A 57,671-nucleotide genomic window follows, 5' to 3' on the forward strand; every position below is an offset into this window, starting at 1 on the left:
ACCTTTGCAAAAGTGTTTAGTGTGGATAAAGTACAAGGCGCACGGAACACAGAAACCGAGATAGTACGCGGTGTACAGCGAGGTTGCGAGTACCGCGCAACGCAGTAATTTGCCGCAATAAATACTTTTGCAAAGGTCTCTCCAAGCAAATCGGTGAATAGCTAAACAATAGTTCACAATCGCTTTGAACGGCTCAGTCACTTAAATTCCAATTAAGAAATTATAGCCAAGCCACTATCAATAAATTAATTTACATCAGATTAATTTAACGTAATTTTCTCGCCACTATCAGCATGATAGTAAGTCAAATGCGCGCAGTCGTTGGCACCTGAAGTCAGCGAACCGTCAAACAAAGATCTGCCATCCACGTCTACAATGGCATAGCCATTATGGTACAAAGTCACTTCAGCGTGCCTTGGTGCAAGTTTTGGTGCCTGCTTAGAACCTTGGCGCATGGCGAAGCTGATGCAGTTTTCTTCCTCATCCTCTGCATACACTTCCCAGTCCCTACCGCCCGCAAGCTGTGATAACCAAGCAGGCAAGTCTACCTCAACGCGGCAGATAATAGGCTCATCCCACTCCGGATGATTAAGTTCAGCCTGTAAAAGCTCAATTGTGTTTTGTGAATTCGTATTTGTCATTTTGTTTCCTACTTACTTATTGCACCAAGTATTGCTTGCTGCATTCATTATAATATGACCTTTATATTTGTGGCAGCTAGTTGCAATTTCAAGAGGCTTGCAGTTTTTAGCTTACTAAACCCCTGCCAATTAAATCTACTATCGCCCAAATTTAACTTAAATTAACCTCCATCAATTGCCACAATCATTTAACGATGCGATGATGCGTTTAGTTTACAAATCACATTTATACCATGCTTAAATTTTAAGGATTGCTATGCTAAGCGGATTTTCTGATATTTCTATCGTATTACAACAAAATAGCGCAATTTTCATCACACTTTCCGTCATTTTTGGCTTAATGGTTGGTAGCTTTCTGAATGTCGTGATACATCGACTGCCTAAGATGATGGAGCGTGAATGGCATAACAACTGCCTTGAGCTGCAAGGCAAAGACCTTCCGGAAATCAGCAAATATACACTCGCTCACCCGCGCTCAGCCTGCCCTAACTGCGGGCACAAAATTACTGCACTAGAAAACATCCCGGTGATTAGTTACCTGTTTTTAAAAGGCAAATGTAGCAGCTGTAAATCTTCTATCAGCATACGCTATCCATTGATAGAGGCGCTAACAGGCGTCTTAATTGGCTTGGTCAGCTGGAAATTTGGCTATGCCAGCATCACGCTTTTTGCCTGGATATTCACTTTTGCACTCATCTCCCTCACGTTTATTGACTTCGACACGCAACTGCTTCCGGACGACATCACGCTGCCACTATTATGGCTTGGCTTGCTATTTAATCTAAATTACGGCTTTACTGACTTGAAATCAGCGGTAATTGGCGCGATAGCAGGCTACCTTATCTTATGGTCTATTTACTGGGCATTTAAGCTGGTGACGGGTAAAGAAGGTATGGGCTACGGTGATTTTAAATTACTTGCCGCGATAGGCGCCTGGTTTGGCTGGCAGTTATTACCTGCGGTGATTTTATTGTCATCCATACTAGGCGCGGTAATTGGCATCAGTCTCATTGTATTCACAAAACGCGGCCGTGAAATACCGATGCCATTTGGACCATTTTTAGCCATTGGCGGTATTGCAGCATTATTTTTAGGGCCTCAACTTGCTAGCTATTATTTAACTTAAATTATGTTTGTCATTGCACTTACTGGTGGTATAGGTTCAGGCAAAAGCGAAGCCGCAAGACAATTCTCCACGTTAGGGATACCTGTTATAGATACCGATTTAATCGCCCATGAGCTGACAGCCGTTGGCGAACCTATACTTGAAGATATCAAACGTATTTTTGGTGCTGATTTTTTTAATACTGACGGCTCATTAAGTCGTGCAAAACTTCGTAAACATGTGTTTAACAACCCTGTTGAACGACTAAAGCTTGAATCACTGATTCACCCCGCCATTCATGAACACGCTTTAAAGCAACTTGCGGAAAATGAAAGTGCATTAAAGCCTCCTTACCAGATTTTGGTCATTCCACTTTTATTTGAAAACAATCGATATGATGATGTGATTGATAAAATATTAGTCATCGATTGTGATGAGAGCCTACAAATTAAACGAGCTATGTCAAGGAGTCGAATGACTGAGTCAGAAGTAAAAGAAATGATGGCGGCTCAGGTCACAAGGTCAGTAAGGGTAAATTCTGCAGATGAAGTAATATTAAACAACGGATCGCTTGCAGAATTGCAAGATAATGTAACCGCAGTTCATAAAAAGTTCATTAAAACTTGCATAGTTAAGCAATAAATTTGATAATTCAGCTCAACTTTAACTTAGATGCTTATATTTATGATTATCACAAAGCGATTTTTATAAGAGTTCATTGATTCATGCCTAGCTACGATTATCCTTTTAACGAGCGTATACGCACATTCCTTCGCGTAGAGGATTTATTTGCCAAGGTTTTGTACAACGTTGAATCTAGTCATGAATATCAACACCATAGTGCGCTTCTAACGCTTTTGCAAATACTGGACATCGTTGACCGGTCGGAATTGAGATCAGATCTATTGCAAGAGTTACTTCGCCAAAGAACCGTGATGGAAACACTCCGGGGCAATCCTGCCATTGCAGCAGCTAAATTAGACACTATTCTTAATGAAATTGATGTGGCTTCGGATGCCTTACGCGCTGAAAATACTAAGCTTGGCCAAACCTTGCGCATGAATGAATGGTTGATGAGCATTAAACAGCGTGCGGGTATTCCGGGCGGCGTTTGCGAATTTGATGTGCCTTCCTATCATTACTGGCTGGGACTTGGCGAAAATAGCCGCAAAACAGACTTAAAAAGCTGGCTTCACCCGCTAATGCCCATGCATGATGCCATTGTCATTATTTTGCGAATATTGCGCGGTAGTGGCAGCAGCACCAAATTAGTCGCACCTGGTGGCTTGTATCAACAAATGCTTAGCGGTTCAAAACCAGCCCAAATGCTAAAAATTGACATCCCCAGCAGCGTCACTTGCTTTCCTGAGGTTAGTGCAAATAAATATGCCATTAACATTAGATTCAACATACTGGACTTCACACAAAAACCCCAAAAGTATGACGAAGACGTTAACTTTACACTAACGCTTTGCAACTTATAGCACCAGCTTTAAGACTAATTTCAAGCAGCCATCTGTTTGGCAAAAACCAAACTTAAACAGTGTTGCATTATCATTAACTTAGAAATACAGCTATCGCACATGGAAACCAATAAAAAACGTCTAGTCGCTTGTCCTAACTGTAAAAAGCTATCAGAATTTTCATCTGGCAATGCCTTCAGGCCTTTTTGTAGCGAGCGTTGCAAGATGATTGATTTAGGGCTATGGGCGAGTGAGCAATATGCGATTCCAGTGGAAATTAAACCTGAAGACCTGACCGACGAAAGCTTCGACTACTAATTCTTGAATCATTAACGAGATAATAAAATGAATATCCCCACCTTTGCGCACCAGAACTTTAGTCGTTACACGCTACTATTACTTTGTTTTGGCTTTACCTATACTTTAGACGCCAGCGCAGCCAAAGAGCTTGTTTCCATAAAAGATGCATGGGTACGCCCAACCAGCCCAGGGCAAGAAGTCGGTGCTGCATATATGACTTTAACCAGCATAAAAGACATGAACCTAGTGAGCGTTGAAAGTGACGTTGCTGATAGCGTGGAAATACACAACATGACGATGGAAAATGGCGTAATGAAAATGCGCATGCTGGAAACGCTACCGCTTAAGGCTGGCGTTCCTTACAGGCTTGCACCTGGCGGCTTTCACTTGATGCTATTTGACTTGAAAAAACCGCTTTTAGCTGGCGAAGAAATCAGTTTTGTGATGGCATTTAAGAATAAAAATAAAACGCTATCAACACAAAAAGTTAAAGCTAAAGTGCAAGCTCCTCCAGAGTCTGGCACAAGCAAAAATTCGCATTAACGCCAAACACTTCTTAACATAGCAATGCCATGCGCACCATGCAGCTTGGCGTTTTGTAAGTCCGACTCCTGCATACCCCCAAGCGCATAAACAGGCAAGGAATAGCCTGCAATTAACGCACTAAACTTATCCCAGCCTAGCAGATTAGCCTCTGGATGGCTAAGCGTTGCCTGCACTGGCGACAGCATGACGTAATCCAAAGCCAGCGATTCAGCCTTTGCCAATTCTTGACTGCTATGACATGAAGCACCACATAACATTCCAACAGGTTTTTTCTGTAACTCCATCAAATCCTTAGCACTTAAATGCACCCCTGCAATGCCTAACTCCAACGCCGAGTCAATAGTCATTTCCAAATTTGAATTCAAAAACACTTTAGCGCCATAGGGTTTTGCCAATGCCACCAGTTGCTTGATAAACTTTAACAAATCAGCGGCAAAAAGCTGTTTTTCACGCACTTGTATCATTTTCAAACCGTTATCAAGCGCATTTTTTAATCTATCAAAAAACAAAACTTCACCCAGCTCATGTAAATTTGTAATGGCATAAACTGAAGCTAAGCTCAGCGCAGTCAGTATTGGTGTATTCGCTGGCAACATCGGTGAAACGGTAAGATTTTCTGGGTGCTGCCAACTTATTGCCTGGTTTTCCAAGCCAAGCGGCTCTCCTTCCCATTCAGTAACGGTGAAAAAATAGAGTTTTACAGTTTTGGCTGGGACCTCTAACTGGCCTTGAGCATTATATTTAGCCGCATAATCAAAGGAACGAGTTAGCCATGGATAGACTGATTTAACAGTAATACCTAGCTCTTCAAGCAGTTCACGCTTTAGTGCATGCTCTGGCATTTCGTCAGTTTCTATCTTACCACCAGGAAACTCCCAATAACCTGCCCAAGGTTTCCCCAACGGTCGCTCTGCCAACAATACCAAACCGTTCGCTCGTTGAATTATGCCTACTGCGGCTTCAATCACTTTAGCATCCGTCATTGAAGGTATAGAGTCAGGGCTCATTGTCAAACATGTTTGGCTTGCTAACCTCTGTAGCAGCAAGCATCTTTCTACCTGCATAATCCCGTGCAAACTGATAGGCAGCCCTACCGCTGCGCGAGCCGCGTGTGTGTGACCACTGCAATGCAGCAGTCCGCGCAGCTTCGCTGAACTCTTGAATGCCATAATGACGCAACCATTGCACCGCCACGGTTAGATACTCATCTTGATCAAAAGAATAAAATGATAGCCACATGCCAAAGCGATCTGACAATGACGTTTTTTCTTCAACCGTATCACCTGGACGAACTTCCCCTCCCAAATGTTGGGTTTCCAGGCTCTCTGCCATGAATTCTGGCAGCAAATGGCGTCTGTTTGATGTTGCATACACAAGTATATTATCGGCAGTCACTGTCATTGAACCATCCAACACCACTTTCAGCGCTTTATAGCCGCCGTCACCTGCTTCAAACGACAAGTCGTCACAAAACACAATAAACCGCTCTGGACGTGAGCGGAGTAAAGCAATAATTTGTGGCAAATCTATTAAATCTTGCTTATCGACTTCAACAATACGCAAACCATTTTGAGCAAACTGGCTCAACAAAGCCTTTACGATAGATGATTTACCCGTGCCGCGCGCACCTGTCAGCAGTACATTGTTGGCCGTATAGCCTTGTACAAATTGTGCGGTATTACGCACAATTTCAGCTTTTTGCTGATCAATATTATATAAATCATCAAGTGTAATGATATGCGGAAATGGAATCACCTCAAGATACCCATGACCTTTGTTGTGTTGCCAGCGCCACGCGATTGCAGTCCAATCCGGCAAGCTTGGCACGGCTGGCATAATTGCTTCCAGCTTTGTTAACAAGTTTTCAGCCCGACTAACCACTTGCGCATAGTCCTTCATTTAGGATCTGTAGTCTGCATTGATTTTGACGTAATCATAAGAGAAATCGCAAGTCCATACTGTACATTCTGCATTGCCCCGAGCCAAATCGACCCGCACCAAAATTTCAGGCTCCTTCATTACTGCCGAGCCCTGTTCTTCCAAATATGCTACAGCCCTGCCGCCATTCTCAGCTACCAGCACATCACCTAAATAAAGTTTGAGTGCGTTCACATCTAAACTATCGACACCTGCATAACCAATCGCCGCCAAAATGCGGCCTAAATTAGGGTCAGACGCAAAAAATGCGGTTTTAATCAATGGCGAATGTGCAATCGCATAAGCCACTTTACGACACTCAACCTCGTCACGACCGCCTTCTACGCTTACCGTCATGAATTTTGTTGCGCCCTCACCATCACGCACAATCGCTTGTGCCAGTTCAATCGCCACGTCGGTCAAAGCATCGCGTAACGTAATGAAATCAGCACAATTTTCAATGATTTCTGTGTTACCCGCCTGATTGGTTGCTATCAAAATCAAGCTATCGTTGGTCGATGTATCGCCATCTACGGTAATACAATTGAACGATTTATTCACCGCATAGTGGATAATACTTTCAAGCGCGCCCTGGCTCACAGCCGCATCGGTCGCAATATAGCCCAGCATGGTGGCCATGTTCGGGTGAATCATGCCAGAACCTTTGCTGATGCCGGTGATAGTAATCTGCTTGCCACCCAATGTAATCCTGCGTGAAGTTCCTTTGGCGACAATATCCGTTGTCATAATCGCTTCAGCTGCATTCAACCAATTATCTTCTTTCAGATTTTCAATCGCCGCTGGCAAACCTGCTATCACTTTATCTACTGGCAGCGGCTCTAAAATAACCCCTGTAGAAAATGGCAATACTTGGTTAGCTTGCAAATTCAGCAACTTAGACTTATTTAATTGCAAAGCCAGAGCCTCACAACTTTGCCTGGCGCGATTTAAACCATCTTCACCCGTACCCGCATTTGCACAGCCCGTATTGATTAACAACGCACGAATGCCCTGTTTTTTATTAAAGTCTTGCGCCAAAAAGTCTTTACACAAAATCACTGGTGCCGCGCAAAATTGATTCAGCGTAAACACACCAGCCACTCGACTGCCCTCAGCTAAAGTCATCACCAATACATCCTTGCGGTTAGGCTTACGCACATGTGCTTCTGCAAAACCTAATTGAACGCCTCTGACAGGCAATAAAGACGAAGCTTGAGGGGCAGTTAATTTAACAGGCATAGCTAATTTCCTTCTATCACTTTTTTTATTATTTTAAAATCAAGCACGACGCCAGGTCGTGCCCTGCGGAGAGTCTTCCAGAATAATGCCAGCTTCAGCAAGCTCTTTACGAATGCGGTCAGATTCAACAAAGTTTTTGGCTTTTTTGGCTTCGCTTCTAGTTACAATCAATTCATCTATGTTTTCTTTTGTAATACGAGCTGCCATACCTGACATAGCTGAATCCTGGCCAACCAATGCTCCAACTGCACAATGTGTTGTTTTGACTAAATTTTCAACGATTGAAGTCAACTGACCCGTACTGCCTTTCGCTTGGATGCCAGTGAGTTCTATAATCACCTCTCCTTGCAAAAATGCATCTGATTTACGCTGCAACAAACCAAGTACTCCAGCCAGATTCTTCAGCAAACCCGCCGCCTCTGATGACTTAGTTTTATTCGCTTCATTCGCCAAATCAAACAACACTGCCATCGCTTCCGGCGTGTTGAAGTCATCGTCCATCGCCACCTTAAAACGTGCCGCCTGCGGGTGTTGCCAGTCAATGACAGTATCAACCACATCATGTCCGCGCAAAGCCGTATATAGGCGAGTAAGCGCTAACTTAGCGTCATCCAAATGCTGGTCGCTATAATTAAGCGGGCTGCGATAGTGCGCGCGCAAGATAAAGAACCGTACCACTTCAGCATCATACTTTTCTAACACGGTGCGAATGGTAAAGAAATTGCCCAAAGATTTAGACATCTTCTCATCATCTACACGCACAAAACCGTTGTGCATCCAGTAATTCACCATTTGGCAGGGTTTGCCATCGTGGCTATGTGCCGCTTCAGATTGCGCAATCTCATTTTCATGATGCGGAAACTGCAAGTCCTGCCCGCCACCATGTATATCGAAGCGCTCACCTAAGTGATGCGAACTCATGGCTGAACATTCAATATGCCAACCTGGTCGTCCTTTACCTCCATTTGGCCCACCAAAGGGTGAATCCCAGCTCGGCTCGTTCGGTTTAACGGACTTCCACAACACAAAGTCCATGGGGTCTCTTTTATGCGTATCAACTTCGACACGTTCGCCTGCGCGCAAGTCTTCAAGTGACTTTCCTGACAACTTACCGTAGCCTTCAAAATTATTCACCGAGTAAAATACATCACCATTAGAAGCTACGTAGGCAAAGCCTTTTTCAATTAAGGCAGCAATCATTTGAATCATGCCATCTACATATTCGGTGGCTCTTGGCTCTAAATTTGGCCGAATAACACCTAGTTTTTCAGAATCTTCATCCATGGCATCAATAAAGCGTTGAGTCAGCTGGCCTATCGTTTCACCGTTTTCATTGGCACGTTTAATGATTTTGTCATCAATATCAGTGATGTTACGCACATAAGTGACATCATAGCCAGAAGTTCGCAGCCAGCGACTCACCATGTCGAAAACCACCATCACTCGCGCATGACCTAAATGACAATAGTCATAGACCGTCATGCCACATACATACATGCTTACTTTGCCTGCAACAATTGGCGTAAAAATTTGCTTTTCACGGGCGAGGGTGTTGTAAATTTTTAGCATAATCCGAAGGTTAATAAAAATTAAATGAAAGTTATTGTTAATTATCACTTAAGTAAGTGAATTATTTGGGAAATTATCGCGAAATATATAGCATATATCGTAAATGAGCTATTGGATGTTAGCTAGGCTATTGATAGAATTACGCTTTGTCAGTTAACTAGAAAAAGTATATCACAATGAATAAATTTATTTCTTTGCTAAACGCGTTAATCACAAGGTCATTTATGGTGTTATTTCTAACATCATTGGTGTCTGTTGCGCATGCAGATGAACTCAAAGACATTTCACAAATGGCAGACCAAGGTCAGGCTGTTGCTGCAATTGACCGTTTAAACACTTACATTACAGCCAACCCTAAAAATGCGCAGGCATTATTCATGAAAGGTGTTTTACTAGCCGAACAAGGCCGCCGAGATGAAGCCATTAAAACATTTACCGATGTGACTGAGAAGTTTCCTAACTTACCTGAGCCTTACAACAACCTAGCTGTTCTGTATGCTGATCAAGGCCAGTTTGATAAAGCAAGAAAAGCCCTTGAAACAGCGATAAAAACTCATCCGAGCTATGCCACTGCACATGAAAACCTGGGTGATATTTATGCACGAATGGCTTCTGAAGCTTACGATAAGGCGTTGCAACTGGATACAAGCAACACTCGCGCTGAAGGCAAGCTTTCAATGATTAAGGACTTATTTGGCACTGGCAACAAAACAACGTTAGCCTCTAAAGCACCTGCCAAAGCGGATGTTAAAGTTGCCAACCCAATTCGCCCAGCTGATACTAAACCAGCAGAAATCAAAAAAGTTGATACTGTGGCTACAAAACCAACAACGCCTGCGACGCAGCCAATTGCTGATGCCGGCAAAAATACAGATGATGCTTTAACTTCTGCCATCAATAGCTGGGCACAAGCCTGGTCATCAAAAAATATTGACCAGTATTTTGCCAGCTATGGCGCAAGCTTCAAGCCAGCAAAAGGTGAAAGTCGCAAAGCATGGGAGGAACAACGCCGTGAACGTATTTCTAAGCCGTCTAAAATCAATGTTGAGGTGTCTAATATCAACATCAGTTCACTAGATGACAACAATGCTAAGGTACGCTTTAAGCAGACTTATCAGGCTGATGGTAAACCGATTTTCACTACTAAAACATTGGTAATGAAAAATGAAGGCGGTAAATGGTTCATCGTGCAAGAGATTGCGGGTAGCTAGGCTGATAAGCCAACTTGTATTCATTGATTATGTCTATTTTAGGTTTTCTAGGATGATTTACTGAAATATGGTTTTAAATAAAAGTTTAACCTACGTTATTTTAGCGGCGATTACACTGGTGCCGTGGAATGCGACGGCAGTTAATAGCTATAGTTTAAGCAATCTATTGCATAAACCTAAACTTAACGAGTTGGCAGATCTAGCCGAAAATTTATTGGTAAAAAGTTTGCTTGAAATTACCCAAGGTAAAAATCAACAAGCCTTAAACACCGTAGATGAACTCATTCATAAAATACCTAACTTTAAATTGGCCTATCTCGTACGTGGCGATTTACTAACGGCACAAGCGCAGCACTTACAGGCTTTTGGTAACGCTGGCATAAACAAACCTGATGCCGTTAAAGATTTGCAAGCAGAAGCGCGTGCTCGAATCGAACGTTATTTATCAAATGAAAATTTAGATAAACTCCCAAAACTGTTATTGGCGCCCAGTGAGCAGCAAAGCCATATCATTGTGGTTGATACTGACAAGTCACGTCTATACTTGTATAAAAATAACGGAGGCAGTTTAAGTTATGCGGCAGACTACTACGTTACTGTTGGCAAAAATGGTGTTAATAAGCAAGTTGAAGGTGACAAGCGCACTCCGATAGGCGTTTATTTTACCAAACCAAAATTAACTCAGCCACTAGCAGATATGTATGGAGAGGGCGCTTACCCACTTAACTACCCCAATGAATGGGATAGCAGATACAAGAGAAGCGGATATGGGATTTGGCTACACGGCACCCCTAGCAACACCTATAGCAGACCACCAAATGCCAGTGATGGTTGCGTAGTATTGACCAACCAAGACATAAAAACACTCGCCCCTATTTTGCAGGCAGGCAACACACCAGTGATAATTGCCAACAACTTAAAATGGATAGATGCTGATAGTTCTGAATCTGAAAAACAGTCACTGCAAATTGCGATAAATGATTGGTTGAAAGACTGGAAATCACAGAATACACCCCAATATCTATCACATTACTCGCAGTCATTCTCTGCCAGCGGAATTAACTTCCAACAGTGGTCAAACCATAAGTTCAGTGTGCAGGCAAGTAAACCAAAGGTGGAAATCGCTTTGTCAAATGTCAGCATGTTTGCTTATCCAGATGAAAATAGAAAAGTTGTTGTTGTTAATTTTACCCAAGACTTTAAGAGCCCAAGCCTAAGTAACAAAATGCAGAAAAGACAATACTGGATTCAGGAAGGCACCTCCTGGAAAATCATATATGAGGGTGCCGCTTAACTATATCCCAGGCTTGAGATTTAGGCCAATCATCGCAGCAAAACAAACTCAATTCAAATTAATGCTTTAATCCTTAGGAAGAATATGCGTAAACTTTATACTTTTTTAATGCTGGCACTTTTCACTGCATTTAGTTTGGTAAGCGCACCTGCGATTGCTGCAAACCCACAAGTGGTTTTTGAAACCAATCACGGCAATTTTATTGTTGAACTTTACCCAGAAAAAGCACCTAAAACTGTGGCGAATTTCTTGCAATATGTTAAATCCGGCTTTTACAAAGACACCATTTTTCACCGCGTGATTGATCGCTTCATGATACAAGGCGGTGGGTTTAACGCGGATATGTCAGAAAAACAAACACGACCACCTGTAGTTAATGAAGCTGCAAATGGCTTACTTAATGAGCCTGGCACGCTTGCAATGGCAAGAACAAGTGAGCCGGACTCAGCTACTGCTCAATTTTTTATCAACCTTGAAAACAACGTGCCGCTTAACTTCCGTGGGCCTGATCCTGACTCTATAGGCTATTGTGTATTCGGTCGGGTGCTTAAAGGTATGGATGTAGTGCGTGAAATAGCTATTACACCCACGATTAACGTCGGGCCGTATTACAACGTACCAAAATCAACGATTTTAATTCATCAGGTTAAACTAATCACCCAGCCTTTATAGGCTGTTTTTACAACTCAATTATTAAGGATATTTTGTGGTTAAACTACTTACAAATTTTGGCGAAATTACTTTAGAACTAGATGCCGAAAAAGCGCCGATTACTGTCGCTAACTTTTTACAATACGTGGACAATGGTTTTTATGATGGCACTATTTTTCATCGTGTAATTGATGGTTTTATGATTCAGGGTGGTGGTTTTGACGCTACGATGAATCAAAAAGAGTCTGCAGATGAAATTAAGAATGAAGCCGACAATGGCCTAGGTAATGAACAATACACTATCGCTATGGCTCGCACATCTGCACCACACTCAGCTAGTAGCCAGTTTTTCATCAACGTTGGCAATAATGAATTTCTAAATCACTCCGCACCTACAAGTAGTGGTTGGGGTTACTGTGTATTCGGCAAAGTGACCGCTGGTGCTGATGTGGTTGATAAAATCAAAAAGGTCAAAACCACTAGCCGTAAAGGTCATCAAGATGTTCCAGTGGACAATGTAGTGATTGAAAAAGCTACCCGCGCTTAATCATTGATAGAGTTAAGCTGACTGATTAACCTCAAGTAAATTATTCTGTTTAACATGGAAAACTTCGGAAATAATTCAAGTTCGAGCGTTATTAAACCAGACTTGTTTATTTCCGATTTACATTTGTGTTCAAGTCGCCCGCACATCACCTCAGCTTTTTTAAGTTTCCTGCAAAATACCGTATCACAATCGAATGCCCTCTATATTTTAGGTGATTTGTTTGAATACTGGGCGGGCGATGATGATATTAAAGATGCTCACCATCAACCTATTATTAACGCGTTTCGAACGCTGGCTGAATCAGGTGTGAAAATCTTTTTTATGCACGGCAATCGCGATTTTCTTATTTCTAAAATCTTCTGCGATGCAGCAAAAATCACTTTACTCAACGACCCAAGCTTAATTGATTTGCATGGCCAACGCGCACTTTTAAGCCATGGCGATGATTTATGTACGGATGATTTGGATTACCAAGCATTCCGCCGGCAAGTGAGAGATCCGCAGTGGAAGAAGGAATTTCTAAGCCAAACCTTACAGTCTAGAAAAGAGCAAATTGAAGCGATTCGACTGCGTAGCGAAAAAGAAAAATCACAAAAATCTATGCTAATCATGGATGTTAACCAACTGGCGGTTAACAAGCTAATTAAAAAAAACCATTATCCAAAGTTGTTAATTCATGGTCACACGCACAGGCCGTATCAACATCATATCCAATTAGATGGGCACAGTATCACAAGGTGGGTTTTGGGAGATTGGTACGAGCAGGGAAGCTACTTAAGATGTGACCAGTTCGGCTGTAAAGCGATGCGTTTATAGGACATTGAATCTTACAATCTAATCCATACACTGAGCACTAAGCGAATAATTAGTTCAGTATTGCGTTAAGGCTGATACCCTGGAATTTTCGTTTCATCAACATCATCAATCTGCTCGGACTCCAGAAATTGCTGGGCATACTTCAAGTAAACTTTGTCACGCACAAAAATATCAAACAGGTCTGGATCTATGTGCTGATCTTCTTTCATTTTACCTAAGATATATAGCGACTCCGAAAGTGTTTTAGCTTTTTTGTATGGCCGGTCTTTTGAAGTTAATGCCTCGAAAATATCTGCAATACCCATCACGCGAGCAGGCACTGACATCTGTTCGCGCGTCAACCCTTTAGGGTAGCCACGACCATCCATACGCTCATGATGTCCACACGCATACTCTGGTACACGTTTTAACCCATTTGGGTACGGTAGTGAATCAAGCATATTGATAGTGACGACGATGTGATTGTTAATCACTTCTCTTTCTTCAGCAGTTAACGTACCTCGCACAATGTTTAGGTTGTAAACTTCATTTGCGCTTAATATGGGACTAGCTATGCCGTTTGAATCGTAAAGCAAAGCTGCAGCTATATCTATAACGCGTTGCTGATCCTCTGATGTCATATACTCACTACCGAAATTAGTTTTTCGTAAAAAGTCGCGGTCTGCGTCACACTTTATTTTAAAGGCTGCTAACGCTGCTTCTGATTTAGAAAAGTCAATTTTTTGTCCGTTACGCAACGCCTCAACTTGTTTTTTCAAAAACTCACATTCAGCCTGACTTTTAAGCAGTTCAAAACGCTGATCGACCAAGTCAATACGATCGAATATACCTGACAATTTAGTTGGTTTATCCATCACAGATTCTGGCGTAGTCACTTTGCCGCAATCATGTAACCAACCCGCAATCTTCAACTCATAAAACTCTTTTTCATTTAACATGAAGTCCTTAAGCGGACCAACCTTGGTGTCTATTGCTGCCTGTGCCAACATCATAGTTAGTTCAGGCACTCGCCGACAATGACCGCCAGTATATGGCGACTTCTGGTCAATCGCCTCCGCAATCAATTCAATGAAAGCTTCAAACAAAGCCTTTAGGCCTTCAATTAAGTTTTGGCTAGTCATGGCAACCGCAGCTTGCGAAGCCAGTGACTCAACTAAACTTTGATTAGCCTGTGAAAAAGGAATAATTTCCTGCGTATCAATATCAATCGCATTGATCAGTTGCAATACGCCGATCACTTCTTCCTCATGATTTTTCATAGGGATAGTTAAAAATGACTGAGAATGGTAACCAGTTTTCTCATCATATTTACGTGTACCAGTAAAATCAAAATCCCGTGTCTGGTAGACATTTTCAATATTGACGGTTTTATCGTTCAAAGTCGCATAAGCAACTACGGTAGTTAGGTTTGGACTTCCATCCTCTAAATACATAGGAATAGGTAAGAACGGAATTTCTTTACCTGTTGTCCCACCTAAAGCGATATTAAGTGTTTTATTACTCATCATCTCAAACTTTAGGTGCTTATCGTCAGTAATGGTATATAGCGTACCCCCATCAGCATTAGTGATTTCCTGCGCACCCAGCAAAATCATTTCTAACAGACGCTTATTATCTCGCTCGGCAGAAAGTGCTACGCCAATGGCATTGAGACGTTCGAGCCGTTTTAATAAATAAGGATGTTGTTGATCAATCATTATGGGTAGGTGTGTTAATTACAAGTTAAGTCTAAAATATACTGACGGTTATATTCAATATTACTAAGATAAGCATTGAGTGAGTTTAATAAATCTAGATTTTATCTAGATAAAATTCCATTTTTACACCAGCAAGCTCAATAACGTCGTGGTCACTGAGCGCAAACGCTTGTGCGCCGGTAGATTTACTGTTTACTGTTGGAAATACTTTCCCTTCGACATGTGTGACGAAGTAGCCATTGGGCCGTTTAGTAATTACAGCGACTTGCACACCAGTTTTGCCTAGCGTAGTAAGCGATTTATTTAAGACTAACTCACGTCCGACACTAGAGCCATTTAATACCTGTATTCTGCCAGTAGGGAGAACTGGGGCATCCGCCTCCTTACTCGCTGGAATAACTGGTGTATTTTTCTGCGTTTCCAGCGCTGACTGAGTTGATGGGCTTGATGAAGCTGTAGCTAAACTCTCATTGACGGCGGTTTTCTCCAACGCTTTAAATTCTGATGGTCGCATCATAATCGTTTTCTCAAATGCACCGTCGTTACTGCTTTGCTCAATTAACTTCGCCTCATTGATAAATTTTAATTGATACTTGCCAAACTCAATTAAATCGCCAGGTTGCAATAAATGACTTTTAACCAATTTGGCGTTGACCTCAGTACCATTCGTACTGTCCTGGTCTTCAATATAAAAATTGTCGCCCACCTTCAATATAGTGGCGTGCTCACCACTTACGGCTAAATTATCAATATGGATGTCATTGGTTGGCCTGCGCCCAATGCTAGTGCGCTCCTTGCTGAGCTGGTATTCATTTAAAATCGTATTATCTAAAGAAAAAATCAGCTTAGCCATCATCTACCCTGCTATTTTAACCAACCAAGAAAATTATCAACCCCTACCCTGTCCAGCCATGTTTCTTTGTACTCAAAAGACGCATTAACTTTGATGAGTATGACAGAAATATTATCACTTCCGCCATTGTCATTAGCCAGTTGCACAAGCGTATGCGCAGCATTTTCTATATTTGACGACAAATCATTAAGTACTGATTCAATGACCTCATCTTCAACTAAATCACTCAAACCATCTGAGCATATTAAATATATATCATTGATTTCAACATTGTGTTCATTAAGTTCAAGCTCAACTTCCGGATCCACTCCCAAAGCACGGGTCACTAAATTTTTATTGGTTGAATATTTAGCTTGTTCTGGTGTAATCAGCCCTAATCTAATCTGCTCTTGCAATACTGAATGGTCTTCAGTTATTTGGCTCAACACCTGATTGCGTAATCGATACATACGAGAGTCGCCAATATGTCCGACTAATAATTTGTTATTAGTAAACAGTCCAACTACGAGTGTTGCACCCATACCGGCACACTGAGGCTGAGTTTGAGAAACACTGTAAATAACTTCGTTAGCACTTTTTACGGCATTGATTATTAATTGCGCTTCGGCTTGCCGCCCTAGTGCTAAATCCACTTTACCTGGATGTTGTTTTGCAAGCGCTTCTTTAAGCTCAGCGGTGATACTTAAGACAGCAATTTCACTCGCGACTTCACCCGCTTTGTAACCACCCATACCATCAGCGAGCACGACGAAACCCATCGTATCGTCACTAGCAATCGCATCTTCATTATGCTCACGATGTAAGCCCACATCAGTTACACGCACAATTTCCAACACGCCACTTAAATTCATATTAACTTATGATTCATATTAACTTAGGTTCATATTAACTTAGGTTCATATCAATTGCCTGCTCTACGTAAATCTTTAACGCGTATACCTAATTCTGGCAGTGCATAACATCTCATACTAATGTTTGCTGTATTTTCGATACTAGTAGTTTATAGTGTTTTTTAATTTTTATTATTCAGAACTTCAGCCGCACGTACATCGGCAGCAAGCTTATCTAGCACGCCGTTAATATACTTATGCCCATCTATGCCGCCATATATCTTAGCCAGCTCAACACCCTCATTAATCACTACGCGATACGGGATACTCATATCAAACATCAATTCACAACCAGAGATTCGCAGGATTGCATGTTCAATTGGGCTTAATTCTGTGATTTTTCGGTCAATAAAGCTCGACATTTTTTCATCAAGCTCAATCACATGGTTGCTTACAGTTTCAAGCAACTGTTTAAAGTAAGCTTCATCAGCCTTGTTATAATCAGGGTCGTCCGCCATGTCGCGGAATATTGGACCAAGTTCTGACTGATTTAACATGCCCCTATAAACCGCTTTAAGCACTAGCTCACGTGATTTTCTACGGTTTTTACCCGTATTTTTTTTTGCTGCCGACTTTTTTACCACCTCTTTTTTACTTGTTTCAGCATCATTGTCTACAACTAAACTTTTAACTGCCGGTTGAGTGACTACCATCATAGCGCTCGAATCAAATTAGCCATCTCAACTGCCACTTGGGCTGCTTCCGCACCCTTTACATGCATGCGAGCAATCGCCTGATCGTCATCCTCTGTCGTTAGCACTGCATTAGCAACAGGAATACCAGTATTAAACTGCACTTCAGAAATGCCACGTGCAGACTCATTTGAAACCACTTCAAAATGGTAGGTTTCACCACGAATAATGGCGCCTAATGCAATCAATGCATCAAACTTTTCACTAATAGCCATATGCTGTAATACCAAAGGTGTTTCTAAGGCTCCTGGCACCGTTGCAATGGTAATATCATCAGTAGCAACCCCTAAATTTAATAGCTCCGTGGTGCATGCGCTAAGCAAGCCGTCACCAATATCACTATTAAATCTGGATAACACCACACCGATTTGCAGGCCTTTGCCATCTAAATTTTTCTCAATTTCTCTCACGTTTTATCCTTAATCGCTACTGCTTATTCATAAATGCGGTATTTTACCGCATATTAGCTGCATACTTTAATGAAATAAACCCCATGCCTTTTGCATTGTGCTCCAAACACCATAACTAATTGGTATCAACACCAAAGTCCAGGCGATTACTACTAATATCGGGTGACTGGAAGATTGCGAAACGCTACTATTACCATTGATTTTACTTGCATTTGTCGCAATTGATTTTTCATGCGCTAATTTACGTTCCGCCTCAAGCTCTGCATCCGTCATATAGTATTTTTCAGCCACTGGTTTGACTAATGCATTTGCAATAAAACCCACCACTAACAAACCAGCCAACACCATAAAAATAGGCGCGTAAATTTGGTCAAATGGTACACCAGCTTCCAGGCGCGTATCGTGCATATAATTCACGACCACTGGCCCTAGAATACCAGCGGTAGACCATGCGGTAAGTAAGCGCCCATGAATTGCACCGACAAACTGCGTACCGAACATATCCGCCAAATAGGCTGGGATAGTGGCGAACCCGCCGCCATACATAGAGGCTATGACGCAGAAAGATGCCACAAACAAAGCCAGTGATTTAAAGCCTGCCACATAGGTTGCAGTGCAATACATGATTGCCCCTAAGATAAAGAAAATATAGTAGGTGCGTTGTCTGCCCAATTTATCGGATGAGGTTGCCCATACAAAGCGACCGAAAATATTAAACAATGAAATCAATCCAACAAAACCGGCACCTACTGCAGCAGCGGTGGCCGTCATTACTTCATCTTTTTTAATATCGGCAAACCCAACATCTGGCTGGCCAATTAACGCACCACCAAAGGTTTCTTGCAACATGGGTGAAGCCGAGCCAATAATGCCGATACCTGCAGATACATTCATGCATAGCACCAGCCACAACAACCAAAACTGCGGTGTCTTATGCGCACTTTTAAGATGCACATGTTTAGAAGAAATCATGGCGTTGTTCTGCGCGGCTGGCGGTGTCCAGTTAGCCGGTTTCCAGCCTGAAGGTGGCACACGATAGCTTAAAGAGCCCCACAACATAAACACAAAATAGATTGCAGCGAGTGCAACAAAAGTCTGCCAAACACCTACGCTTGTTGGTGTTGCAAAATAAGACATCATTTTGGCCGCTATTGGAGAACCTATCATAGCTCCGCCACCAAAACCCATGATTGCCATACCTGTTGCCATGCCGCGACGATCTGGAAACCATTTAATGAGTGTAGAAACAGGTGAAATGTAGCCTAAACCCAGCCCAATTCCGCCAATTACGCCGCTACCCAGCCACAGCATCCATAATTGGTGGCTATAAACGCCATAAGCTGAAATTAACAAACCGCCGCACCAGCACAACATTGAAACAAAGCCAGCTTTACGCGGCCCTTCGCGCTCTAACCAGCCACCCCAAAGTGCAGCTGAACAACCTAGCAACACAAAAAATAGTGTATACATCCAGCCTAAATCAAACTGTGTCCAATTACAGTCTGTCGCAAATAAAGCCTTTGCTGTTCCTGCTAATTTTTCTGACAAATTGGTCGCACCTGCGGCGCAAGCAGCAAGCGGCTTACCGTCTTCTCCCATTAAAGCATTGCCCAATGGTTTCCAAAATACGCTAAAGCCATACGCCATACCAATCGATAAATGCACAGCCAGTGCAGCAGGTGGCACTAACCAACGGTTAAAATCATTATTTGCGATGGTGTTTTCTTTAGATAAAAAGCTTGCCATAGTGCCCTCTTAAGATTTAACGTTATTTTTTGTATTACTATAATTTTATATAGTGTAACAAAACGTAAAAAATGGCAATTTACTTATGCCTGAGTTTTATATTGGTGTTTAATATTTGTCACGAATATGTCATATTGAAGTCATAAACTAAGTCCTGTAGAAATGAAGTTGTTTATATAAGGAAAGAACATGCCGGCCAATATACTAGTTGTTGAAGATGAACCCGCAATTCAAGAATTACTTGCGCTTAACATTACACAAGCTGGGCACAATGCTATGCGCGCTTTAAGTGCAGAAATTGCACAAAAGTTAATGCGAGAAACCACCCCTGATTTAATTTTGCTGGACTGGATGTTGCCAGGAATAAGCGGGCTTGAGTTCGCCCGCATATTAAAATCAGATGGTCTTACAAAATCAATTCCTATCATCATGCTGACCGCACGTGGCGACGAATACGACAAAGTGCGTGGTTTGGAAGTAGGCGCAGATGACTACGTAACCAAACCTTTTAGTCCGCGTGAACTCAATGCACGCATTAAAGCCGTATTACGCCGCCGTGCACCGCAAATGACAGACGATCCAATTGAAGTCGCTGGTTTACGCTTAGATCCAACTACACACCGAGTCACTGGTAACCAAAAGACCATCGATTTAGGTCCAACCGAATTTAGATTGCTTCATTTCTTTATGACTAATGCGGAACGTGTACATACCCGCAGTCAACTATTAGACAAAGTTTGGGGTGATCGCGTATTCGTTGAGGACCGCACAGTTGACGTACATATTCGCCGCTTACGCAATGCACTTGCTATTTCTGGTCATGAAGATTTAATTCAAACGGTGCGTGGTGCGGGCTATAGGCTCTCAGAAAAAAATGACTAGTCATTTTCTTTAAAAAATCACTTTATCTAAAATTCAGACGCACCAAAGGCTTGAGCACATAATATATGTGCTCAAGCACGTTTTTCTTGATGAAATCCTCGCTATAATTAATCACGACAATTTATTGAAACATTCTATCTGTGCTGGATATTCGTTGGAAAGCTGGTTTATTCGTCTGCGCGCTTAGCGTTATTGGCTTATTTTTATGGCTAATCACTAGCGCGACCACGGCATTAATTGTATTTTCGCTAGGCCTGCTCATTTATCTCATCAGCCATATTTACTGGCTACACAAATTAAATTCCTGGTTTCAAGCACCTGAAATTAAAGGCATTCCTGAAGGCTCGGGTATGTGGGAAGATGTATTTACTACGCTATTGCAATATGAACGTAATAACAAACTAAACCAAACCCAATTAAATTCAGCACTAGAACAATTTAGCCTAGTCACAAGGGCCATGCCTGATGGATTGGTGATACTTAGTGCCAGCAACGAAATCGAATGGTGTACGCCAAATGCAGAAAGCCAGCTTGGACTTAATTTAATCACTGATAAGAATCTACCAGTAGTTAATTTAATCCGCGACAGTAACTTTATTTCCTATTTATATAACGAAATTTATAGCGAGCCCTTTAAACTAAGGTCTTGGCGTAATCCTGACATAGTGCTTGAAATACAGCTACTTCCATTTGCAAACAAGCAAAAACTGTTGATTAGTCGAGACATGACACAACACGAAAAAGTCGATGTGATGCGTCGTGATTTTATTGCCAACGTTTCCCATGAGCTGCGCACTCCCTTAACCGTTGTAGGTGGGTTTTTAGAAACACTAAACGACATGGAAGGCGCCGTACCTGATAATCTGAAATCATATTTCGCCATGATGGAAGAACAAACGATTCGCATGCGTCGAATTATCGAGGATTTACTGACGCTATCAACCATAGAAAGTAACACCGAGAATCCGGAGGATAGTGAAATTGATATGCCTAGCTTGCTAAAATCCGTTCAAAATGATGCAATTGGATTAAGCCAGACGCTCCACAAAACAAAACACAATATTCATCTTGATGTCGACAGAAGACTCAACATAAGCGGCGCGTCAGATGAGCTTCGGAGCGTATTTACCAATTTAGTCAGCAATGCCATACGCTACACACCCGCTGGTGACAAGAGTACTGGCAAAAAAGGTGAAGTGTTTATCAGTTGGGCATTACGAAATGGCGAAGCTGTGTTTTCTGTACGTGACACTGGCATCGGCATCGAACAGAAACATATCGACAGACTTACCGAGCGCTTTTATCGGGTAGACAGAAGCCGAAGCCGCGAAACAGGCGGTACTGGCCTAGGGCTATCTATCGTTAAACACATTTTAATTCGACATCAGGCTAAATTAGAGATTACTAGCGAATTAGGCGTGGGCAGCACATTCAGCGCTGTATTTCCTAAAGCACGAATTGTAATAAAGAAAGCAAGTGCTTAAATGAGTCGCATAAGTAAGAACATCACACGTTTAATCATCAGCCTAATGTTTTTAAGCATGCTATCAGCCTGTGCAACGACTTCCAATAATACGGCAACACTACCTGGTAAAGCCATTCCTGAGCAGCAGGATCGCAGCACCATCAACCAGCTAGGTAAGGGTGATTTTGACCGTATGGCCGATGTTGAAGTGCGAGAAAATTCTGAAAGTTTGCGCTTACTAATGCTTAAGCTTTATAAACGAAACCCGCGCGAATTACAGAAAAGCACATCTGATTCTGCAGAAAAAATGGTGAACTGGGTATTCGATGGTGAAGCGCAGCATCACTATCAATTTGAAGGAGTCAACAATCGACATGGTGCAGATGCCATATTTTTAGCCTTTAAAGCTGACTATACTGGCGATCGTGTATTAGCTTTTATCGTCGGCCTGCAAACCATGTTGCTTAAAGCCCATGGCGGTAAAACAGATTTTTATTTGAACGACAACATAGACCCGCAACATATGTATAACTTGGCGAGAAACATAGAAATAGCTGCATGGAAGCTCTCTAATGCGCGAGATGAGACGGGAACACTCTATTTATTATCTAATGAAATCAATGATAAAGATAAAAACTTATCCTTTGAACGAGAGTTTGGAAAAATGATAGGCCGCACCGATTTATTCGCGATTGGCTTAGCTGAAAAATCACAACGCCTTATTTCACGCGTAGTGCAAAGCCTTGCAACTGCCGTTTTCCTGCCGTTCTAGAACTGCGCCACTACCCAAGCTCCGGCCATATAAAAAAGGATCCTAAGCTCCTTTTATAAAACTAACAATAAATATATCATTTAGCGGCGGCATCCTTAGCTGCCTGCACTGCGTCTGCAGCATTATTTTTAGCCTCGTCAATAGCCTCACTTGTTGCTGTTGCTGCATCCTTAGCCGCAGCCTCTGTAGCAGCGGCTGCGGCTTTTGCTGCATCAATGGTAGTCTCTTTCATTTCCGTTACCGCTTCTTTTGCCTTTTCAGCAGATTCTTTCGCTGCATCTTCTGCCTTTTTACTGCAAGCTGCAAACGAAACAGTAACCACTAAACTGAGTAACAAAGCCTTAAGTAATTTATTCATTTTATATCCTTTAATAAAGTTAAAAACATCACGCATCAAAACCACCATCTACGTCATGCGCTATGCTCAAATATTCAACTTATCTTATCACAGCTAAAAATAGGCAATGAAAACAATTGTTAACGCCATTTAACTGGCACACCCTTACAGCTACATTCGCTTTTTATTGTTGAGCGATCCTAGAATAATGAGAAGAATCGCACCAATTTCTAGCATTACGTTGACTCTAAACCCTAAAATATGATGATTTATAAATAAGTCTAAATGATGAAAAGAGGCCGCTCGCATCAAAATAAAGGTGCAAAGCAACACAATACCTACCCAGGTTAATTTATGTTGTCGCCAAGAATTAGCCAGAAATATCCGCAATACGACTAAAGTAAACATCATGCCCAAACCTAATATGGCGATAAATGCTGCCTGAAGTGACCTTCTATGCTCATACCAGCCATGTGCCAGCGCCGAATCCTTGATGGTTTGTGTTAACCAGCTTTGTAAATCTAACTGTTTATTAATACAAAGTAAAAATAGAAATACTGCCAAATACAGCCAAAAATGGTAATTTTCTCCATGATTTTTTAATGAAATCGCTTTAAACCCGCACTGCACAACTGCTATCAAATAGAAAAGCACCGTTATCCAACCAAAAAGGGTCGGGTCGCCAATACCAGCATGCCAGCGACCATCTACCGTAGAGGCTAAAATTAAATTACTCTGAAATAGAAAGTTAGCTGACAAAGTGAGTTGCGTAGCGCTACGCCAAATATTTAGACGATTATCACGACTAGTTATAAATGTCTGCTTGCTCATTCGACGCATTTTAGCGTAAATAAGGCTCTTCACAGTAATGTCGGCATGAAATTAAATGAGTACCTTCAATACAACTACAGCAATATAGCCAAATCAATACAACAAAAGGAAATGCTCTGCTGATTGTTAATCTTCACAACTTTCAATAAAGGTCAACAATCAGCAGAGCATTACTTTTTTAAACATGAGGCATTAAGCTAATAGTCGTTATTCTATGATAGCGACTATTAGTTATTACATCCTAGTTACCCTGTGACGCTTGTGCAGGCTCAGCTACATAAATCTCAACACGACGATTTTTTGCCTTGTTTGCTGCAGTGTCATTAGCCGCTATAGGCTCACGTGAGCCGCGTCCATCAATAGTAAAACGATTCAAGGCTACACCTCTAGTCGTTAGATAATCACGGACACTTGCAGCACGATTCAACGACAGTGGGTTGTTAATTGCATCAGTACCCGTGCTATCGGTGTGACCAATAATCGTTACGTTGCTGCTTGGGTTGCTCACCAAGCCGTTAGCAAAGGTATTTAATATTGCTCTAAAGTTTGGATTGATATCTGCGCGACCCACAGCAAATGAAATGTCACTTGGAATATCCAATTTCAGGCGATTATCAGCCGTCTGTGTCACCGCAACGCCTGTACCTGCTGTTGCTTCTTCCATCTGCTTTTTCTGCTCTTCCTGGCGTTTAGACCAAACATTACCAGCCACTGCACCCGCCGCACCACCAACGGCCGCACCAATTGCCGCGCCCTTGCCCTTACCAGCAATTGCACCTACAACAGCACCCGCACCAGCACCGATTGCCGCACCTTTTGCAGTACCTTTTTGCGTTTCTGTCATGTTGGCACAACCACCCAATGAAAATGCAACCAGAATAGAACTTACAATAATTTTATTACGCATATTGACTCCCTAACTTTATGAAATTACTGACTATAAAAATATCGCTGAAAATTTAATTGAAAATTCACTAATTGAATCCATTATGAACCAGCAACACAAATATATATGTGGGTTAACGCACATTAGCTGATTTAGTTTACCAACTTTAATTAATTAAAGATGTAAATTAAAAGTAAGAAATAGTAGATATGTAAGCTTGATGGTATGAACAAGTATCGCCCATAGTTGACAGCCTCTGAATGACGGAGATTTTCGCTAATTTAGGCAATTAATTACATTAAAAATCTAACAATACTGTTAAAACAGCTGCCGACGATGAAATTGCCAGAATCAGTTGCCACCTCTGTCTAATCATGCAAAAGTACTAGATTTTAATTGCCAACAACTCCTTGGTAATCAACGTCAAAAAACGAATTTCATATTGCTATATGGGTAGTTTCGTTTGTCATAGATTTGCGATTCAATAACTTACAGCAACACCTTCTCAATCCCGCCGTTATTCACTCGTTTCACATATTCCTGCATCCAATTCTCACCAAGAATATGCTTTGCCATCTCCACCACAATGTAATCTGCCTCTATACCAGTATCTTCACCATAGCGCGCTAAACCTTGCAAGCAACTTGGGCATGAGGTGAGAATTTTCACTTTTTCTTCAGGCGCACCCACTGTTAGGCCCATTTTACCCATGCCTTTTTCAAGCTCTTCTTGCTTGCGCATTTTTACCTGTGTTGCAATGTCCGGGCGGGCGACAGCGAATGTGCCGCTTTCACCACAGCAACGATCATTCAATTGCACATCCGTTCCCATCAGCTTATTGGTCACTTCTAGCGGCTTATAGGTCTTCATCGGTGTGTGGCATGGGTCGTGGTACATATAGCGCGTGCCAGTAATGCCTTTTAACTTCATGTCTTTTTCCATTAGATATTCATGAATATCTAACAAACGGCAACCTGGGAATATCTTTTCAAACTCGTATTTTTGCAGCTGGTCCATACACGTGCCGCAAGACACAATCACCGTTTTAATATCAAGATAATTAAGCGTATTAGCAACACGATGGAATAACACGCGATTATCCGTGGTGATTTGCTGGCCTTTATCATGATTGCCACTTGACGTTTGCGGGTAGCCGCAACATAAATAGCCAGGCGGCAATACGGTAATGGCGCCTGATTCATACAGCATGGCTTGTGTGGCTAAACCTACGTTTGAGAATAACCGCTCTGAACCACAGCCCGGAAAGTAAAACACCGCCTCTGAGTCTTCCGTCACCTTTTTCGGGTTACGGATTACTGGAATCATACTGTCATCTTCTATGCCCAATAGCGCACGTGAAGTTTTGGTCGGCATTTTTTTCGGCATAGGTCGATTTATAAAATGAATCACCTGTGCTTTAATTTCAGGCTTACCAACTGTGGCTGGCGGCCTGATTTTGTCTTTTAACAGATGAAACTTTTTAGCCAGGCCATGCGCAAAACTTTGTGCTCTGTAGCCAATCGTCACCATAAAGGTGCGCATCAACTTGATGGTGGCAGGATCTTTTGCATTCAAGAATGCCATGCCTAGTGCGGTACCTGGGTTAAATTGCTTTTTACCTTGTTCACGCAAAAAGTTACGCATGGCAACAGATACATCGCCAAAATCAATATCTACAGGGCATGGGTTTAAACATTTATGGCACACCGTGCAATGATCTGCCACGTCATTAAATTCATCAAAGTGTTTGAGTGAAATACCACGCCGTGTTTGCTCTTCATACAGAAATGCTTCGATTAAGAGTGAAGTACCTAAAATCTTGTTGCGCGGACTGTATAGCAAATTGGCTCTAGGCACGTGTGTGGTACAAACAGGTTTACATTTGCCGCAACGCAAACAATCACTGATTGAATCTGCAATTTCACCGATGGCTGATTGCTCCATGATGATAGATTCTTGTTCCAGCAAGCCAAAACTTGGCGTATAGGCGTTTTCAAGCCCTGAACCAGCCAGTAATTTACCTTTGTTAAAGTGGCCATTCGGGTCTACTTTATTTTTGTACTTGGTAAATGCTTCAATAGTCGAGGTTTCCAAAAATTCCATTTTGGTGATACCAATACCATGCTCTCCAGAAATAACGCCATCTAGTCCTTTTGCCAACGCCATGACCCGCGCAACGGCTTCGTGCGCCTCATTCATCATTTCATAATCGTCTGAATTTACAGGAATGTTAGTATGTACGTTGCCATCACCAGCATGCATGTGCAAGGCAATAAACACACGGCCTTTGAGCACAGCCTTGTGAATCTCATCGCACTTATCCAGTATTTTTTGATACTCGCGCCCAGCAAAAATGTCGGCCATAGGGCGCTTGAGTTCACGCTTCCATGAGATACGCAAATCGTAAGACTGCACCGCACGGAATACATTTTCGTATTCATTCAAGCCACTAGCAGCTTCACCTAATACAGACGTTAAAGCAGAAACAGGCGCATCTAAGCTATCTAAAATCAACCTCCAGTTTGCACGTAACTTAGCGATAAGCTGTAACGCCATTACCTGCTTGGTTTTTACCATTTCAGCATCAGCATTGCCATCTTCATCGGCTTGCAAGGGCAAATCGCCTTGCATAAACACATCCAAAGCATCTAGTAATTGGAGCTTGTTTTTAATTGAAAGCTCAATATTAATGCGTTCAATACCGTCCGAATAATCGCCCAGGCGCGGCAATGGAATCACCACATCTTCGTTGATTTTAAAGGCATTGGTATGCTTGGCAATAGCGGCAGTGCGTGCCCGATCTAGCCAGAACTTTTTACGTGCTTCAGCTGAAACCGCAATAAAACCTTCACCATTTCGGGCATTGCATAAACGCACTATATGTGATGCCGCCTCGCCAACTGCGTTTTCATCATCAGAGGCAATATCAGCAATCAACACCATTTTGGGACGTTGTTGGCGGGCGGCCTTAGTCGCATAGCCCACAGCTTTAATATAGCGCTCATCCATATGTTCCAAGCCTGCCATTAATACGAGCGGGTCTTTTCTGGCGGTAGCATCTAAATAATCTTTAATTTCCACAATGGCTGGTACAGCATGGGAAACATTGCCAAAGAACTCTAATGCAACGGTGCGAACATGCTTAGGCATGCGATGTAAAATAAAGGTCGCGCTGGTAATCAAGCCATCACAGCCTTCTTTTTGTATGCCTGGTAAGCCAGATAAAAACTTATCCGTCACGTCTTTACCTAAACCGATTTTACGGAAACTTGGTCCTGCAATTTCTAAAATCTCAGGTTTTGCCAGCAGTGTCTTCATGTCTTCTGCATAGCGGCTTACTTTAAAACGCGCGATTGCGATGTCATGAATTTTACCTAGATTGTGGTCTAACCGCTCCACCTCAAGCCACTCGGCATCTGGCGTTACCATACGCCATGAGGCCAGATTATCTAAGGCTGTACCCCAAAGTACCGCTTTTTTGCCCCCGGCATTCATGGCGACATTACCACCGATACAACTCGCATCTGCACTGGTAGGGTCACAGGCAAATTCCAACCCTGCATCACTTGCAGCTTCCATCGCACGGCGTGTTACTACGCCAGCACCGCATTCAATAGTCGCCACTTGCCTTGAAACACCCGGTAGCGTGCGCATTTGCACACCACTATGCTGATCTAGCTTTTCAGTATTGATCACGGCTGACATCGGTGTGAGCGGAATAGCGCCGCCCGTATAACCGGTACCGCCACCGCGCGGTATGACAGTAAGTCCTAACTCAATACACGCACGCACCAAGGCGGCAATTTCTTTTTCCGTATCCGGATTTAACACCACAAACGGATATTCAACACGCCAGTCAGTTGCATCGGTTACGTGTGAAACACGCGCCAAGCCGTCAAACTGTACGTTATCTTTACGGGTGATTTTTGTAAATTTAGCCAGCGCTTTTTTGCGTAAATCATAGGTTTGGCAGAAATCTTCAGCAAATTTTTCTACCGCTTGCCTAGCTGCATTCACCATCTTCTGGACTTTATCACTGGCCGTATTGCCAGTGTTTCGCTCATCAATCGCGGCAATACGATGCTGTAAAGCGTCAATTAAAGCTTTGCGACGTTTAGGATTTTCCAGCAAATCATCTTGCAAGTAAGGGTTACGTGTCACCACCCATAAATCCCCCAACACTTCAAACAACATACGAGCGCTACGACCTGTCTTACGTTCGCCACGTAAATCATTCAAGATATGCCAGATATCTTCACCCAAGAACCGAATAACGATTTCGCGGTCTGAAAAAGAAGTGTAGTTATAAGGGATTTCGCGCAAACGCGCAGCAGGTTGTGGTTCTGCGTTCAAAATATTGCTAGATAAAGGTGCGTTCATTTTCTTTTTTTGTGAATAGCATGGCTATTAAAAGTGTGATTATAACATGCTGAAACCCTGCAAATAAGCGTAACTGTTTCATGGTTATTGGCGATTAGTCTATTCATTACTTTCAACTAAGCCTCAATACAATAATCATCAGGTTCGTTCCAAGAAAAAATACGATAAACTATTGATATGAATGCATTGTTTAAAAAATCATTATTACCCATTGTTATTACAGTTTTATTGGCTTTACTGACATATCAACAATACAACAAATCTAACGCACCAAATGTTACTTTTACCACTATCGAAGGTAAAAAAATCCCCATGTCGGCCTTAAAAGGCAAAGTGGTGCTAGTCAATTTTTGGGCGACCGATTGCAGCATCTGCATTAAAGAGATGCCTGAGTTAGTAAATTTTTACAATCTATACAAACATAAAGGTTTTGAGGTGATTGCCGTTGCAATGCCTGACGACCCACCAGCGCAAGTACTGAATTACGCAACCATAAAAATGCTGCCCTTCCCTGTGATGCATGATGGCCTGGCAGAAATAACGAAAATGTTTGGTGATGTTGATTTAACACCTACAACTTTTATTTTTGATAAGCACGGAAAGCTTTTGCAACGTACAATTGGTGAAATTAATTTTATTAAACTGGGTCAATTACTAAACACTGAATTGTCCAATGGAGAGGTAACGAAATAATGCTGTGGATTAAGGCACTACATATCATTTTTGTCACAAGCTGGTTTGCAGGACTATTTTATTTACCGAGATTGCTAGTCAATCATGCCATGGTGACCGATGTTGCAACCTCGGAAAGACTAAAGCTAATGGAGCAAAAATTGTATCGCTTTATGTTGCCATTAGCCATATTGGCATTAGCATTCGGCCTTTGGCTGTGGCTAGGTTATGGCATTTCAGGGCGCTGGATGCATCCCAAATTAACGCTTGTTGCAGTGCTGATAGGTTATCATTTTTATTGTGGCAAACTCGTCAACGACTTTAAACAAGATAAAAATAAACACAGTCATGTTTGGTACCGCTGGTTCAATGAGCTACCAGTAGTCGTGCTAACCATCATTGTTATATTGGTTGTAGTTAAACCTTTCTAATCACACTTAAAACTCAGATAAAGATTTAATTGATGGATATTTTCAATTCACAGTGGCTGCTAAATATGCTGGCCAAATCCAGCAAAACCCCGCAAGGGCGAATACTCAGCCTGTTCGACATCTTGCATGACTGGCTAACCGCACCCGATATTCAAGTGAAAATCTCATCCAATAGCACTGCGCTAAACTCACAACTCAGCGCATATTTTACTGAGCAGGCTATAGCAATAGGAGCGAGCAACCCGACAATTCTTGCAGAGCACATTGTGCTAATTGCACGAAATGCAGCGCAACAAGAGTTAAATCACCCTGGCAGCGGTAGCTTAGCCCATGCTAAAAAAGCTGCAAGTGCGCTTATTTTGGCGCAAACACAAAAAGAATGGCCATTATTAAAGACTGTCAGCTCAAAATCTGCTGTCTATGGAATTGCTGCCAGTGTATTTTTATTCTTTGGTATCGCCTCAATATGGTTACCAGAGTTGTTACATAGCAATCATCAGAAAATCACTCAGGCAAAAGCATTTAATGACAACAATATAAGGGTTGAAACAGTTATTGCCAAACAAGCTGACACTAAATTAACCGCAATAGATGCCGCCACCATGTACGCAAAATATGAGCAAATGCGTAATGGCACTTGCCAATTTCCGGAAGTATTGCAAATACCAGACAAAGACAAAGCAATTTATTTAGAAAATGTAGTTGGAGGAAAATTACCAACCGACCTTGCGGATTTAGCGATTGCCAATTCATATTTAGAAAAAATACGTTGTAATTTCACGCCGATGTTAATGGCAAACTCCAAGAGCTAAATAAAAATTAAATGCTACGTATAATCAATGGCTACACAAAATAATGATTGCAAACAGCCTATACAGGTTTGTATAATCAACGCATGTCGACTTTACGTGAAAAGATACTAAATACAGCAACTGATCTGTTTCAAACCAGAGGTATTAACTCAACTGGTGTTGATACGATTGTAGCTGTAGCAGGCACGACAAAGATGACACTCTATAAACACTTCGTAAGCAAAGAAAATTTAATACTTGAGGTGCTCGAAAAAGGCCATCAAGACTTTCAAAGCTGGTTAAGTGAAAAACTCAACAGCAACACAAAAAAACCAAGCGAAAAACTACAAAAGTTATTTGAGTTTATTGAAGAATGGGTCACATCGCCAGACTTTCATGGCATGGGCTTTATTAAGGCATCGGCAGAATTTCCTAATGAGGAATGTCCGGTTCATCAGCTATCTTCAGAACAATCACGTCAATTCAGGCAATATATTAGTAGCCTGGCATCAGAAGCCAATATCCAGGATGCCGATGGCCTTGCGTTGCAGCTTTCATTATTGTTTGAAGGTGCCGTGCAGGCTGAACAAATGAAACGTGGCTCTGGCGCGATGAAATATGCCAAAAAAGCCGCCAAAATTCTAATTGATGGTGCAATTAAAGCTTAGCTTGCTTAAAACGGCCGTACTACAAGATAATGTCGTTTTAATCTAAACGCCAGAAAACGATATTCAAATGCACACTCTTATCTGCGGTTCGCTCGCATTCGACACCATCATGGTGTTTCAAGATCAATTCAAAAATCACATCTTGCCCGATAAAATTCACGCGCTAAGCGTGGCATTTTATGTACCTGAAATGCGTCGTGAGTTTGGCGGCACTGCCGGCAACATTGCTTATAATTTACAATTGCTGGAAGGCAATCCGCTGATTATGGCTACTGTGGGTGAAGATTTTTCTACTTATACTCAATGGCTCAATCAAAACAAAATCAATACCGCACATATTAAAACCATTCCTAATAGTTTTACCGCGCAAGCTTTCATTACCACTGATACTGATGATAATCAGATTACCGCCTTTCACCCGGGCGCAATGATAGAGTCACATCAGAACAGTGTAAGTGAGGCTAAAAATGTGACCATTGCCATTATTGCTCCAGATGGACGTGATGGCATGTTTCAACATGCGCGCGAGTGTTTTGAAGCTAGCATCCCATTTTTGTTTGACCCAGGCCAAGGCTTGCCAATGTTTAATGGCGAGGAGCTTTTGCAGTTTATTGAAATGGCCGATTACTTGGCGGTAAACGACTATGAATCACAAATTATTCAAGACAAAACAGGTTTAAACTTAGACCAGCTTGCGCTTAAAGTAAAAGCCTTAATCGTCACGCTTGGCGGCTCCGGCTCACAAATTTATGCAGACGGTCAACGTTATGATATCCCCTGCGTTAAGGCCATGAGCATCGTAGACCCAACAGGCTGTGGAGATGCATACCGCGCAGGCCTGCTTTACGGTATTGCAAAAGGCTGGGACTGGCCAACATGCGGCAGATTAGCCTCTACGATGGGGGCGATTAAAATTGAAAGTCGTGGTGGGCAAAATCACAAACCGTCACGTGCAGATATAGAGGCAATTTATACGCAGGCATTAGTTAACGAAACTGCACTTAGCGCAACTTCAGAAGAAGAAAATAGTCCAATTTGATATAGCGTTTTTCAATTCGATGACAATCAATGGTTTTATAAAATATTTTTTGAGGGAGTTACAAATGAAATCAACACGAATCTTTGCAATCGGCTTATTAAGTTTATTTCTCGCAGCGTGCGCCAGCTCCAACTCAGGCAGTGTTTACAGTCGTGATGATGCACGCAAAGTACAAACAGTTAGAACAGGTGTGGTTGAAAGCGTCCGCCAAGTGAAGCTGGAAGGTACAAAATCACCTGTAGGCACTATCGCTGGTGGTGCTGTTGGTGGTATTGCCGGCAGCTCTGTAGGTGGCGGTCGCGGTAGTGCAATTGCTGCTGTGATTGGTGCGGTAGCTGGCGGCCTTGCAGGCTCAGCGCTAGAAGAAGGTGTTACGCGTAAAGATGCCGTTGAGATTACCGTTAAAATTGACGGTGGCGCTTTAATCGCAATCGTACAAGAAGCCGATGAGGAATTTAAAGCAGGTGATAGAGTACGCTTGATTGAAAGTGGCGGAACCAGCCGCGTATCGCATTAAGTAAATACCTGCCAATTAAATCCAGCATCAGTTTTATGACAGGGATTTCAGCAACTTACATCCCTGTCATTTAGTTTCACTTCCATCAATGCTCCAGCTAAGTTCAAGCTGTCAATAAACAGTCATATTTCCGTCATCGTTCTTTAATTATCACGCATTAAAGTATTCTCAATTTAAAAGGAGATATTTGATGCTTAGTAAAGAACTTCTGTTATTTGAAAATACTTTAAAAAACAATCGGAATCACGCCGAGTCACCAAGCACTACAACTCAAAGACGTCTGAGTATCAGCCTAGCTTTTACCCAGCAGGAAATTGAAGAGGCTCAACGCTTACGTTATAAAGTATTTGCAGAGGAAATGGGTGCGCAGCTATTGGGTACAGGCGGTCTTGATATTGATGGCTTTGACCAGTATTGTGATCACTTGATTGTACGTGATACTGATACAAATCAGGTGATTGGCACCTACCGAATTTTAAGCCCTTCAAGCGCCAATGAGGCAGGTGGCTATTACTCTGCGGCTGAGTTTGATTTAAGCAGGCTTGCTCACCTGTTTGACCGCACCGTAGAAGTTGGTCGTGCTTGCGTACACCAAAATTATCGCAATGGTGGCACTATCACCATGCTGTGGGCTGGTTTAGCAAAATATATGCAATTTCATAACTACGAGTACATGATAGGTTGCGGTAGCGTAAGCATGGCTGACGGCGGTCATTCAGCTGCAAGCTTATATCAACGACTACAAGATGATTATTTATCGCCACTTGAATACCGCGTATTTCCTCGCAACCCACTACTCAATGATTCACTACGCTCTGATATGCAAGTGGCTTGCCCGCCATTAATTAAAGGTTATTTGCGCCTTGGTGCCTATATTTGTGGTGAACCAGCATGGGATCCCTATTTCAACACGGCCGATATGCTGGTAATGTTACCTCTTTCTAGAATCAACCCTAGATATGCTGCACACTTTTTAAAGTAAGAAGTTATTTTAAATGAGGGGCATCGTATCGACCTATACTTTGCCACCACTGACCAATAGCAACATTACAACCAATCGAATCACGCGCTACTTTAGAATTAGCCGCATTTCTGCGCATACATTAGTTGGCGTGATGACGGTGAGTTTGGTCTTTCCATTAGCCAATAAATCTTTAAAGTTATGGCTAATTAAATGGTGGTGCAAAAGATTGCTTGCAGCATTTAACTTACGCGTTACCTCACATGGGCATATTCCAAGCCAAAACGGGGCCATGTCTAACTCTATGATTATTGCTAACCACATCTCATGGACCGATATTCATGCGCTAAACAGCATTGTGCCATTAAGGTTTATTGCAAAGTCAGAAATCAGTAGCTGGCCTGTTTTTGGCTACCTAGCCAGAAAGTCTAACGCGCTTTTTATAGATCGTGGTAAACGCCAGGACGCTGCCCGCATTATTGACATCACCTCCCGCAGCCTGATGCAAGGTGATAACTTATGCATATTTCCTGAAGGCACAACCACGGATGGCACAACAATGATGCCGTTTAAGAGCAGTATCGTTCAGGCCGCAATTCAGGCCAACGCGACCATTCACCCCGTTGCGATTCGATACCCTGGCCATAATGGCAGCGCCAATACTAGTATGGCCTATGCGGGAGAAACAACGATGAAAGAATCTATGCAACAAATATTATTGCAAAAAAACCCTGTCGTTGAACTCCATTTTTTAGCGCCAATTGATACTGCTGGTTTATCTGAAAACGCCAAAGACCGCCGTAAGCTCACCCTACAAATTGAACATTTGATTAAACAAAAACTAAGTTTTTAACTATGGGGCTTGTAACAACTAAGTCTTGCGCTTTATTTTGATGGGTTTATCCAGTGGGTGCGACTGCACTTGTATGATGTCTTTTGTCTCAAGATTTAATGCAGTCAGCTGGCCGCCCCACAGGCAGCCTGTATCAAGCGAGTAAACATTATTTCTGTGCTGTAGCCCCAATGCTGACCAATGACCAAAAACCACTTGCGTGTCTAGCGTTGCACGGTTTGGCACATCAAACCAAGGGATGAATCCTTCAGGAATGTCTGGCAACTCACCTTTAAAATCAAAATCCATGGCACCTTGCTCTGTGCATACTCTCAAACGGGTCATCGCATTGGTAATGACACGCAACCTTTCTATCCCCTTCAGCCTTTCGCTCCATGTATTAGGTAAATTCCCATACATATTAGCCAAAAAAAACAGGTAATTATCGCCCTGCAATGCTGCTTCAACCTCTGCGGCATAGCTTAAAACTTGTTCAGTAGTCCATTGCGGCAATAAACCTGCATGTACCATTAAATACTGTTCACCTGGGTATGGTTCATCTTGATACGCCAGAGGCTGGTGACGCAACCAATCAAGTAAGCCATGTCCATCATCTGCCGCCAGCAATGCATCCAGCGTATCGCCTTTGTGCGCTCTTACAAACCCGCCAGCAACCACTAATGCATGTAAATCATGATTCCCCAATACAACTTTCAAACTATCTTGATGTGCATAGCACCAACGCAATACCTCCAGTGAACCACTGCCGCGATTGATTAAATCGCCCACCAGCCAGAGTTGATCTAATTTTGGATTAAACTGAATGCGGGTTAGCAACGCTTGAAAAGCATGAAAGCAACCTTGAATGTCTCCAATTGCATATGTCGTCATAATTTAATCGCCGCAATAAAAAAGCCACTTAAAAAAAATCAAGTGGCTTTTTAATCATATCAATCTATCTATTAAAACTAGTGATATAGCTATATATTAATTAAAAACCTGCACCAGCCTCATTTGCCATATATTTCACGGCACCTGCAACTTCAGCGTCACTCAAAGCTGAGTTTCCACCTTTGGCCGGCATCATACGAATCCCTTTATTCGCATGATTCACCAAAGTATCATAACCTTGTGCAATACGCGGCTTCCAAGCATTTTCATCACCGAGCTTAGGCGCTTCCATTAATCCAGAGGTATGACACATTGCACAACCTGCCTTGTATACTTCTTCGCCGCTTTTACCAGTTGCCTGTGCTAAGCTAGCCTTTGCTTCCTCAGCAACAGCTACCGGAGCCGACGCAGCTGCACTTGGTTCGACAGGTTTAGCTTCCGGCGCTTTAGGTGCCGGCGCTGCAAACTTGGCACCAGAAGCATTCGCCATATCCACTACGGCACTAGCAACTTCTCCATCAGTAAGAGCTGGATTGCCTCCACGTGCAGGCATAGTGCGAATTCCGTTAATTGCATGACTTACCAAGGTGTCGTAACCTTGTGCAATACGTGGCGCCCATTGCGCATTATCTCCGATTTTTGGTGCATTCATCAAACCAGCAGAGTGGCACATACCACAGACGGCCGTCACGACTTCCGCACCGCTCTTATCCACATGCGGCCCAGCTTCTGCACTTGCAACCTGAACCTCAGCTACCGGCTTAATATTAGCTTCAACTTGAGCATCTACAGCTGAAGGCTTTGCAACTTCTGAGGTGCTTGTCACACCAGAAGTTTTAGCAATTAAAGCAATAAGTAAAGTGAAAGCCAAAATTGTTCCAGGTATTACAAGAATAAGCTGCCAAAAAGTGGAGCCTTTGTATGCATTATCTTTATTGCTCATAACAGTCAATTCCTAATGATAGATTATTGTTAGCATTATTATACATTCTCTTTAAGTTCAGGCAAAAAGACTTGCTCAACCAGGTAATTTTCTCACCTAGGTAAAATGCCATGATGCGCTATGGTTTGCTATAATGCGTGGCTGAATGCGCCCGTAGCTCAGCTGGATAGAGTGTCGGTTTCCGAAGCCGAAGGTCGTGGGTTCGACTCCCGCCGGGCGCACCAATCAATGAAAAGCCATATTCCATAAGGTTGGAAGCCTTTTTACTTCCCTTGTGCTTTCAGGCATCGGTTATAGACAACCGAAAGAAAAGTATATTATTACGGGAAACTAGGCAGTACGCTCCCAAATAAAATCGACGAGTCAAACCCGATAAATAGCTCACAAACAACCTATTGATATGATAGTAGACGTAACTATTGTCAAGAATGCTATACACAAAACAACTTTCGGTGATTAATGCCCTAATGTTAAGATTAAGGTTGGCTTCATCATTGGTTAATGATTTCTGGATTTTGGGTAGCCTTCTTCGCAAGTATATTCACGCGATACTGAACTTCTTAATCAAGCGCCCAAACGCCGGCTACAACCTAACTTGGCAATCAATATGTCTACGGCACATACGTGGAATCTAACAACGCTAAAATTTGACTGGCTTTAAATGAAAAAAATCATCAAAACTGAATCCGAGTGGCAGAATCAGCTTACGCCAATTCAATATGAAGTAACACGTCACGCTGCAACCGAGCGGCCAGGGACTGGAAAATACGTCAATCATCACGAAGCAGGAATCTATACTTGTGTTTGTTGCAACACACCTCTTTTTGAATCAGACACTAAATTTGATGCAGGATGCGGTTGGCCGAGTTACTTCAAGGCGCTTAACCCAGCTCTTGTGCGCGAGCTAATCGATACATCTCACGGAATGACGCGCACAGAAGTCATCTGCAACGTATGCGATGCACATCTCGGTCATGTATTTAATGATGGCCCGCCACCCACTGGCCTACGCTATTGCATTAACTCCGCATCCTTGAGTTTCGAAGCTAAATAAGCATGCTTGCTACAAGCAACCCTTAATGAAATGAGTTACGACGATTTATTAATTTGGCTCCTTTAATGCGATTTGGTGAATAGGCTGCGTAATGACTTGAACTTTTGTAATCGAGATTGTCCTAAACTCTGTATAAAAATTGTAGTTAATGACTGCTGAAACATCCTTTCCTCAAAGTGCGCTAAACTTCTTAACAACCTAAAACTGCATAATAAAAATGACCCGCACCCTATTCCCAAGAACACCAATTCTGAATGGAAACAATGTCGCCGCCACACGCAAAGATATCCGAGCATATTTTCTTTCTACGTTCAATCGCTATGAGCAGTTGTTCGAAACTCTGGTCAATGAAAAATCCTACCAGTTAAAGCCAATCGCATTGCGTCATCCATTGATTTTTTACTTTGGCCATACCGCCACTTTTTTCATCAATAAATTGCTATTGGCTGGACTATTGAATGAACGCATCAATCCAAAATTTGAGGCAATGTTCGCGGTAGGTGTGGATGAGATGAGTTGGGATGATTTGAACGATGCCCATTATGATTGGCCAAGCTCTACAGAGGTTAAGCACTATCGCTACCAAGTACGTGAGGTGATAGATGCGCTTATACAAACCGCACCGTTAACTTTGCCGATCGACTGGAGCCATCCGTGGTGGGCTATTATCATGTGCATTGAGCATGAGCGCATCCATCTGGAAACATCTTCTGTGTTGATACGCCAACAAGCACTTGAGTTAGTGCAGCCGCATGCTGTCTGGAAAGCTTGTGCTCACTCAGGCGACGCCCCGCAGAACGAGTTAGTTAAAATTCCTGAGGGTAAGGTGTATTTAGACAAGAAAGAAAATGCTGCGGAATATGGCTGGGATAACGAATACGGTTTGCATGAGGCGCACATTGCCGAATTTCAAGCCAGTCGTTATTTAGTAAGTAATAGCGAGTTCTTAGATTTTGTAGAAGATGGCGGCTATGCACAAGATACGCTGTGGGGTGATGAGGGCTTGCAGTGGAAAAACTACGCCGAGGCCACACATCCAACTTTCTGGGTTCGCAAAGGCGATGCATGGTGGTTGCGTCTTATGACCGAAGAAATTACGATGCCATGGGACTGGCCTACTGAGGTGAATTATCACGAAGCCAAGGCATTCTGTCGCTGGAAGGCACAGCGTACGGGCCTAGCGGTACGCTTGCCCAGCGAAGATGAATGGTATCGGCTGTATGACTTTTCCGGAGTTGCTGATGTAGCTAATGGCAAAATTGCCGCGTCCAATATCCATCTCGACCATGCCGCATCGCCCTGTCCCGTCACCAACTTCCGACACGGCGAACTTTATGATGTTACCGGCAATGTCTGGCAATGGACGGAAACACCAATCTATCCGTTCAGTGGCTTTGCTGTGCATCCATGGTACGACGATTTCACTACCCCGACCTTTGATGGCAGACACAATCTTATCAAAGGTGGATCCTGGATTTCCTCTGGCAATGAGACATTGCATAGCGCGCGCTACGCGTTTCGCCGCCATTTCTTTCAGCATGCTGGATTCCGCTATGTGGTCGCCGATAATCTAGCCAGCGTGCCAGCATCACATTACGAAACGGACAAACTTATCTCTGAATATGCTGAGTTCCACTATGGAGATAGCTATTTCGGTGTGGCAAACTTTCCGAAAACCCTCGCTGATATCGCCATCACTGCCATAAAGGGTAAACCGGCGCGCAAAGCACTTGATCTCGGCTGCGCATCAGGGCGAGCGACTTTTGAATTGGCAAGACATTTCGACCATGTCACTGGTATCGATTTTTCAGTACGTCTGATTGATTCCGGCATACAAATGGCTGACAAAGGTGAGTTGCTCTACACATTAATCGACGAAGGTCAGTTGCTCAGTTACAAGGCTCGCACGCTGGCTAATATGGGGCTGGATAAAGTGAGGGAGAAAGTAGAGTTTTTGCAAGGCGATGCCTGCAATCTAAAACCCATATTAACCAACTATGACTTGATACTTGCTGCTAACTTGATTGATCGGTTGTACAGCCCCAAAAAATTCCTTTCTAGCGTGCATGAACGACTCAATATTGGGGGCATCTTGCTCATCGCTTCACCCTATACTTGGCTGGAAGAGCATACCAGGCGCGAAGAGTGGATCGGTGGATTCAAGCAGAGCGCCGAGAACTTCACCACGCTCGATGGGTTAAAAGAACAACTCGGTCAGCACTTTCGCTTAATTGCAGCGCCTGTGGATGTGCCTTTTGTAATTCGTGAGACCAGACGAAAATTCCAGCATTCGCTATCGGAAGTAACGCTTTGGGAGCGAATCAGTTGAGTTTCGACTTCGACCAAGTTATTGCACGCAGCGGCACGGCCTCAGTGAAGCATGACGGACGTACAGAATACTTTGGTACGTCAGATGTCTTGCCACTATGGGTAGCTGATATGGATTTTGCAGCACCTGAAGCGGTGACGAAAGCTCTTATACAGCGTGCCGAGCATCCGGTTTATGGCTACTCTTTTTATCCAGAAAGCCTATATGACTCACTCATTGCCTGGATGAAAAAACGTCATGATTGGACAGTGCAGCAAGACTGGATTGTGATGGCGCCTGGTGTCGTAACTTCATTATTTGCTACCGTGATGGCATTCACGGAACAAGGCGATGGCGTCATCGTTCAGCCGCCAGTTTATTCTCCATTCTTTTCGGCGGTCACTACCAACCAGCGTCGCTTGATTGAAAATCCACTATTATTGGAAGATGGCGTTTACCGCATCGACTACGAACACCTAGAACATTGCGCTGCTGAGGGTGCGAAACTGCTGCTGTTATGCTCACCACACAACCCAGTGGGGCGCGCGTGGAATAAAATCGAGTTGGAGCAGCTTTTAGATATCTCCCGCCGTTACGATTTAACCATTTTATCTGATGAAATTCACGCAGATCTGGTTTATCCGGGAGAACAGCACACTACCTTGGCAATGCTGGCCAACAATAACGATAAAATCATCACTGCCTTAGCGCCGAGCAAGACTTTCAATATCCCCGGACTCGGCTTGTCCGCATTGATCGCTTCAAATCCCGTACAGAGAGTTGCATTAAAACAAGTATTTAATACTCTGCACTTAAGCAATACCAATCCATTCAGCATTGCTGCGTTTGAAGCTGCTTATCGCGGCGGAGAGGCATGGTTGGACGAACTGCTGATCTATCTGCGTAATAATCGCGACTTTGTTAGCGACTATCTAATAAAATACCTACCCACCATTCGCCTTATCCAACCACAGGGCACGTATCTGCTGTGGTTAGATTGCAGAAGCTTAAGAATGAGTGATTTGCAACTTTGCCAGTTTTTTGTGCAGCAAGCCAAAGTCGGAATGAATCCCGGCAACTCTTTCGGCACAGGCGGTAGCGGCTTCATGCGGCTCAACATTGCATCGCCACGCCATGTTATTGCAGAGGCATTAACTCGGATTGCAAACCTGCCTAAGACTTACTGAATCGGTCACACAACCCTCCAGTATGTTAAAGATTCTGCGCTAAATTAAGTGAACTTTAATCTACAGCAAAGTAATCTTAGTTTTTTGGCACTAAATTGTGTAAAGAGTGGTGTTTCACCAGCAAAGTAATTGACAGTTGAAGAAAATGCCCGCAAAGTAATGGGGCTTTTACAAAGGAATTTTGAATGAATAAATCTGAATTGATTGACGCTATTGCAGCAAGTGCTGGGCTTACAAAAGCTGATGCTGGCCGCGCTATTGATGCTACTACTGCTGCAATTACTGCTGCACTAAAAAATGGTGATGCAGTGACCCTTGTTGGCTTTGGTACATTTAAAGTAACAGAACGCGCTGCGCGTACAGGTCGCAACCCACGTACAGGTGCTGAGCTTAAAATCGCTGCACGTAAAGCGCCTGGCTTTACAGCTGGTAAAACATTGAAAGATTCAGTTAATTAATTTCTGCGATTGACTCAATGACAAAGGGAGCTATGTGCTCCCTTTTGTTTATCAAGCAACAATTAAGATTCACAACCACTCCAAGACCTATTCCTTGACCAAAGCTGCTTTTCAATTGATTACTTATCAACTTGATATTTTGTTAGCTGAGCCTGCAAGGCTATCTATTGGCAAATTAGGTGTGTTTGACTTCCCAGCAGGCAGGTATGTTTACACTGGCAGCGCACGATGCAACATAGAAGCACGTATTGCTCGCCATTTACGCCATGAGAAAAAATTGAAATGGCATATTGATTACTTGCTTGCGTCGCCGCAAGTGTCAATAATCAAGGTGATGCAATATGCGATACCAGAATGTGAAATGAATCAGCGCACTGCAGGCAGAATATTGATTCCAGGTTTTGGTTCTAGTGATTGTCATGCAGGCTGTGGTAGCCATTTGAAGTACTTAACTTGAAGTATTTTGCCTATAGTTAGGGGCGCATCACAATCTGATGCTTTTCCATACGGTAGCGCATGGTCATACGTGTGATGCCGAGTATACGCGCGGCTTCTGATACATTGTTATTAGCTTCGGCTAAGGCTTGTAATAAAATAGTTCTCTCAGCGACATCCAGTGGTGTCAGGTCGTCTATATTCACACTTTTACCTGTCATGGGCAAGGCTAAATCAGTTTCTGTAATTTGGCTTTCATGGCAAAGCAGCATGGCCCGACTTACTTGATGGCGCAACTCTCGCACATTTCCAGGCCAGCTGTAGCTATTAATCATTCTGACAGCTTCTTGTGAAAATGTTGGGTTAGCAACTAGTCCATAACGTCTGGAAGTCTGCAGAGCAAAATGTTGTGCGAGTAGCATTGCATCGCCAGCTCTTTCGCGTAGCGGGGGTAAAGTAATGCTCATGACATTTAATCGGTAATACAAGTCTTGCCTAAAACGGCCAACAAGCGTCATTTCATGCAAATCACGATTGGTGGCAGCAATAAATCGGGCTGGCACTGCACGCTCTTTAGTTGAGCCGATGCGGCGTACAACTCTACGTTCAAGCACATTAAGCAACTTGGCCTGCAGGGCCAAAGGCAGTTCGCCAATCTCGTCTAAAAATAAAGTGCCGTCTTCCGCGGCCTCAATCAAACCTGGACGTGTATTTAAAGCGCCTGTATAAGCACCCTTCTCGTGACCAAACAATTCACTTTCAATCAAATCATCGGGTAATGATGCACAGTCAATATGTACAAATGGTTTGTCACTATTAGCGCACGACAAATGTAACAAGCGGGCTGCTACATCTTTCCCTGTTCCCGTTTCACCACTAATCAGCACAGTGGGCGGCACGGTATCGCTTGCCACTAATTGTGCAATACGCTTAATTTGCGCCTTAACACTTTGCATCGCACCGCTATCACCTAACAATTCCACGCCTTCTGTGGCATGCGCATTGCGCTGACGAGAATAATCTAAACTATTACTTTGAATAACCGTTGTTTCAGCTTTTTGAACTGATAACAACAACTCTTCAAGATCAATCGGTTTTTTAAGGTAATCTACTGCGCCTTGTTTTATGGCGTTCACAGTATCGCTAATTTCGCCATGCGCAGTCATCACAATCACTGCAATACTTTTAGCCACAAACTCAAGCAACAAATCCATGCCGTTGCCATCAGGCAAACGCATATCTAGCAACACTATATCAGGTGTAAATTGCTTAATAATTGAGCGGGCATCTTTCAGGTTTTCAACATGCTCACATTCATATCCAGCCTTCTGTAACTGGCGCATCACAGCCCGGGCAAACAACACTTCATCTTCAACAATCAATAGTTTTGATTGTTGATTGATGTTGCTGGAAGCGTTATTCTGGGTGTTATCCATTGTGTTATTCTGGGTGGTTTGCGCTAATGGCAAAGTACGTTCCTATTTATGAAAATAATCTTAAATATATGGTAAGAGCGAATTTATTAGCGATACTTGCCAATTTATTGGCTTAAGTAGTTGCTTATCAGTTTATTCTGATTCGCGATTAATGAAGCATGCTTCGAAGCCTTCGCGAATAAATTCGCCCCTACCATAAAACAAATGCCGATTATTTCGGCATTTATTTTATTGCTTAATCTACATCTACTGATGCTGCGGAAACTTTAGGCTTATTAAAGTCATAACGCACACCAATCCAACCTGCACGCGGTGCGCCTGGGGCTAAGAACAGCTCTTTTTGTGACTCCGCATCGGTTGCAAACGTGCCACCAGCACCAACAAACGCATTCTCACCTAGCAAACCACTACTGTAATACTTGTGGTCAAATACGTTGTTTAGCTTGCCGAATAACTGCCAGCCTGTGTTGCCAAATTTATAGCGTGTATCTAAGTTAAACACTGCATAACCTGCCACTTTACCTGAGCCGGCATAGTCATTACCATCAAAGCTATTTGCCGCATCAACTGCTTTGTGTTTGTTATTCTCATTACCACGTGCATATTGGTCTGAGAACGCTACCATCGATGCGCCAATCGCCCAGTTAGGCAGCGCTTGCCACTCGCCACGTAATTTGAGCTGATGCTCTGGAATACCAGTGAGTTTGTCACCTTTAGAAACACTAATCACTTTATTACCATTAGCATCAACAAACCTTGATGAGTTCGCCTCTGAAGCAATATCAAAGCCAGTTTCGTAAGTGGCATTCACATAGCTATAACCAGCTGACCATTTAAAATCACCAGTTATACCATTTACGCCAAAATCTAAACCTTGACGACGTGTTTTGCCTACATTATTAAAGTAGCCAGCACCTGTGGAGCTAGATGCAATAAATTGCAAGTCGTCGTAATTGGTCGCACGGTAAGCACCCATAGACCAACCAATATCTTTACCTAACTTGCCACGGAAGCCGCCTTCAAAAGTTTTAGCCACTACTTGTTTGAGTGGTGGGTCACCCGCCATGGCATTAGGTAGTAAGCATGGAAATAATGGGTCAGCACAAGCAGTTTCTATCGGTGACGGTGCGCGGTTGCCTTCGTTATAACCTAGATAAGTGTTTAACTCTGGTGTAAAGCTATAAGTCAAACCTACCGCAGGGTTGAAGCGCTTGAAGGTATGTTTACCGCCTGCGTCACCGCCAGCCAAAGCGGTGACTATCTCACCACCACCGCCAACCAATGGATCACCAACCACATCTACACCCGCTGCGGTGGCACAATCTGTGGTACTACCATCGGACAACATACATGTACCTGTTTTAGTGCCTAATAAATTATCAGTAGCATTGATGCGCGTATAGTTGTAGCGACCAGATGCAGTTAATGCAAGTTTGGGCGTCACACTAAACGTATCGGTGGCAAACAAGCTCCAAGTTTTGCTGCGACCGTTGATGTCATTTGCGGTTTCAATGTCGTTGTCCAAATCGATAAGCCCGCGCTGGCTGTCAAACAATTCAGCTTCTTGCTCAGTTTGCTTAAATTTAGTACGGGCTATATCTACACTCGCCCCCCCAGTTAATTGATGGCGCTCTGTTGCCCAAGTTAATTGCAAGGTACCACCATAGCCTTTGTTAGTCGTTTCACTACGGTTGACGACACCTTGATCGTAGAGGTTATCGCAACCAGATACACCACCAAAACCATTGTCATCACAGATCTCAAATAGTGTTTCGTACTCATCATTCCCATCGCCATTCAAAGTTTTTGTTTTATTGCTACGGTAATAGGCGTTAGTAGCCACCAAAAGTTCATCAGACAACCAGTGACTGACTTTACCGTTAATGAAGCCCAGTTTATTTTGCGTGTTATCTGGCTTGGTGTATATAGAGTTATAGCCGAAAGTTTTCAACATACTTTGCGCTTGAAAACCATTGCCTGTTAAATCTGTATCCGCGCCTGAAAAACTGACGTCCACATCGGTTTTATCATCACTCCAACCTAACTTACCAAAGCCTTGCAGCACTTTAGATGGCGAAGCATCACGCCAGCCGTTTTCTTCAAACCTGTTACCCGCAAAAAAGTAGCTAAAGCCATTATCCAATTTTCCACCGTATTCACCCTCAACCGCCCAACGGCCAAATGAACCGCCATATACTTGAACACCTCCTCCAGGATAGTGCTCGCCGCTCTTAGTTTGCACGGAAAGCGCGCCGCCCAAAGTATTTAAACCAAATAAAGGATTTGAACCCGGCATGAGGGTGATGCTGGAAATTGCATTTTGTGGAATTAAATCCCAATTGACCGTATCGCCAAATGGCTCGTTAATACGAACACCATCTTGATATACTGAAAGACCTTGTGGCGTCCCTAGCAAAGGTGAAGCAGTAAAGCCACGAAAATTCACGTCTGGCTGATAAGGATTATTTTGCGCTTCATTGATGTTCACGCCTGACATATTTTGATTCATAAAATCTGCAAGACCTAAACTTTGCTGATTTTGAATATCTTTGCCTTTAACGACCTGCACATTTGAAGGCACTTGGTTAATTGGCACGCCAAGGCTAGAAAGCGGCGTTGTACCGACCACCTCAATTTTTCCAAGCTCAATGGCTTCAGCTCTGTTTTCTGCCATAGCCATTTGTGGCATAGCATAAGCCGCTAATATTGCAGCTACAATTATTTTTGGTTTTATGTTGTTTGGTTGTAAGGTCTTTTGCATACGTTTTCCCTAGGATAGATTGAGCATTACATTTAATTGGTTACAATTATTTCCGCCTTACAATTTGCAAAAAACGTACCAATTTTATAGAAAAAATAAATATGCAATAAAATCAATAACTAAAAATTATTTATACAATTAACCTAAAATTCTACAGGATATAATTGGTTGTATACAACCACCACTGGCTGTATACAACCACCACCTTTATAAAGTTCGCTCAATATGTCTGCGATTTCCTTTCAGCAATGATAAAAATAGGCTGGGAATATTAATGGGGCTAGGAATCCGTAGTAGTGAGATTTAACATAAATGCTAATAATAAGAAGATGTTACTAGCATTTATATTTATGGCGGATTCATTGAGTCAGCCTGCCTGACTTAATGCAGAGTAGGCGAGAGCCCTGAGAAATGGCTTAAACCTGAAATCTATTGTACAACTTCATTAATTTCAATATCGACTTTATCACCAGGTTTAACAGTGGCAGACTTGCCCTGCAAGTCTCCGGCCTGCAACTTTGCATCTCCACTTTTTGAGATGCGAGCCACTAATACGACCTCGCTTGCTTGTGAAAGCTTATTGCCAGGCATCAGTGCGGTACTGTCATCCAACTGGTATGAATAAGGTAAATCTTTTGCAGTAGTTTTGATTATGGCTATTGGCATTGGTGAGCCTTGTGCGGCACGTGCAAACACAAATACGGTGGCTGCAGGATCAAGCTTGCTGAACAATGCCGGTGCAATGGTCACGGTGCCGCTGATTCCAGTCGCTGGAGCTTCTTTTTGCGCTGAAGGAACTGGGTTGGCAGATGGTAAGGGTGGTTTGATACCAGGTAATGCATAAGCTTCACTTAGTGAGGCCTTCACAACAGGCAGAATATCTGAATCTGCAGGCAAGTCTTGCTGTAGGCGCTCCCATAAAACAATAGCTCCTTTGTAATCCTTACGATTGAATGCTGCGGATGCTGCCAGCAATAGTGCTTTAGTGTGATGCGGATCCAGTTTAAGGGCCTGGTTTGCAAGCTCTTCAGGTTTACCCGCAAGGTTATAGCCATTCACAACGGCTAATGCATCAGCATAATCAGCTAATAATTGAGGGTCATTAGGAATGGCCTTAACTGCCTTTTCATAAAACGGAACCGCATCGGCATGTCGCTTAAGCTCAACGTATGTCCTTGCTAACAATGCCCAGCCAGTACCATCTCCCGGATCTTTTTCTAATTTGCTCTTCAACGTTTCTAGTAACGGCTCTACATCACCTGCCATTGCATTACGTTCTAGCGCCAACTGATTTGGAGTAGGACCTACTATAGAAGCAGGGCTGCCTATTTTAAAATAGATAAATACCGCCAAAACAGGCAATAAAACCAATAAGATTAAAGCCAGCCTGGGATCTGGTAAGTTTTTAGTAACAGTAGCCTGCTCAACTTCTGCCAGACCAACTTCATCAAGCATACGACGCTTAAGTTCGCTTTTAGCGATATCGTACTGGGTTGCATCAAGCACTCCGTTAATTTTGTCTTGCTCAATTTCATCAAATTGTTGACGAAAAATCGCACGCTTTTCGGCATTAGCATTAGACTTCACAAACGCGTTAGGCCGGGTTAAAGCCGGCAAAATTTGAGCTAGCACAGCACCAGTTAATACAATTACAACAGCCCAAAATTCCAACATTATGATTCCTTATCCAGTAATTCGTCGACTTTGCGCGCTTCCTCTGCACTTAGTGGTTCATCAGTAGTCATTGCCTGGCGTCTACGCAACTGAATAAACAAGCCAATACCACCTGCGAGCAACAGAGCAAATGGCCCAAACCATAGTAAAACAGTAGATGACTTTAGCGCTGGTCGATAACGAACAAAATCTCCGTAACGGGCAACCAGATAATCAACAATAGCTTCATCAGTCATCCCTTTGGTGGCCATTTCACGAACTTCACGCTTCAAATCAAGTGCAAGGTCTGAGTGCGAATCAGCCAGGGTTTGATTTTGGCAAACCAGACACCTTAACTCTTCAGAAAGCCGTTGCACCTGCATTTCAACAGCCAGATCAGCCTGCAAAGGTTGCGCTTCTTCAGCCCACACGCAAGTAACCTGCATCATGAAACAAGCAACAATTAAACGAAACATTGAATTGACCTTCATTGTGATTGCAATTTTTTAACTAGAGGAATAATAGTATCTCGTAACGCCTCGACGGTGACTGGTCCAATTTGCTTGTAAACAATCACACCTGCTTTATCTATGACGTAAGTCTCTGGCACACCATACACACCATAGTCAATGCCCACGCGTCCGTCCGCATCCATCACCGTAACTGCATATGGGTTGCCGCCTTTTTCTAACCATTGTTGCGCTTCTAACTGAGTATCTTTGTAATCCAAGCCAATCAAAGGTACAAGTCCTGTTTTAGCTAATGAGACTAAAATCGGATGCTCCTCAACGCAAGAAGGACACCATGAGGCCCACGCGTTCAACATCCACACTTGACCCAGCATTTCTTTAGGGGAAAACACTGTTTCAGGATTATCTAATCGTGGCAGACTAAACTGAGGCGCTGGTTTACCCACCAATGGTGAAGGTACTTCTTTTGGATTGAGAAATAATCCTTTGAAAAGAAAGCCTACTACCACCAAAAAAACTGCTAGTGGAATTAGAGCCCGCATTCCCCGGTTCATGACTCCACCTTGCTTAAGTTAATTTCAGCTAAATTTTTAGCCCTCTTTTTTATGCGGTAACGCTTATCTGATAACGCCAGCAAACCACCGAAGCCCATCATTATGCAACCGAACCATATCCATTCCACCATGGGTTTGTGATAGATACGTACACTCCAGGCACCATCGGATAATGGCTCGCCCAATGAAGCATATAAATCATGGATAAAAGCTGGGCTGATGCCTGCTTCGGTCATTGGCATATTTGTGACAGTGTAGAGCCTTTTTTCAGACGAAAGCACTGTTCTCTCAACGCCATTTTTGGTCACACGCAGTTGGCCTTTACTTGCTGAGTAGTTAGGCCCTGTAATTTCCTTCACCCCTTCAAAAGTAAAGTCAAAGCCTGCTAAATGAGCAACATCGCCAGGTACCATTCGCACGGCAATTTCAGATTCAAATCCTTTTACAATTGTGACCCCAATGGTAAACACAGCAATACCAAGATGCGCAATCACCATACCCCACCAAGAACGCGGAACAGCTTTGATGCGAGTCAATAATGCTTGGTCAGAGTCACGCAGGCGCTGAGAAACCATATATACGGTGGTTACGATAATCCAGAAAGCTAAAAACAACCCTAAACCTATCATGGGCGTTAAATTACCTAGTATCAAAGGTAAAATAATTGCAGTAGCAATACTAATGCCGAAAGCCCAACGCAAACGTTTAGCCAATTCGGGTAATGAAGCGTTTTTCCATCGCGCTATTGGTCCTATGCCCATAAGAAACAAGGCGGGCGCCATCAACGGGGCGAATACCGCATCAAAATATGGGGGGCCTACTGATATTTTTCCAAAACCTAATGCATCCAAGAATAGCGGGTATAGCGTCCCTATCAAAACAGACAGCGCTGCAACGGCTAACAACACATTATTAGCTAATAGAAAACTCTCTCTGGAGACTACGTTAAATTTTCCGCCACGCCCTATTGCGGGAGCACGCCAAGCGAATAACGCCAGCGAACCGCCAATGACTATCACTAAAAATGCCAAAATAAACACACCGCGCCTAGGGTCGGTTGCAAAAGCATGCACAGAAGTGATGATACCTGAACGCACCAAGAATGTACCTAGCAAACTTAAAGAAAACGCGCAAATAGCAAGTAATACCGTCCATGCTTTAAAACTTCCTCGCTTTTCTGTAACAGCCAATGAGTGAATAAGTGCAGTGCCAACCAGCCAAGGCATAAATGAAGCGTTTTCCACCGCGTCCCAAAACCACCAGCCACCCCAGCCAAGCTCGTAGTAGGCCCAGTTACTACCTAACATAATACCAAGGGTAAGAAACACCCAAGCCAAAGTTGTCCAAGGGCGCGACCAACGCGCCCAAGCCGCGTCTAACTGACCGCCGAGTAGGGCAGCAATAGCAAAAGCAAAAGCGACAGAAAATCCCACATACCCCATATAAAGCATAGGTGGATGAAATATCATGCCAGGATCCTGCAGCAGCGGGTTAAGATCACGCCCATCCAAAACAGCAGGTATTAAGCGTTCGAAGGGATTGGAGGCCATTAGCATGAACAGTAAAAACCCCACGCTGACCAAGCCCATTACGCCTAATATACGTGCCCGCATATCGTCTGGAATATGTTTGGAAAATAGACTGACAGCTACCGTCCAAATACTTAATATCAACGCCCATAACAACAGTGAACCTTCATGCCCGCCCCATACCGCCGCTATACGGAATTGCAACGGTAATTGAGAGTTTGAATTATTGGCTACGTATGCCACAGAGTAATCCATCGCAGCAAAAGCATAAGCCAGGCAAATAAATGAAAAGGCGATTAGATAAAAATGCACGTGTGCTAGCGGCCTTGCAAAGCCCATCCATACGGCATTGCCTCGGGCTGCGCCTATAATCGGGAAGCTACCCAGCATTATTGCCACTAACAAAGCCAGAATCAGGGCAAAATGACCAATCTCAGGAATCACGTTTATATCCTTTTAATATTTTATTCGGTGTTGTGTTTTTAAAGCGTTTAAATCAGCTGAATCTAATGCAGCTGACCTATTATTTAGGCATCACTAAACTTGTCGAACCCTGCTCTTGAGCTCTCTTTAACGCTTCAGCAGCTTCTGGTGGCATGTAGTTTTCATCATGCTTAGCGAGCACTTCACTGGCCATAAAAATGCCATCAGGTCCCACTTTACCTTGTGCTACTACGCCTTTTCCCTCTTTAAACAAATCGGGTAAAACGCCTTTGTATACGACAGGCACAGTTTTAGCAGTGTCCGTAATGGAAAAATGTACCGTCAGGCCATCGTCTTGTCGCTTAAGGCTGTTTTCCAGCACCATGCCTCCAATACGGAAACCCGTGTTATGCGGCACCTCACCCTTATCTACCTGTGTAGGCGTGTAGAAGAACACCATATTACTTTGAAACGCATTCAAAATAAGCATGGCGGCCAAGCCAACTAAAGCTAGACCGATGCCAATTAATATAAAACGTTTATGACGTGCTTTAATTACCATACTAATCCTGTGCCAATAATTGAGTTAAACGCAATGCTTCTGCCCTACGCTTTCGTAACGCTATGACTTCCCAAACCATACAAAGTGCCGTGAGTCCGAAAGAAAACCACACATAAAATGCATAGCCGCCCATATTAAAAAACGCTGACCAACTTTCCCACTGCATTATGATTTCACTCCTGCGATACCTTGTACTGATAGCTCTTTTACCCAATCTGATGTGCGCTCACGCTCCAACATAATGCAACGCACACGCATCAATGCGACTGCTACCGTGTACATCCAAAAGGCTAACGCCATTATCAGCATGCCTAGCAGCATTGTTGCAGCCATTTTTGGGGCAGCACCCATATTGATGCTAGACCCTTGATGCAAGGTGTTCCACCATTTAACTGAGAAGTAAATTATAGGCACATTCACGACACCCACTAAAGCCAGCAAAGCTCCTGCACGGTCGGCGCGGCGCGGGTCATCTATGGACGACTGCAAAGCTATAAAACCTAAATATAGAAACAATAAAATCAGCTCAGAGGTCAAACGGGCGTCCCATACCCACCAAGTACCCCACATCGGCTTGCCCCACAGTGAGCCAGTAACAAGCGCAATCAATGTGAATATTGCGCCTGTGGGTGCTAATGCCTGTGCCATCATTGCGGACAAGCGCGCATTGAGCGCAAGACCAATCGCCGCCCAGCCTGCCATGACGATATATATCACCATGGACATCCACGCGGCAGGCACATGGACAAAGATAATCCGATAGGCTTCACCTTGTTGAAAATCAGTTGGTGCAATTGCGAAGCCAATATAAAGCCCCGCTACAGCTAAAATAGCTGCCAACCATGCAAACCAAGGGATCATTTTTCCCGCTAAAGGGTAAAAGGTTTGTGGTGATGAATATTTAAACCAATTAATGTTCATATAATTTTGCTCAACTTGTTTTTTTAACTAGTTTTTACAACTAGTCACTTGTTCAACCAGTGAATTATTCGACGTGAATATTTCCTAATAGATATTTACTCAACAGAGATACGCAAGGCGGCGGCTGTAGCCATAGGGGCTAACACTAAAGCAAGTAGTGAACATGCCGCCAGTAGTGAAAGATGTGCTTGCGAACTCATTCCATGCTGACTTGCAGCGACTGCACCCGCGCCAAAAATCAGTACGGGAATATACAAGGGCAGCACCAACAATGCAACCAATAAACCACTGCCTCGAACGCCTAGCGTAAGTGCCGCGCCAATGGCGCCAATCAGGCTTAATGCAGGCGTACCAAGTAATAATGCAAACACCAGCACTAACAATGCATCATTGGGCAATGCATATTGTAGACCAATAATTGGCGCCAACAACACTACAGGTAAACCACAAATTAGCCAATGCGCAAAAATTTTAGCCAATACCAACAAAGCCAACGGCTGGGGCGCGAGCAACATCTGTTCTAAACTACCATCAGCAAAATCTGCTGCAAATAAGCGTGTGAGCGAGAGCATGCCTGCCAATAAGGCAGCCACCCATAATACTCCAGGTGCAATGCTGCTTAACACAGCTGGTTCCGGGCCAATGCCCAATGGAAACAAGCTGGATACAATTAAAAAGAAGAATAGCGTTGTCGCAACATCTGAGCGTCTTCGAAACGCCAGCAAGAGGTCTCTCCTCAATACAATTACCCAAGGATTATTCAAGAACTTAGCCTCAAGATTTGACTGGATTGAGCGTTAATGGTCACGTCCTGATGCGTTGTGATGATGGTCATTCCACCGTTTGACATATGTTGACTCAGCCGTGAAGCTAACACATCGACTGATGCAGCATCCAATGCTGCGAAGGGTTCATCCAGAACCCAAAGCTTGCTATCAGTTAACCAAAGCCTGGCTAATGCAACTCGCCTTTTTTGACCTTGTGACAACACTCGCACTGGCAGATTTGCGCAACGAGCAATACCTATTGCAGCAAGTGCAGCCAAAGCGCTTTCTTCACTGACTTCACTACCAGCTAAACGTGCGCCCATATACAAATTCTCTTGCGCAGTAAGGTCGTCTTTAAGGCCATTTAAATGACCAATATAAGTTAAATTGGAGAGAAAGTTTTCAGCATCCTCTTTAATTTTTTTGCCACCCCAGAAAACAGCGCCATCCTCCGGCATTAGCAGGCCACATAACATACGTAGCAGACTGCTTTTACCACTGCCGTTCTCACCTAGCACGTACAGTAAACCACCCGCATTTAGTTCGAATCCAACATTTTTAAATAGCAAGCGATCACCACGCAGGCAAGCCAGACTTTGAGCCGTTAACATGGGTTAAATACCAAAACTATGGCTAATAAAACTAAATTTATGGGGGATGTGAACATGGCCTGAGATTGTATCATTCTCGCAATTGACTTCCTAGTCAAAGCCCGTAAATGAAATTGAATTTACAGCTTAGCTTCCTTTTTACTCGATCACAATTTTTCATGATTCACTTCAAAGAATGCCTGCACATCTGCCAGCTCCCTAGTCCGTTTAAACGGCGGCAAACTTTGCCATATTCTTTTTCCGTAAGACTTAGTAATCAAGCGCGGGTCACAAATCATCAACACGCCGCGATCGTTTTCATCGCGTATCAGCCTTCCAGCACCCTGTTTTAAGGTAATGACAGAATAGGGTAATTGATATTCCATAAAGGCGTTTTTGCCTTCTGCGTTCAATTTGTCTACCCGCGCCGAGAGAACGGGATCGTCTGGCGGGGCAAACGGCAATTTATCAATAATAACCACACTTAATGCTTCACCGCGCACATCCACGCCCTCCCAAAAGCTTTGTGAGCCGACTAATACGGCATTACCTAATTTACGGAAGCGGTCCAGCAACTCTGTGCGTGAACTTTCACCTTGCAGCAACAATGGGCTTTCTATACCATTTTCGATAAAGGCCTCTTTCAATAAGGCATGAATTTCACGCATAGCACGCAAGCTGGTAGAAAGCACGAAAGCTCTGCCACCACTGGCTTGCAGCACAGGCAGCGCGGCAGCCACCACACAAGCTGTATAGCTTGGGCTGTTCGGGTCTGGCATATCAGTTGGCACATACAATAGGGCTTGTTCCTGATAATTAAACGGGCTCTCCCAAAAACCTGTGGTCGCAGCTTGCAAGCCCATTTGCGATAAATAATGACTGAAATCGCTTTTCACTGCCAGCGTAGCTGAGGTAAATATCCATGCGCGTGGTTGTGCATTAAGCTGTTTGCCAAAACCTTCTGCCACACTTAACGGCGTAGCGTGTAGCTGCACAGAGTGCGTAAACACCTCTACCCAACGAACAAGATTGTTGTTTTCTGCTGATTGCCAGCGGCTAAATAAATCATATAAAGCTTCACTGCGCTGCCAACACTTTTCCAATAGAGGGTCGCGTGCCGCCTGCGTTTCAAGTACGTTCGTTAATAATTGCAACTGGCTTTGCATGTGTTTATAGGCTTCATCAAAGCCTTTTAAGGCCATGGCTTTTTGCACAGGCAAGCGCGAGCCCTCATAAGCAAAAATTAGCCTAAAGTCTTTTGCAGCTTTTTCTAAAAGTGGAATCGCCTTGCCCAGTTCAACGCAATCTTTAGCCAGCGTTAAGTGTGCGGCCGTGCAATCTCGAGCGAGTTCGTGCAATTGGCTGGTAGAAACATCCTCGCCGAAAAACAACCCGGCTACTTCTGGCAATTGATGTGCTTCATCAAAAATGACTGTATTAGCGCTCGGCAAAAGTTCGGCCACGCCTTCATCGCGCAACATGACATCCGCAAAAAACAGGTGATGATTCACTACCACCACATCGGCTGCAAGTGCTTTTTTACGCGCTTCCATCACAAAACACTCTTTGTAATAAGCACAATCACCGCCTAAACAATTATCGCGTGTTGAGGTGACGCTCGCCCAAATCATGGCATTTTCCGGCACAGAGTTAAGCTCACTTTTATCGCCAGTCTTGCTATTTTCAGCAAAGGTTTTTATCACATGTACATATTTTGCATCTTCACGTGATGCAAAGCGCCCTTCCTGCTCAGCCCTTTCAAGGTGGTAATGACACACGTAATTAGCGCGACCTTTTAACATGGCAACTGTGACAGGCACTTTTAATGCATCACGCACATTAGGCAAGTCTCGGCTAAACAATTGATCCTGTAGGTTTTTTGTACCCGTAGATATAATCACCTTGCCACCTGTTAGTAGCGCCGGCACTAAGTAAGCGAATGTTTTACCTGTACCAGTGCCAGCTTCAGCAACCAACTGGGCATTGTTTTCAATCGCGTCAGCAATCGCCAGCGCCATTTCTAACTGCTGGGTCCGTTCGCTATACCCTTCAATTTGGCTAGCTAAAATACCGTTTTTTTCAAAAACCTGGCGGATTGATTGTTCACTCATAAGGGCTGTGATTATCCCACGACTTAGCCTTTATTGATGCTCGAACATGATGAATTATGACTAAAGACGATATGTATCGAAAAGATTAAATAAGCACTTAATTTGCATTTTTTTCATAAATTCATATAATTGCCACACATGAAAAGACTTTTTACCCATTTTATGCTTTGTATTTTGCTGGCTTTAGCCGCCACATCGTGCGCAACTGCCAAGCCCGCGGCAAGCACAGAAGAGATGCCATCAGACATACAATCGCTTTCAACAGCCGATGTAAATACTGAAAACTGGTCTGATCGTGCACGTGAGGTGCTAATGAATGCCCTTAGCCTAAGCGGCATTCAATACAAATATGGCGGAAGTTCGCCTGATGCTGGTTTTGATTGCAGCGGTTTTGTACGTTATGTATTTAAGCAGGCGGCAAGCTTAACATTACCTCGCTCTGCCTTTGAAATAAGTCAATTAGGTACAACTGTCGCTAAAAAAGATCTACAGCCCGGAGATCTTGTATTTTTTAATACGCTTAAATCTGCTTTTTCGCACGTTGGCATTTATGTAGGCGATAACCGCTTTATCCATTCCCCACGCAGTGGTGGTGTGGTGCGTATAGAAAGTATGGAAAACGGTTATTGGGCTAAACGATACAATGGCGCACAGCGCATTGACGCTACCAATTAGCGCCCTAAATATTCAAATATCTACTGGATTAGCCCTATCGCTATGCCCAAGATCCCTAGCTGGATCAATTTGATCTCTCACTAGTTGTTTTATTTCTTTTGCCTCAGGAAAACGTCCCGCTTGCTTGCGGGAATAGATTAGCTTTTGATTCAGTGTAATATCAAATATACCGTTACTACCCGGCTTTAATGCCACACCAGCTAAATCTTGCTCAAAAGTAGTCAACAACTCTTGTGCCAGCCATGCTGCCCGCAATAGCCAACGACATTGTGTGCAATATGTAATTTCAATGTTGTGCTTAGTCAATTTAGTCGTCCTTACTGGTATACTTTATCTTGTGTTGTAATTTTTGTTGTAGTTATATTTTTATTATTATTTAGCTAGATTGATTGTTATTTGGCTAGATTTTGAACTATTAAAACTAGGTTGGTCATAAGCTTACCGAGTTACTTTTGTTGGGAATAATACATGCAAGCTAGAAATAAATATCAAGGCTTCACTAAAGTTGGGCTCGTTTGCTCTGGCTTGGTGCTTGGCCTTATGCTGAGTTTAACATATTCAGCTGTCGCTGAAAAAATGACCAAACCGCAATTGCCGTTAGAAGACTTGCGCGCATTTGCCGAAGTATTTGGCAAAATCAAAAGCGACTATGTTGAACCAGTTGAAGATAAAAAATTGTTATCTGAAGCAATCAGCGGCATGTTGACTGGCTTAGACCCGCATTCCACCTACATGGATGCAGACGCATTTAAAGACATGCAAGCAGCAACCCAAGGTGAATTTGGCGGCTTGGGCATTGAAGTGGCTATGGAAGATGGGTTAGTCAAGGTTGTATCACCAATTGAAGATTCACCCGCCTATGCGGCTGGTTTAAAAAGCGGCGACCTCATTA

Annotated in this window: 58 protein-coding genes and 1 tRNA gene (1 of these 59 running past the window's edge); 29 read left to right on the top strand and 30 right to left on the bottom strand. The window is 43.1% G+C overall.

Annotated elements, in window-relative coordinates:
* Positions 1 to 260 precede the first annotated feature (260 nt).
* Positions 261 to 641, bottom strand: a complete 381-nt coding sequence (locus Q8J82_RS00180; RefSeq protein WP_305327548.1) for a hypothetical protein — start codon at positions 639 to 641, stop codon at positions 261 to 263.
* Between the two features lie 256 nt (positions 642 to 897).
* Between Q8J82_RS00180 and Q8J82_RS00185 the strand changes: the two genes are divergently transcribed.
* From Q8J82_RS00185 to Q8J82_RS00205, 5 genes are all read left to right on the top strand, one after another.
* Positions 898 to 1,767, top strand: a complete 870-nt coding sequence (locus tag Q8J82_RS00185) for an A24 family peptidase (protein ID WP_304909292.1) — start codon at positions 898 to 900, stop codon at positions 1,765 to 1,767.
* A 3-nt stretch (positions 1,768 to 1,770) separates the two neighbouring features.
* Complete coding sequence (gene coaE / locus Q8J82_RS00190; RefSeq protein WP_305327549.1) at positions 1,771 to 2,388, top strand: dephospho-CoA kinase; 618 nt, start codon at positions 1,771 to 1,773, stop codon at positions 2,386 to 2,388.
* An 83-nt stretch (positions 2,389 to 2,471) separates the two neighbouring features.
* The gene (zapD, locus tag Q8J82_RS00195) at positions 2,472 to 3,230 is read left to right on the top strand and encodes a cell division protein ZapD (protein WP_305252722.1); all 759 of its coding nucleotides are present in this window, start codon (positions 2,472 to 2,474) and stop codon (positions 3,228 to 3,230) included.
* Positions 3,231 to 3,266: 36 nt separating this feature from the next.
* Positions 3,267 to 3,527, top strand: coding sequence for a DNA gyrase inhibitor YacG (locus Q8J82_RS00200; RefSeq protein ID WP_370867170.1), 261 nt, complete (start codon positions 3,267 to 3,269; stop codon positions 3,525 to 3,527).
* A gap of 27 nt (positions 3,528 to 3,554) precedes the next feature.
* The gene (locus tag Q8J82_RS00205) at positions 3,555 to 4,052 is read left to right on the top strand and encodes a copper chaperone PCu(A)C (protein WP_304891772.1); all 498 of its coding nucleotides are present in this window, start codon (positions 3,555 to 3,557) and stop codon (positions 4,050 to 4,052) included.
* On the opposite strand, the gene Q8J82_RS00210 is transcribed toward Q8J82_RS00205, so the two are convergent.
* Genes Q8J82_RS00210 through cysS form a run of 4 tightly spaced genes read right to left on the bottom strand, consistent with a single transcriptional unit; the run spans position 4,049 to position 8,780 of the window.
* Positions 4,049 to 5,062 (bottom strand): Nudix family hydrolase, encoded by a 1,014-nt coding sequence (locus tag Q8J82_RS00210; RefSeq protein WP_305327550.1) that lies wholly within the window; start codon positions 5,060 to 5,062, stop codon positions 4,049 to 4,051. The genes Q8J82_RS00205 and Q8J82_RS00210 overlap by 4 nt on opposite strands.
* Positions 5,052 to 5,954 carry an ATP-binding protein gene (locus tag Q8J82_RS00215; RefSeq protein ID WP_304908053.1) on the bottom strand — a complete coding sequence of 301 codons (903 nt, stop codon included), beginning with the start codon at positions 5,952 to 5,954 and terminating at the stop codon, positions 5,052 to 5,054. The genes Q8J82_RS00210 and Q8J82_RS00215 overlap by 11 nt, the downstream gene beginning before the upstream one ends.
* On the bottom strand, positions 5,955 to 7,211 hold the full coding sequence (argJ, locus tag Q8J82_RS00220) for a bifunctional glutamate N-acetyltransferase/amino-acid acetyltransferase ArgJ (RefSeq protein ID WP_305327551.1): 1,257 nt from the start codon (positions 7,209 to 7,211) through the stop codon (positions 5,955 to 5,957).
* A 39-nt stretch (positions 7,212 to 7,250) separates the two neighbouring features.
* Positions 7,251 to 8,780 (bottom strand): cysteine--tRNA ligase, encoded by a 1,530-nt coding sequence (gene cysS, locus Q8J82_RS00225; protein WP_305327552.1) that lies wholly within the window; start codon positions 8,778 to 8,780, stop codon positions 7,251 to 7,253.
* 176 nt (positions 8,781 to 8,956) lie between these two features.
* Between cysS and Q8J82_RS00230 the strand changes: the two genes are divergently transcribed.
* From Q8J82_RS00230 to Q8J82_RS00250, 5 genes are all read left to right on the top strand, one after another.
* Positions 8,957 to 9,991: a tetratricopeptide repeat protein gene (locus Q8J82_RS00230; RefSeq protein ID WP_305326553.1), complete on the top strand. Its 1,035-nt coding sequence runs from the start codon at positions 8,957 to 8,959 to the stop codon at positions 9,989 to 9,991.
* A gap of 67 nt (positions 9,992 to 10,058) precedes the next feature.
* Positions 10,059 to 11,285 (top strand): murein L,D-transpeptidase family protein, encoded by a 1,227-nt coding sequence (locus Q8J82_RS00235; protein WP_304909084.1) that lies wholly within the window; start codon positions 10,059 to 10,061, stop codon positions 11,283 to 11,285.
* A gap of 84 nt (positions 11,286 to 11,369) precedes the next feature.
* Complete coding sequence (locus tag Q8J82_RS00240) at positions 11,370 to 11,957, top strand: peptidylprolyl isomerase (protein WP_304891439.1); 588 nt, start codon at positions 11,370 to 11,372, stop codon at positions 11,955 to 11,957.
* 34 nt (positions 11,958 to 11,991) lie between these two features.
* Entirely contained in the window at positions 11,992 to 12,483 is a 492-nt protein-coding gene (locus Q8J82_RS00245) for a peptidylprolyl isomerase (RefSeq protein WP_304891438.1), read from the top strand.
* A 54-nt stretch (positions 12,484 to 12,537) separates the two neighbouring features.
* A complete protein-coding gene (locus tag Q8J82_RS00250) occupies positions 12,538 to 13,299 on the top strand; it encodes a UDP-2,3-diacylglucosamine diphosphatase (RefSeq protein ID WP_305327553.1) in 762 nt (253 codons plus the stop codon).
* A gap of 65 nt (positions 13,300 to 13,364) precedes the next feature.
* On the opposite strand, the gene Q8J82_RS00255 is transcribed toward Q8J82_RS00250, so the two are convergent.
* The 6 genes from Q8J82_RS00255 to Q8J82_RS00280 form a co-directional block, all read right to left on the bottom strand.
* Positions 13,365 to 14,996: an HD family phosphohydrolase gene (locus tag Q8J82_RS00255; protein ID WP_305327554.1), complete on the bottom strand. Its 1,632-nt coding sequence runs from the start codon at positions 14,994 to 14,996 to the stop codon at positions 13,365 to 13,367.
* A 94-nt stretch (positions 14,997 to 15,090) separates the two neighbouring features.
* Complete coding sequence (locus tag Q8J82_RS00260) at positions 15,091 to 15,852, bottom strand: FHA domain-containing protein (protein ID WP_370653564.1); 762 nt, start codon at positions 15,850 to 15,852, stop codon at positions 15,091 to 15,093.
* 8 nt (positions 15,853 to 15,860) lie between these two features.
* On the bottom strand, positions 15,861 to 16,700 hold the full coding sequence (locus tag Q8J82_RS00265; RefSeq protein ID WP_304909089.1) for a Stp1/IreP family PP2C-type Ser/Thr phosphatase: 840 nt from the start codon (positions 16,698 to 16,700) through the stop codon (positions 15,861 to 15,863).
* A gap of 161 nt (positions 16,701 to 16,861) precedes the next feature.
* A complete protein-coding gene (gene nusB, locus Q8J82_RS00270; RefSeq protein WP_304891441.1) occupies positions 16,862 to 17,392 on the bottom strand; it encodes a transcription antitermination factor NusB in 531 nt (176 codons plus the stop codon).
* Positions 17,392 to 17,841: a 6,7-dimethyl-8-ribityllumazine synthase gene (ribH, locus tag Q8J82_RS00275; RefSeq protein WP_304891434.1), complete on the bottom strand. Its 450-nt coding sequence runs from the start codon at positions 17,839 to 17,841 to the stop codon at positions 17,392 to 17,394. The genes nusB and ribH overlap by 1 nt, the downstream gene beginning before the upstream one ends.
* Before the next feature lie 66 nt (positions 17,842 to 17,907).
* On the bottom strand, positions 17,908 to 19,587 hold the full coding sequence (locus tag Q8J82_RS00280) for an OFA family MFS transporter (RefSeq protein WP_304909090.1): 1,680 nt from the start codon (positions 19,585 to 19,587) through the stop codon (positions 17,908 to 17,910).
* Positions 19,588 to 19,776: 189 nt separating this feature from the next.
* Here Q8J82_RS00280 and phoB point away from each other — a divergent pair, with 189 nt between their 5' ends.
* The 3 genes from phoB (at position 19,777) to Q8J82_RS00295 (ending at position 22,706) form a co-directional block, all read left to right on the top strand.
* Positions 19,777 to 20,469: a phosphate regulon transcriptional regulator PhoB gene (gene phoB / locus Q8J82_RS00285; protein ID WP_304891432.1), complete on the top strand. Its 693-nt coding sequence runs from the start codon at positions 19,777 to 19,779 to the stop codon at positions 20,467 to 20,469.
* A gap of 140 nt (positions 20,470 to 20,609) precedes the next feature.
* A complete protein-coding gene (gene phoR, locus Q8J82_RS00290; RefSeq protein ID WP_304891431.1) occupies positions 20,610 to 21,953 on the top strand; it encodes a phosphate regulon sensor histidine kinase PhoR in 1,344 nt (447 codons plus the stop codon).
* On the top strand, positions 21,954 to 22,706 hold the full coding sequence (locus Q8J82_RS00295; protein WP_304891430.1) for a hypothetical protein: 753 nt from the start codon (positions 21,954 to 21,956) through the stop codon (positions 22,704 to 22,706).
* A 76-nt stretch (positions 22,707 to 22,782) separates the two neighbouring features.
* Here the strand turns inward: Q8J82_RS00295 and Q8J82_RS00300 are convergent, their stop codons facing one another.
* The 4 genes from Q8J82_RS00300 to Q8J82_RS00315 all read right to left on the bottom strand — a co-directional run bounded on the left by Q8J82_RS00300 (position 22,783) and on the right by Q8J82_RS00315 (position 29,140).
* Positions 22,783 to 23,064, bottom strand: a complete 282-nt coding sequence (locus Q8J82_RS00300; RefSeq protein ID WP_304909091.1) for a hypothetical protein — start codon at positions 23,062 to 23,064, stop codon at positions 22,783 to 22,785.
* A gap of 150 nt (positions 23,065 to 23,214) precedes the next feature.
* The gene (locus Q8J82_RS00305; protein ID WP_304909092.1) at positions 23,215 to 23,874 is read right to left on the bottom strand and encodes a hypothetical protein; all 660 of its coding nucleotides are present in this window, start codon (positions 23,872 to 23,874) and stop codon (positions 23,215 to 23,217) included.
* 241 nt (positions 23,875 to 24,115) lie between these two features.
* Entirely contained in the window at positions 24,116 to 24,781 is a 666-nt protein-coding gene (locus tag Q8J82_RS00310; protein WP_304889873.1) for an OmpA family protein, read from the bottom strand.
* Positions 24,782 to 25,249: 468 nt separating this feature from the next.
* Complete coding sequence (locus tag Q8J82_RS00315; protein ID WP_305327555.1) at positions 25,250 to 29,140, bottom strand: DUF3683 domain-containing protein; 3,891 nt, start codon at positions 29,138 to 29,140, stop codon at positions 25,250 to 25,252.
* A gap of 177 nt (positions 29,141 to 29,317) precedes the next feature.
* On the opposite strand from Q8J82_RS00315, the gene Q8J82_RS00320 reads away from it, so the two are divergent.
* From Q8J82_RS00320 to Q8J82_RS00355, 8 genes are all read left to right on the top strand, one after another.
* On the top strand, positions 29,318 to 29,833 hold the full coding sequence (locus Q8J82_RS00320) for a TlpA disulfide reductase family protein (RefSeq protein WP_304891411.1): 516 nt from the start codon (positions 29,318 to 29,320) through the stop codon (positions 29,831 to 29,833).
* Positions 29,833 to 30,243, top strand: coding sequence for a CopD family protein (locus Q8J82_RS00325; protein WP_304909094.1), 411 nt, complete (start codon positions 29,833 to 29,835; stop codon positions 30,241 to 30,243). Before Q8J82_RS00320 ends, Q8J82_RS00325 begins: the two co-directional genes overlap by 1 nt.
* A 32-nt stretch (positions 30,244 to 30,275) precedes the next feature.
* On the top strand, positions 30,276 to 31,055 hold the full coding sequence (locus Q8J82_RS00330; RefSeq protein WP_304909095.1) for a hypothetical protein: 780 nt from the start codon (positions 30,276 to 30,278) through the stop codon (positions 31,053 to 31,055).
* Positions 31,056 to 31,138: 83 nt separating this feature from the next.
* Positions 31,139 to 31,702: a TetR/AcrR family transcriptional regulator gene (locus Q8J82_RS00335; protein WP_304909106.1), complete on the top strand. Its 564-nt coding sequence runs from the start codon at positions 31,139 to 31,141 to the stop codon at positions 31,700 to 31,702.
* 67 nt (positions 31,703 to 31,769) lie between these two features.
* Complete coding sequence (locus tag Q8J82_RS00340) at positions 31,770 to 32,741, top strand: carbohydrate kinase family protein (RefSeq protein WP_304909096.1); 972 nt, start codon at positions 31,770 to 31,772, stop codon at positions 32,739 to 32,741.
* 64 nt (positions 32,742 to 32,805) lie between these two features.
* Positions 32,806 to 33,258 (top strand): glycine zipper 2TM domain-containing protein, encoded by a 453-nt coding sequence (locus Q8J82_RS00345; protein ID WP_304909097.1) that lies wholly within the window; start codon positions 32,806 to 32,808, stop codon positions 33,256 to 33,258.
* A gap of 190 nt (positions 33,259 to 33,448) precedes the next feature.
* Positions 33,449 to 34,240: a GNAT family N-acetyltransferase gene (locus Q8J82_RS00350; RefSeq protein WP_304909098.1), complete on the top strand. Its 792-nt coding sequence runs from the start codon at positions 33,449 to 33,451 to the stop codon at positions 34,238 to 34,240.
* A gap of 13 nt (positions 34,241 to 34,253) precedes the next feature.
* The gene (locus tag Q8J82_RS00355; RefSeq protein WP_304909099.1) at positions 34,254 to 35,072 is read left to right on the top strand and encodes a 1-acyl-sn-glycerol-3-phosphate acyltransferase; all 819 of its coding nucleotides are present in this window, start codon (positions 34,254 to 34,256) and stop codon (positions 35,070 to 35,072) included.
* An 18-nt stretch (positions 35,073 to 35,090) separates the two neighbouring features.
* Here the strand turns inward: Q8J82_RS00355 and Q8J82_RS00360 are convergent, their stop codons facing one another.
* Positions 35,091 to 35,942, bottom strand: a complete 852-nt coding sequence (locus Q8J82_RS00360) for a symmetrical bis(5'-nucleosyl)-tetraphosphatase (RefSeq protein WP_304909100.1) — start codon at positions 35,940 to 35,942, stop codon at positions 35,091 to 35,093.
* A gap of 100 nt (positions 35,943 to 36,042) precedes the next feature.
* A complete protein-coding gene (locus Q8J82_RS00365; RefSeq protein ID WP_305327556.1) occupies positions 36,043 to 36,885 on the bottom strand; it encodes a cytochrome c5 family protein in 843 nt (280 codons plus the stop codon).
* A gap of 147 nt (positions 36,886 to 37,032) precedes the next feature.
* Here Q8J82_RS00365 and Q8J82_RS00370 point away from each other — a divergent pair.
* The 6 genes from Q8J82_RS00370 (at position 37,033) to Q8J82_RS00395 (ending at position 42,349) form a co-directional block, all read left to right on the top strand.
* Positions 37,033 to 37,109, top strand: a tRNA-Arg gene (locus Q8J82_RS00370).
* A 437-nt stretch (positions 37,110 to 37,546) separates the two neighbouring features.
* Positions 37,547 to 37,939 carry a peptide-methionine (R)-S-oxide reductase MsrB gene (gene msrB, locus Q8J82_RS00375; RefSeq protein WP_304890347.1) on the top strand — a complete coding sequence of 131 codons (393 nt, stop codon included), beginning with the start codon at positions 37,547 to 37,549 and terminating at the stop codon, positions 37,937 to 37,939.
* Positions 37,940 to 38,156: 217 nt separating this feature from the next.
* Positions 38,157 to 40,268, top strand: a complete 2,112-nt coding sequence (gene ovoA / locus Q8J82_RS00380; protein ID WP_305327557.1) for a 5-histidylcysteine sulfoxide synthase — start codon at positions 38,157 to 38,159, stop codon at positions 40,266 to 40,268.
* Positions 40,265 to 41,434, top strand: coding sequence for a MalY/PatB family protein (locus Q8J82_RS00385; RefSeq protein WP_305327558.1), 1,170 nt, complete (start codon positions 40,265 to 40,267; stop codon positions 41,432 to 41,434). Before ovoA ends, Q8J82_RS00385 begins: the two co-directional genes overlap by 4 nt.
* A gap of 185 nt (positions 41,435 to 41,619) precedes the next feature.
* Positions 41,620 to 41,892: an HU family DNA-binding protein gene (locus Q8J82_RS00390; protein WP_304890344.1), complete on the top strand. Its 273-nt coding sequence runs from the start codon at positions 41,620 to 41,622 to the stop codon at positions 41,890 to 41,892.
* A gap of 94 nt (positions 41,893 to 41,986) precedes the next feature.
* Positions 41,987 to 42,349: a DUF123 domain-containing protein gene (locus tag Q8J82_RS00395; RefSeq protein ID WP_304909103.1), complete on the top strand. Its 363-nt coding sequence runs from the start codon at positions 41,987 to 41,989 to the stop codon at positions 42,347 to 42,349.
* A gap of 16 nt (positions 42,350 to 42,365) precedes the next feature.
* On the opposite strand, the gene Q8J82_RS00400 is transcribed toward Q8J82_RS00395, so the two are convergent.
* From Q8J82_RS00400 to Q8J82_RS00455, 12 genes are all read right to left on the bottom strand, one after another.
* On the bottom strand, positions 42,366 to 43,763 hold the full coding sequence (locus Q8J82_RS00400; protein ID WP_305326611.1) for a sigma-54 dependent transcriptional regulator: 1,398 nt from the start codon (positions 43,761 to 43,763) through the stop codon (positions 42,366 to 42,368).
* A 235-nt stretch (positions 43,764 to 43,998) separates the two neighbouring features.
* Positions 43,999 to 46,524 carry a TonB-dependent receptor gene (locus Q8J82_RS00405; RefSeq protein WP_304890342.1) on the bottom strand — a complete coding sequence of 842 codons (2,526 nt, stop codon included), beginning with the start codon at positions 46,522 to 46,524 and terminating at the stop codon, positions 43,999 to 44,001.
* 429 nt (positions 46,525 to 46,953) lie between these two features.
* Positions 46,954 to 48,198, bottom strand: a complete 1,245-nt coding sequence (gene ccmI / locus Q8J82_RS00410) for a c-type cytochrome biogenesis protein CcmI (protein ID WP_305327559.1) — start codon at positions 48,196 to 48,198, stop codon at positions 46,954 to 46,956.
* Positions 48,198 to 48,653, bottom strand: a complete 456-nt coding sequence (locus Q8J82_RS00415; protein ID WP_304909007.1) for a cytochrome c-type biogenesis protein — start codon at positions 48,651 to 48,653, stop codon at positions 48,198 to 48,200. The genes ccmI and Q8J82_RS00415 overlap by 1 nt, the downstream gene beginning before the upstream one ends.
* 11 nt (positions 48,654 to 48,664) lie before the next feature.
* The gene (locus Q8J82_RS00420; protein WP_305326542.1) at positions 48,665 to 49,201 is read right to left on the bottom strand and encodes a DsbE family thiol:disulfide interchange protein; all 537 of its coding nucleotides are present in this window, start codon (positions 49,199 to 49,201) and stop codon (positions 48,665 to 48,667) included.
* Positions 49,198 to 51,174, bottom strand: a complete 1,977-nt coding sequence (locus tag Q8J82_RS00425; RefSeq protein ID WP_305327560.1) for a heme lyase CcmF/NrfE family subunit — start codon at positions 51,172 to 51,174, stop codon at positions 49,198 to 49,200. The genes Q8J82_RS00420 and Q8J82_RS00425 overlap by 4 nt, the downstream gene beginning before the upstream one ends.
* Before the next feature lie 79 nt (positions 51,175 to 51,253).
* Complete coding sequence (ccmE, locus tag Q8J82_RS00430) at positions 51,254 to 51,709, bottom strand: cytochrome c maturation protein CcmE (RefSeq protein WP_304890348.1); 456 nt, start codon at positions 51,707 to 51,709, stop codon at positions 51,254 to 51,256.
* Between the two features lie 7 nt (positions 51,710 to 51,716).
* Positions 51,717 to 51,881, bottom strand: a complete 165-nt coding sequence (gene ccmD, locus Q8J82_RS00435) for a heme exporter protein CcmD (RefSeq protein ID WP_304890337.1) — start codon at positions 51,879 to 51,881, stop codon at positions 51,717 to 51,719.
* The gene (locus tag Q8J82_RS00440; RefSeq protein WP_304890336.1) at positions 51,881 to 52,636 is read right to left on the bottom strand and encodes a heme ABC transporter permease; all 756 of its coding nucleotides are present in this window, start codon (positions 52,634 to 52,636) and stop codon (positions 51,881 to 51,883) included. The genes ccmD and Q8J82_RS00440 overlap by 1 nt, the downstream gene beginning before the upstream one ends.
* A gap of 95 nt (positions 52,637 to 52,731) precedes the next feature.
* Entirely contained in the window at positions 52,732 to 53,400 is a 669-nt protein-coding gene (gene ccmB, locus Q8J82_RS00445) for a heme exporter protein CcmB (protein WP_305327561.1), read from the bottom strand.
* On the bottom strand, positions 53,397 to 54,014 hold the full coding sequence (ccmA, locus tag Q8J82_RS00450) for a cytochrome c biogenesis heme-transporting ATPase CcmA (RefSeq protein ID WP_305327562.1): 618 nt from the start codon (positions 54,012 to 54,014) through the stop codon (positions 53,397 to 53,399). The genes ccmB and ccmA overlap by 4 nt, the downstream gene beginning before the upstream one ends.
* Before the next feature lie 146 nt (positions 54,015 to 54,160).
* A complete protein-coding gene (locus Q8J82_RS00455; protein ID WP_305327563.1) occupies positions 54,161 to 56,104 on the bottom strand; it encodes an ATP-dependent DNA helicase in 1,944 nt (647 codons plus the stop codon).
* A gap of 138 nt (positions 56,105 to 56,242) precedes the next feature.
* Here Q8J82_RS00455 and Q8J82_RS00460 point away from each other — a divergent pair, with 138 nt between their 5' ends.
* Positions 56,243 to 56,779, top strand: a complete 537-nt coding sequence (locus Q8J82_RS00460; RefSeq protein ID WP_304890332.1) for a C40 family peptidase — start codon at positions 56,243 to 56,245, stop codon at positions 56,777 to 56,779.
* A gap of 12 nt (positions 56,780 to 56,791) precedes the next feature.
* Here the strand turns inward: Q8J82_RS00460 and Q8J82_RS00465 are convergent, their stop codons facing one another.
* Positions 56,792 to 57,085, bottom strand: a complete 294-nt coding sequence (locus Q8J82_RS00465) for a SelT/SelW/SelH family protein (RefSeq protein ID WP_304890331.1) — start codon at positions 57,083 to 57,085, stop codon at positions 56,792 to 56,794.
* 162 nt (positions 57,086 to 57,247) lie between these two features.
* Here Q8J82_RS00465 and Q8J82_RS00470 point away from each other — a divergent pair, with 162 nt between their 5' ends.
* Positions 57,248 to 57,671, top strand: the beginning of a protein-coding gene (locus tag Q8J82_RS00470) for a S41 family peptidase (RefSeq protein WP_305327564.1). The gene runs 1,094 nt beyond the window's last position; the window shows 424 of its 1,518 coding nt (coding positions 1-424); the start codon lies at positions 57,248 to 57,250; its stop codon lies beyond the right edge, outside the window.

Origin of the sequence: Methylotenera sp. (assembly GCF_030684185.1) — a bacterium.
In the GTDB taxonomy this organism is placed as follows: domain Bacteria; phylum Pseudomonadota; class Gammaproteobacteria; order Burkholderiales; family Methylophilaceae; genus Methylotenera.

Coding starts and splice junctions, on each gene's coding strand:
- Q8J82_RS00180 (WP_305327548.1), bottom strand. CDS start 641: ATGACAAATACGAATTCACAAAACACAATTGAGCTTTTACAGGCTGAA.
- Q8J82_RS00185 (WP_304909292.1), top strand. CDS start 898: ATGCTAAGCGGATTTTCTGATATTTCTATCGTATTACAACAAAATAGC.
- coaE (WP_305327549.1), top strand. CDS start 1,771: ATGTTTGTCATTGCACTTACTGGTGGTATAGGTTCAGGCAAAAGCGAA.
- zapD (WP_305252722.1), top strand. CDS start 2,472: ATGCCTAGCTACGATTATCCTTTTAACGAGCGTATACGCACATTCCTT.
- Q8J82_RS00205 (WP_304891772.1), top strand. CDS start 3,555: ATGAATATCCCCACCTTTGCGCACCAGAACTTTAGTCGTTACACGCTA.
- Q8J82_RS00210 (WP_305327550.1), bottom strand. CDS start 5,062: ATGAGCCCTGACTCTATACCTTCAATGACGGATGCTAAAGTGATTGAA.
- Q8J82_RS00215 (WP_304908053.1), bottom strand. CDS start 5,954: ATGAAGGACTATGCGCAAGTGGTTAGTCGGGCTGAAAACTTGTTAACA.
- argJ (WP_305327551.1), bottom strand. CDS start 7,211: ATGCCTGTTAAATTAACTGCCCCTCAAGCTTCGTCTTTATTGCCTGTC.
- cysS (WP_305327552.1), bottom strand. CDS start 8,780: ATGCTAAAAATTTACAACACCCTCGCCCGTGAAAAGCAAATTTTTACG.
- Q8J82_RS00230 (WP_305326553.1), top strand. CDS start 8,957: ATGAATAAATTTATTTCTTTGCTAAACGCGTTAATCACAAGGTCATTT.
- Q8J82_RS00235 (WP_304909084.1), top strand. CDS start 10,059: ATGGTTTTAAATAAAAGTTTAACCTACGTTATTTTAGCGGCGATTACA.
- Q8J82_RS00240 (WP_304891439.1), top strand. CDS start 11,370: ATGCGTAAACTTTATACTTTTTTAATGCTGGCACTTTTCACTGCATTT.
- Q8J82_RS00250 (WP_305327553.1), top strand. CDS start 12,538: ATGGAAAACTTCGGAAATAATTCAAGTTCGAGCGTTATTAAACCAGAC.
- Q8J82_RS00255 (WP_305327554.1), bottom strand. CDS start 14,996: ATGATTGATCAACAACATCCTTATTTATTAAAACGGCTCGAACGTCTC.
- Q8J82_RS00260 (WP_370653564.1), bottom strand. CDS start 15,852: ATGATGGCTAAGCTGATTTTTTCTTTAGATAATACGATTTTAAATGAA.
- Q8J82_RS00265 (WP_304909089.1), bottom strand. CDS start 16,700: ATGAATTTAAGTGGCGTGTTGGAAATTGTGCGTGTAACTGATGTGGGC.
- nusB (WP_304891441.1), bottom strand. CDS start 17,392: ATGGTAGTCACTCAACCGGCAGTTAAAAGTTTAGTTGTAGACAATGAT.
- Q8J82_RS00280 (WP_304909090.1), bottom strand. CDS start 19,587: ATGGCAAGCTTTTTATCTAAAGAAAACACCATCGCAAATAATGATTTT.
- phoB (WP_304891432.1), top strand. CDS start 19,777: ATGCCGGCCAATATACTAGTTGTTGAAGATGAACCCGCAATTCAAGAA.
- Q8J82_RS00295 (WP_304891430.1), top strand. CDS start 21,954: ATGAGTCGCATAAGTAAGAACATCACACGTTTAATCATCAGCCTAATG.
- Q8J82_RS00300 (WP_304909091.1), bottom strand. CDS start 23,064: ATGAATAAATTACTTAAGGCTTTGTTACTCAGTTTAGTGGTTACTGTT.
- Q8J82_RS00305 (WP_304909092.1), bottom strand. CDS start 23,874: ATGAGCAAGCAGACATTTATAACTAGTCGTGATAATCGTCTAAATATT.
- Q8J82_RS00310 (WP_304889873.1), bottom strand. CDS start 24,781: ATGCGTAATAAAATTATTGTAAGTTCTATTCTGGTTGCATTTTCATTG.
- Q8J82_RS00315 (WP_305327555.1), bottom strand. CDS start 29,140: ATGAACGCACCTTTATCTAGCAATATTTTGAACGCAGAACCACAACCT.
- Q8J82_RS00320 (WP_304891411.1), top strand. CDS start 29,318: ATGAATGCATTGTTTAAAAAATCATTATTACCCATTGTTATTACAGTT.
- Q8J82_RS00325 (WP_304909094.1), top strand. CDS start 29,833: ATGCTGTGGATTAAGGCACTACATATCATTTTTGTCACAAGCTGGTTT.
- Q8J82_RS00330 (WP_304909095.1), top strand. CDS start 30,276: ATGGATATTTTCAATTCACAGTGGCTGCTAAATATGCTGGCCAAATCC.
- Q8J82_RS00335 (WP_304909106.1), top strand. CDS start 31,139: ATGTCGACTTTACGTGAAAAGATACTAAATACAGCAACTGATCTGTTT.
- Q8J82_RS00340 (WP_304909096.1), top strand. CDS start 31,770: ATGCACACTCTTATCTGCGGTTCGCTCGCATTCGACACCATCATGGTG.
- Q8J82_RS00345 (WP_304909097.1), top strand. CDS start 32,806: ATGAAATCAACACGAATCTTTGCAATCGGCTTATTAAGTTTATTTCTC.
- Q8J82_RS00350 (WP_304909098.1), top strand. CDS start 33,449: ATGCTTAGTAAAGAACTTCTGTTATTTGAAAATACTTTAAAAAACAAT.
- Q8J82_RS00355 (WP_304909099.1), top strand. CDS start 34,254: ATGAGGGGCATCGTATCGACCTATACTTTGCCACCACTGACCAATAGC.
- Q8J82_RS00360 (WP_304909100.1), bottom strand. CDS start 35,942: ATGACGACATATGCAATTGGAGACATTCAAGGTTGCTTTCATGCTTTT.
- Q8J82_RS00365 (WP_305327556.1), bottom strand. CDS start 36,885: ATGAGCAATAAAGATAATGCATACAAAGGCTCCACTTTTTGGCAGCTT.
- msrB (WP_304890347.1), top strand. CDS start 37,547: ATGAAAAAAATCATCAAAACTGAATCCGAGTGGCAGAATCAGCTTACG.
- ovoA (WP_305327557.1), top strand. CDS start 38,157: ATGACCCGCACCCTATTCCCAAGAACACCAATTCTGAATGGAAACAAT.
- Q8J82_RS00390 (WP_304890344.1), top strand. CDS start 41,620: ATGAATAAATCTGAATTGATTGACGCTATTGCAGCAAGTGCTGGGCTT.
- Q8J82_RS00400 (WP_305326611.1), bottom strand. CDS start 43,763: ATGGATAACACCCAGAATAACGCTTCCAGCAACATCAATCAACAATCA.
- Q8J82_RS00405 (WP_304890342.1), bottom strand. CDS start 46,524: ATGCAAAAGACCTTACAACCAAACAACATAAAACCAAAAATAATTGTA.
- ccmI (WP_305327559.1), bottom strand. CDS start 48,198: ATGTTGGAATTTTGGGCTGTTGTAATTGTATTAACTGGTGCTGTGCTA.
- Q8J82_RS00415 (WP_304909007.1), bottom strand. CDS start 48,653: ATGTTTCGTTTAATTGTTGCTTGTTTCATGATGCAGGTTACTTGCGTG.
- Q8J82_RS00420 (WP_305326542.1), bottom strand. CDS start 49,201: ATGAACCGGGGAATGCGGGCTCTAATTCCACTAGCAGTTTTTTTGGTG.
- ccmD (WP_304890337.1), bottom strand. CDS start 51,881: ATGCAGTGGGAAAGTTGGTCAGCGTTTTTTAATATGGGCGGCTATGCA.
- Q8J82_RS00440 (WP_304890336.1), bottom strand. CDS start 52,636: ATGAACATTAATTGGTTTAAATATTCATCACCACAAACCTTTTACCCT.
- ccmA (WP_305327562.1), bottom strand. CDS start 54,014: ATGTTAACGGCTCAAAGTCTGGCTTGCCTGCGTGGTGATCGCTTGCTA.
- Q8J82_RS00455 (WP_305327563.1), bottom strand. CDS start 56,104: ATGAGTGAACAATCAATCCGCCAGGTTTTTGAAAAAAACGGTATTTTA.
- Q8J82_RS00460 (WP_304890332.1), top strand. CDS start 56,243: ATGAAAAGACTTTTTACCCATTTTATGCTTTGTATTTTGCTGGCTTTA.